Origin of the sequence: Allobosea thiooxidans (genome assembly GCF_900168195.1) — a bacterium.
GTDB classification, from domain to species: domain Bacteria; phylum Pseudomonadota; class Alphaproteobacteria; order Rhizobiales; family Beijerinckiaceae; genus Allobosea; species Allobosea thiooxidans.
Window position 1 is genome coordinate 53,936 of sequence record NZ_FUYX01000013.1, and the last position, 54,339, is coordinate 108,274.

Sequence of the window (54,339 nt, forward strand, 5' to 3'; positions counted from 1 at the left end):
AGAACAAGGCCGCTGAACTCAAGGACGTAACTAATATCTTCTTCAGTCGAAAACTGAAAGAATGCAATATCTTTGAACATAAAAATCCATGATTGAAATTGTAACGGCCCGGACCATCTGTGATCCGGGCCGGCTAGTGCGGCGATTACTCCCTGCATTTGCCGACCGTCGATCGCCGCTGTGCGGACGAAAACGCGCCCGATGAACTAGGACGGCGGGAAGAGGTTAGGCAGTAGCCTCACCCAGCGGATCGCCGATCTGGTCGGGCCAGCGGTGGATGATCGCGGAGTGCACTGCCTCCGCTGTGACCTGCACAAGCTGAACGTGTCCACCAACGCCGCAATGACCGTATTCATCGCGCTCGAGCCGCTGGCGCTGCATGACGTCCAGCATTGCGGCCGGGATGTCCGTGTCGGCTGACGGGTCAACCGCCGGCGCGCAGGCGAACTCACCTAGCTCAAGGCGCCTCCATGGCTCGCCCCAGCCGGAATGACTGGCGAGGGCATACGCTTCCGGCCCATTGGTGCCGACACCCGCCGCATAGATTTCGACGTCGGCATTCCCATAGCGTTCGGCCAACTCGTCGCGCATCGACTCGTGGACCACCCACGCCGCTGTTCCCATGCCGGCGACCAAGCCCTCGAACGTCGAGAACTGAGCACTTAGGACCGGCAGGAGAGCGTGGGCAAAAGCCTGCGGGCCGCGGGCGGAGATGACGGCCTGCAGATGCGTCAGAATATGTGCTTTCTGTTGAAAGCCGATAACCTCGCCCCGCCCGTACTCATACAGCGCTCCGTCGGTTGCCATCCAGGCGGCAGCAGGTGTCAGATAGATTGCAACAGCGCTCACGCGCGCCCTCCCTTCAATGTTCCGAAAATACCTCCAGGCGAGGACGTGCCACTGCTCGTCCCGAAGATGCCGGCCAACGGGCCGGATCCCATCAGCGCGGCCTGAAGCGCGGCCTTAGCTAAGGATTTGACCAGGTTTTTCATAACCTGATCCGCCTTCTCCCCATTCAGGATCAGGTCTTCCAGGCTGTCTGTGATCGCGTCGCCGAAGAATTTTCCGGCGTCATTGACGGCCTTCTGGGCGTCCTCGAGCTGCTTCTTTTTGGTCCGCAGCTGCTCGCTAAGAGCAATTTCCTTGTTGAGTTTGCCAAGGATCTCTTCGCGAGTGTCAGAGTCCAGGCGATTGAGGTCAACACCGGCGCGGGCAAGCTCAATAGCCGCCCGCTTCTCCGCATTTGACTTGCCGAAGTTGTCTATCTCGGCCTGCAGGACGAGGTTTTGGCGGGCCAGGCTGTCGGTATAGCGGTTGAGGCGATCTTCGGCAGTTTCGGACTCGGACTTACCGCCACCACCTGACCCGCCTTTCTGAGCAGCTTCCGCAGCCAGGATCTGCTTGGCCGCCGCTTCGGCGGCGCTGCGCGAAACGGGGCTGCCGCCTTCCATGGCGGCGTCGTAAAGCTCCTTCGTCTTATCCTGAAGGGCCTTCTTATCCTTGTCGAGCTGCGCTTCCCTGACCTTTGCCTGCAGCTTCATCTGCGCAACGACAGGGTCCTTGTTCACGGCGGAAGCAGCGTCGGGGACGACCGTGTCAGGCCGAAAGCCAGACCGCTCCAGCGCGTTCTGATCGTCCCGGGCAGCATTGCCAGCGAGCGCGCCAGATAGGGCCGCGTTGAGATTGAGTGCCGACTGCCTCGCTGCCCCCAGTCGCTCGATCAGCGAGCCGATGGAGGAGAACGCATTCGCGAAGGATGGGTTTACCTCGCCCAGCCGCTTCAACTCATCAGACGCTGCAATCGCTTGTTCAGCATTGCCTTCCAGCGCCTTCTGGACAAGCTCAAGGCCCCGCTTCTTGTCATCCGCCTTGAGGCCGATCGAACCGAACTGCTCCAGCCCCTGCGCTGCGCCGCGGATTGTGGTTTCGAGGTTGCCGGCTTCCGTCGCGTCCTGCTTCAGCTTATCGCGAAAGCCGTCGGCCGTCGCTTCGCGCATTCGACGCGACGTCTCGGCGACTTCCTCGCCAACGCTTTTGACGCTTTCCTTGGCGGCGTCGGCAGCCGGACGGAGCTGTTTCAGAGCCTCGGCATACCGGTCGGTCGTCTCCTTGCCCTTGCCCGCCTCGCTGGCCAGATATGCCACCGCGGCCGCCGCGCCGATGATGGCAGCGCCCATGGGACCGCCTACGAGTGCCAGAGCGCCACGGAGCCCGGCGACGGCCGTGGCCGCTAGCTGTGCCCGAACACCAATCGCCGCGATGCCCGCCGTGGTGGCTGTAGCCGCCGATACCGCCGCGCCCATCTGGGCGACCAAGGGCGCAAGACCAGCTGCAACCATACGACTGGCGATCACCGTGCCTACAGCCGCAGCGGCCGTCGCCACACCGTCCATGTTTTCGGCGAGGAACTTGATCGAACTGGCAGCGGCCTTCGACGCGACGCCCATCTGCTTGCTGTTGCCAACGAACTTTAGGGCGGCGTTTTCCAGCAGCGTGAAGCTGTCCGAAATGGAAACCTGCGTCTTCGCGAAGGCCTGCCCGACTTCCGGTGCCGCATTGACGATCGCGCGGAACACACGGTCGCTAACGAGCTTGCCTTCAGCGCCCAAGTCCTTGAGCGCGCTCTGCGCGACCCCGAACTCCTTGGCAATCGCCGCCATCACCACCGGCGCGTTTTCGCTGAGCGACCGCAGCTCATCGCCTTGAAGCCGCCCCGACCCAAGCGCCTGGCCGAGCTGGGTCAATGTCGATTGGACTTCGGACGCGCCGGCGCCGGACACCTTGAGAGCTTTCGCGACCGTCTCCGTCGCAACGGCGACCTCTTCCTGAGTTGCGCCGAAGTCCTTCGATGAACGCGTGAGACGGGCGTAGAGATCGGCGACCTCGGCAAACCCAGAGCGCGCTCTAGTCGCGATATCAGCGATCTCGTTGGTAACGGCGCCCGAAACGGCTTCGCCGACGCCTGCAGCCTTGATCTTGTTTGTTGCTTCAAGCCAAGTGTCGGACAGCTTCTTCATTTCGTTCAGAACGGCGCCGCCGCCGATGACTTTGGCGAGCCGATCGAACGAAGCTGACACGCCGGATTCCATCGCGCTGGCCCGGTCTTCCAGTTGCTTGAAGATGCGATTCGCCTGGGCGTTCTGTTTCTTGAGCGCATTCTCAAAGCGAGTTGCGTTAACATCCAGCAATAGCTGTAGGCGCTCGGTTTCTGTTGTCATATAGTCCCACTACCCGACGGTGCGAGCTGTTGATTGCTAGTAATTGAGGGTAACGCTAAGTTATCGTGGCTACACACGGCCTTATTCGGGACGAGTGAAGCGCCGGCCGCGTCTCCGTTGCCGCAACATCGACAGCGCGGCCGGCTACCCTCAACATTTGAATTGGGGAAATGCGTGCGTTGGGCGCCTACCGTTGCTCTATCGATAGGGGCTGGCGACTTCGTCGATGCCCCCGGGGCGGGGTATCCCGAAAGTCCGGCTGCACCATCGGCCCGCAACGGAGCCGAAGGGAAACACGCGACGCCGCAGGTTTTGAGATTATTTTTCGGAGGCGATCCGACTGTGGATCACAAGGTGAAAACTTGCGGCGTAACGTGTTTCAGTGAGCGGCCGTTGCGATGTGCGGCGCCTCCTACACTTCGGAGGCTCCCCCTATTCGGGCCAACCGTCCGCGCCGAACCTGACGATGGTGCGGCCATGTTCTTCGGCCTGCTTGTGTCTGGAATGACATGAGCCACATAGCGACTGCAGGTTGTCAGGATCCCAAAACAGCGCCTCATCGCCGCGATGCGGTTTGACGTGATCCGCAACGGTGGCCTCGGTCACCTCGTCGCAAGCCAGGCAATACTCACAAAGGGGCTGAGCCGTCAGCTGCGCCTCTCGCAATCGCTTCCACCTGGCCAGGCCATAGAGGCGAAGCCACGGGCGCTTCTCTCTCAACCGAGCACCCGCAGGGCTTCTGCCTGCTCCTCGCTCAAGAGCTTTGCGTTGGCCGCTATCACTCGTCCGTCGCGACCGCGAAACTCGCTGTATTCAACTCGCTGCCCGACGTATGGCTCGATACCTTTAAAGGCCGCGCCGTGGATAAAAAGATCCTCGCCGCCATCATCGGGACGGAGGAAGCCGAAGCCGCGGGTGCCCCAGCGGCAAATAGTTCCAAACATATGATTCCTTTGATGAATAACCGCCGCCGCCACATGCTTTCGCAAGGGGTCTTGGCGGCGGCGGGCTCCGTGAACGCGCAGGCCTATTAGGAGCCGGGGGCACCCGCGCGCTCTAATCCGACTGAGCTAGCCGGTCTCTCACGCCCCCAAACCTGAAGGGGCGGGCAGAAGCCCGCCCGCTATATCAAGGGCCGGTGGCGACCAGATCGCCATAGATGAACGCGTCGGGCCGGAACACCGCCAGGGCCAACCGCTCCTCGATGCGGATGGTGGCCATGTTCTTCTCAAAATCGTCGTTGTTCTCAGTCGAGATAAGCACCTCGACATCGAGCCGATCGAAGATGGTCGCGGCTTCGCCGAACGCGCCCGTGAGGAATTCACCCGCCGGCATGGCATTCGTAGCGACGACGGGCATGTTCCAGAGTCGCGGATCCGTCGCGCCGAACGGGGAGGCGTCGCTTAGGTAATTTCCGCCGGCATCCTTCTGGCCCGTCATCTTGCGCCAATCGCGCTTGTTGAGAATGACCGCATTGACGTCGAATTCTGAGTCCTCCGCCTGGCTAATGGCCTGGAGGATACGGTCAATCGGAGTCTCGGCGGTCGCCGTCCAGCCGGGGGCGAAAGCCGTCGCCTGCGGGATAATGCCGTGTAGATTCTGGCCCGTCCCGTCACCATTTAGGAGCTGGGCCTCCTCGACACGCTTAAGGCCGTAGGTACCGCGACGGGCGATGTAAGAAGCCAGGGCCGGGCCGTCGTCGAGCATCTGGCGGCTGATTTTGAAGATGTGCGCAATCGTCCGAACAGGAGAATTGTACATATCAAACGTGAGATCGGACTTGGGCTTCAGCGTGGTTTCAGCAACCGGAGCCGCGTTGTTCGTGAAGCTTGTTTCCTTCACGTACTCGACGGAGCTAGACGTGGTGCGGGCCGTGCCGATGACGTCGCGGACGCGCAGTACGCGCTGGTAGGGCTCAATGATGCCGGCAACGCGATGGCCCGGGACAAGCGATGTACCGGCGGAACGGCCCGCGCCGGCAGTCGTGTTGCCAGACGTGATGTCGGCGCGCTCGCCGGTGAGCTTGACTACGGCTTTGCCGCGGAAACTGGAGGAAAGGTCGCGGATAGCGTCGCTAGTCGAGATGGCATTCTCGAGCGCGTTGCCGATCGGCTCGCCGCCTTCGTGGCCTTCTTCGCGAGCGTACTTCTTTTCAAGCTCGCCGAGGCGGGTGTTCAGCGCGCCGGCCTGCGTTTCAAACGCTTTGCCGAGGGCCGCAATCTTTTCGATAACAATATCAGACAATAGGATGGTCCTTGTAGTATTCAGGGTTTTCAGCGCGAATGCGCCGGAGGCGGCCGCGGTCGTTTTCCAGTTCTTCAGCCATCGAGTTTTCGACGATCGCTACGGCCTTCTGGAATTCAGGCGAGCTTTCACGAAGGTCTTCTTCAAGGCGACGCCGGCCGTCGTTGTTGGCGAAATGGTATTCCCAAGCATGATGCCGGGCATCCCTGCCGTACTTCATAACGAGCGCGACAACGTCGTCTTCGCCGTCTGGCTCGCGGTCGGCGGCAAGCCGGGAGATATCGTCAATTAGCGATTTGAAATCAGTCACATAGAATTTCCTTGGTTTGAAAAGCCGCAGACGAAAGCGGCGTGATGCGCGCCAGCGCCACGATTGCGTCAGCATCGGCGGGGCTATGCCCGCCGAACTCGAGCGCGATGGCAGCAAGGGTCGCGCCCGGGACGCCCACAGCACGGGCGGCAGTGGTTTCGGGTGGCGGCGCGCCGAAGGTGACGTGCACGCCGTCGAGAATGACGCTCGCGCCGGCGGGCTCTGTCCTGATGACGAGATGCCCACGAGCGACTGCGCCAATCGCGGCCCCGCCCTCGATGATGCCGGTGAGGACGTCGACCAGGCGATTGCCGTTGTCGTCGCGCAGGTTTTCGACCGTCGCAACGACGCCTGGAGCTTTGCCGAGGCCCTGGTCCGCCAAGGCTACGACCAACATTCGTGCTAGGTGCGGAGCATTTAATTCGGGCGGATAACGACGTGACCCGTCAGCCCGAGGAAACATGCCCCGATCGGCGAGCCGATCGCATAGATTGATGGTGCGCCGCGCTCCAATTCCAAGGCGGCGCTCGATGATTTCGGCGGCCTGCGCTTTCCGCACCGTCGCCTCCTATTGTTTGGGGATTGGTATTAAAGGGCCAAAAAGAAAGCGCCCCGGCGAACGGCCGGGGCGCTGTAGTCGAAGGGGCCTACACGGAAGGAAAATTACCTTCCTATGATGTATGTGCAGAACTCCCCAAAAACGGACACTACGCTGCGTAATAAAATTTATTCTGATTCATTGCGGCGTCCAATTCTGCGCACGCCTTGATTAGCGCTCGGCGTCCGGCTTTGCGTGCGTACTCGCCGGATTTTCCGATGAACTCGCCGATTGCTTCGAATGACGTCGCGTCTATTGAGAAGTCCAAAATGGCGACGGTCTGGGGCGGCAACACAGCTTCTAGTCTGGCGAGCCGTTGCCTTGCGTCGATTGCATCTTCAGTGTTCGCACGCTGGATCGGCGGCGGCGGTTCGGTGCAGCGGTCTCGATACGCGCCGTCCATGTTACGGGGACGTGTAAGCGTGATAACCTTGCCTGCCCGCGTCCGGTGTCGGATTCCGGTGATCGAGCCGGCCCGGGCGATCCGGGCGTTGTAGCTGGAATCAGACGACACGTTGCCGCGGCGGATCGGCTCTCCGGCCAAGGTTGCTATGGCCTCGTCGATACCAAGCGGCTCGGGCTCGTCGCCTTCGTCCCTGTCCTTCTTTTCAGCCTCGCCGTCGCTTGCCGGGCGTCGGATGCCGCCGACGATCTCGACACGATCGGCGTCTTCTTCTGTTTCCGAAGAAGTTGCTTCGTCGTCGTTCGCGGCTTCCGTTCGTAAATCATCTGCGAGGACGAGCCTGCCAACTTGGATCGCCCGCCCGGTGGCCTCGGAATATTCGAGTGCTCCGCTGCATCCCCCATACGGGACAACGCGCCCGTCTTGTAGCCGGTAGTCCACGCCGTCGTGGGCGGCGCGCAAGAGGGTTTCGACGGGCCATAGGTTCTCCACCGACGCCTCCGGCGCGGACGGCGCGGAATCGTCAAAGGCATGGGCGGCTCCGTACCAATTTGAGCCCGCTCCGGTAGACTCGGCCAGTTCACGAAGGCGCTTCCACATGAGACGCGCCGCAAACTCTGGCTTCAAAAGCGTCGCACGATCGTCGTCCGCATCGAGGCGAGGTGGCGCGGTGTTGTCATTGTCAGCCGCGCGAAGGATCTCAAGGACCGCTCGCCTGCCTGCCGCGTCATTCGGATCGGCCGGAGCTTTGAACGGCATTGAAGAAATAACGGACGAAATCATTCAGTAGTCCCCATGGAAAGAAAGCCGTCTTGCGCGGCCTTGGTTTTGAACGCCGTTCCCCGGCCTAGAGCGGGCCGCTGGCGGCGATTACTTGATTTTGGATGGTTGAAGCCTGCGGGGCAGAAGAGCCGTGCACGGCCCCGCGTCATCTAAACTAGGGTTTGGTGCCACATCAGAGGGGGGCACGTGCCGTTTCTCGATAGGAATCTAGCGCCGGTTACGTGGAGGCGTCAAGGAATGGTGTTTGCTGCACCAGCTATCTACGATATCTGGTATGATGTGTACCTCAAGGGGATAATTTGCAAGGCGTAGCGCAATGCTTTGAATTTCTTGATTAATCTGCCGCTCAGAGATTGAACTGCCACAGCCAAAATATTCAAAGATTCGGATTTAGTTGCGCATGAGAGCAGCACAGGTCCGCCGATTTCACATCGCGCCGACTTCGCGGCGTGCCCCCTCATTCATTTGGATGACGCTACGGCATGGGTATTTGCGGCATGGTTTTGTGTTGTGTAATTGCCGGCCTGACTTAGATGAAATCCATAAAAAACGGGGCCAAAATGAAACTTAATCACAGTTTAATTCGAAAAAGCTCTAATTATGAACAGTGTAGTGTGTTGCTTATTAGTGCATTTTTCTGCCTTACAGGACAGAGGGGTGATGATGTAAATCTACGAATGGCGATCGAAAATCTGCTAGTGGACCTGGCTAAAGCGGAAAAGATCGTGATTCCTTCCAATATCGTTCGCCTCTTTCCCAAAACCTGAAGTCCATGCCGCTTTCCTCACGCGCGCTTGCGCGCGTGAGTCCTCTTAGCTTTTCCTGTGTTAGCGCATGCGCTTGACTACACCGCCGTTGCGGTGGCGGGTGAGGGAGCGCGAAAGGCTCCCCCTCCCCGGTGGGGGCGGAGCTATTTAGGATCGCAGTGCTTTCTCTGTGCATGGCGAACGCTGCGGCATTGACCCTAATCCATAAATTGTTCGAATCCCGGCATGGCCGATGTTTACGAGATTAATAGGCGCCTGTCCGGTGCATACGCTGTTAGCGCTCAAACAGTTGAGCGGCTTGGCAGTGTTATTGAAGCTGCCATTGGTGCGCCGCCTAAATTAAAGATGGAATTCACCAACAATAGAAATATAAGTAGCAACTCAGTTGCTGACATAAATGATAGCTATGTCGAGGCGGCTTGCCTCGATGAAGTTAGCTTTTTTGCGATGAACGGTAATAATGCATGCAGCTTGGCGCTTGGGTGGTCATCTTCAAGGCCAGTATATATTAGTATTACACTTCCTCGATCTCAGGCGAAGGATCTTGAGGAAAATATCGTGAATATTCTTTCAGCTAATGAAACTTGGTATCATTGGTTTTTTAAGCTTAAGCAGACGAGCTTGTCGTTTAACGCATTCCTTGGTCTGATTACGATTTTTGTTGTGTCTCTGGCAATGGCGTTTAATTTTGCTGATTACGTAATAAAAAATCCTTATTTGGTCGGAGCATTTAAGATATTTCTTGTCATTGCAATTGCAAATGTTGTCACTGATTTAACTTTGCCTTCTATGTCGTTTAATATAGGAAAGAGTGGTCGAAGGATCCGCTTTAAGCGAAATTTATTCAATTTTATTATTTTAGTTGTACTGGTTGGCGTTGGCATCAATCTTCTAAGTGATATTGTAAAGCCGTACGTGTTGCCTCCTAGCGGCTGATGTCGGACACGCATCCCCGGACATTCGGACACCCGGACACTCCCTAGAGGGGGAGTGTCCGTGTCCGGTGTCCAGACTGTCCGTCGGGAGGTTTGCGTACCGCTATGTTTGGGTTTGGACATTATCTTGGACATGTCCGGACGCATCCGCGTCCGTATCCAAGACCTTAAAGAGCGCACCGTCCAGACCAACTTTTCCTACGCCAACAAGCTTGGCACGATAGCGTCGAAACCGGCGTTCAACACTATCGGCGCGCTCGCCGAGATGCTCGGCGCGGTAGGCGTCGCACCAATCGCTTTCAAGCATCGGCCCTTGTTGCCTCAGGATAGTAAGAGCCGCTTCCCAAGCCTCTGCCTTCGCTATCTTTCCCTCGGCGGGTTTCCAATCCGCCATGCCGATCGCCATGACCGTCGGTACTGAGCGTCCCTTGCTGTCGACCAGGGGAGGGGCGGTGACGCTCTCTAGAGCGAAGAACAGCGGGGCAAAGTCCGCGCCACGGTGCTTCACCTGCCAGTGAAGCTTGGCCATGCCGTTTTCCTTTGACAGCACTAGGTTGCCGTCGATCTCGGCAATGAACGCACCACCGCCGCGCGGCTGTAGGTTTGCCGGATCCGGGCTTTTGGTCGGATGGCACGCGACAAACACGGCCGGTTTGCCGGGTAGCTCCGTCAGGGCACGCAAATCGCGTGCATGCTTACCGAGGGAGGTGTTTGCGTTCTCGTCCTCGCCTTGGAAGTAGGCTGCGCTTGTATCGACGACGATCATATCCGCGCCGCCGAGGCGCTCGACGTCCAAGCCGATGCGAGCCGTAGCGGCGGGGATGCTGAACGTACCAGCGATAAAGTGGACATCCATCTCGGCAGGGTCGAAGCTGAGTCGATGCGCCATCGCAAGCCAACGCATCCGAACGTCGTCGGGATTCTCACCAGCGAAATAGACGACTCGGCCTTTACGAACGTCTCGGCCGCAAAGCGGCGCGCCGAGTGCTGTTGCCGCAGTCAGGGCCAGCAGGACGGCAGTCTTGCCTGTGCCTGTGCCGGCGGTCAGGGCGTACAGAAATCCCGCCTGGGCAATGCCGTCGAGGTGATAGTCGGGAGGCACGAAGCCGTCGACGAAGTCCGCGCTGCTGACAATGCCGGGATACACCGAGCCGCCCCTGCGATTGTCGTTGGACGGCGGGAACATCCAGTTGGTCTTGGTGTGGCGCCGATCCCGTGCGGCCTTCGCACTTAGGTCTGCAGCTTCGGCCCGAGCAGTGTTCGCTGCGCGTAGGACATCAAGGAAGGGGGCCAGAGCCGGGTCACCGTCCTCGGGGCACACGATCAGCGGGCCGGGGCGATAAGGCGTGTCAGAGTTGCGGTCGTCGTCGTCGAAGTCAGGCGCAGTTTCGGTCAAGGGCGTAAAGCCTCCGGTAAGCCGCTTCAGCGGCGTTATTGATCTTGGCGAAGAGGTCCGGCGAGAAGTTCGCGACCCGCTGGCCATAGGCCGCAGGCGGCGCGGCGATGAATGTGCCGTTGGGACGAAGCCGAAGGCGGAAGCCCGAGAGCTTCATGTTGGGAAAGTTCACTGAAAAACGCGCGACCGTGCGCGCCGTGCTGCCACCCGGATCGGGCAGCGGCACGAAGTCCGTAATCTGCAGACTCCATTGATGGATTGATGAAGGACGTCCGGCGCAGGGCAGGGGACGTCAGCTAGCTAAATCAATAGCTTGTCACAGAATGCGGAACTGCTCGCGCTCGGCAAAGGCCATCGCCATGCGGCAATAGTCGAGCACCGAGGACCATGACGAGAGCACCGGGCGCTTGCCGACCGCGCCCCTGGCCATGCGCTTCAGCGCCGCCTCGACGATCTTGAGGTCGAGCGCCACGCCTTCGCCGACGCCCTTCACCTCGGTGAGGCGGGAAACCGGTGCGGCCAGCACCTCGGCGAAGGAGCCGAAGCGCTGGATCAGCTCCTTGGCAAGCGGCTTGACGTCCCGCTGCGGGATCGAGCGGAAGAGCAGGAGCTCGAGCAGCTCATAATCGGGCAGGGCATCGGCGCCAGCTTCCTGGAAGCGGGCGCGCAGGCGGTCGCGGTGGCCGAGATAATGCGGCGTCGCGACTTTCGCGTCGGCGGCTTCGGCGAAGGCGGCGGGCGAGGGCGGCGTCTTGCGCGATCCCTTGCCTGCCCCCTTGCCGACGCCGATGCTCATTTTGCGGCGAGCGGATTGTCGAGGCCGCCGGGCGAGAGCGTGAAGATCTCGCAGCCCGTCTCGGTGACGCCGATCTGATGCTCGAACTGGGCGGAGAGCGAACGGTCTCGCGTCACCGCGGTCCAGCCGTCCGAGAGCACCTTCACCCCCGGTTTGCCGAGGTTGATCATCGGCTCGATGGTGAAGACCATTCCGGGCTTCAGCGGGATGCCTTCGCCCGGGCTGCCATAGTGCAGGATGTTGGGGGCGTCGTGGAAGAGCTGGCCGATGCCGTGGCCGCAAAAGTCGCGGACCACCGAGCAGCGTTCGCTCTCGGCATAGCGCTGGATGGCGAAGCCGATGTCGCCGGTGGTGGCGCCGGCGCGCACGGCCTTGATGCCGCGCAGCAGGCTCTCATAGGTGATCTCGATCAGCCGCTCGGCCTTCCGCGAGATGTCGCCGACGCCGTACATGCGGCTGGAATCGCCGTGCCAGCCATCGACGATCAGCGTGTAGTCGATGTTGAGGACATCGCCCTCGCGCAGCGGCTTGTCGTCGGGGATGCCGTGACAGACGACGTGGTTGATCGAGGTGCAGATCGACTTGGTGTAGCCGCGGTAGAACAGCGTCGCCGGATAGGCGCCGTTGTCCATGGCGAACTGGAAGGCGAGGTCGTCGAGGCGCTGGGTGGTGACGCCGGGCTTGACGTAGGAGCCGAGCATGTCGAGGCCGGCGGCCGTGAGCCGGCCGGCCTTGTGCATGGCCGCGAAGGCCTCGGGGCCGTGAATCTTGATGGCGGGTTCGCGCGAACGCGACCGGCCGACGGTGTCTTCGAATGTCATCGCGCGCGGGAAACTCCTTGCCCCATATCTATTGCGTTTGCTGGCCGAGGCAAGCCGGAAGCAAGGCCGGGTGTTCGTGAATGGCTGGCATTGCGTCACCGCACGGTGTATCAGGCTGGCGCAATGGCCATGATCGATCCACCCGCGGCGGAAGAGCAGCCCTACGGCGCCTTCGCGCCGAAGCCTTTTCTGGCACGCATCATCTCCCGGACGCGAGCCGCCCCCGACAATTTCCTGGGGCGGAAGAGCGCCTATGCGCTGCGCCGGATCGGCCTGCGCTCCCTCGAAGGAACGCCGGTCGACATCGATGCGCTCGGCGCGAAGATGCGGCTCTACCCGGACGGGAACGTCTGCGAGAAGCGCGTGCTGTTCACGCCGCAATATTTCGATCCGATCGAGCGGGAGATGCTTGCCTCGCGGCTGCGCGACGGCTTCACCTTCATCGATATCGGCGCGAATATCGGCGCCTATTCGCTGTTCGTCGCGGCGCAGGCCGGGCGCGGCGCGCGCATCCTCGCCGTCGAGCCGCAGCCGGAGATTTTCGCGCGTCTCGCCTTCAACATCGCCCAGAACCCGTTCGGCACGGTCAAGGCGGTGGCTTGCGCGCTGGCCGACAAGCCCGGCGAGCTGACGCTGTTCATCGACACGGTCAATCGCGGCGAGTCGAGCGTCCGCATCCTCAATTCGAGCAACGCCAAGGCCATCAAGGTGCCGGCGATGACGCTGCTGTCGCTGGTGCAGGGCGAGGGCTACGAGCGCATCGATGCGATCAAGCTCGACGTCGAGGGGGCGGAGGACATCATCCTCGAGCCGTTCCTGCGCGACGCGCCGCCTTCGCTCTGGCCCGGCTTCATCATCATCGAGGATTCGCGCCAGCGCTGGCAGAGCGACCTGGCCGGGCTGCTGACGCGCAACGGCTATAAACTCGTCGGCCAGACGCGTCTCAACCTGCTGTTCGAGCGCAAGCGCGCCTGACGGGGCGCCTGTGGCGCATGCCCGGCGCACCGGCGCTGCCGCTTGAGCGTGGCCGGCGGAGGCCGTAGCTCTTGCGCTCCAAGCCGGGAGCGCCGCCATGACCACCGAAGAGAACCGTTCCCCCGCCATCGTCACGGCCGCGATCCTCGTGATCGGCGACGAGATCCTGTCGGGGCGGACGAAGGACAAGAACATCGGCTACATCGCCGAATATCTCACCAATATCGGCATCGAGCTGCGCGAGGTCCGGGTCGTTCCGGACGTCACCGACGAGATCGTCGCGGCGCTCAACGCGCTGCGAGCCCGCTACGGCTACGTCTTCACCACCGGGGGCATCGGGCCGACCCATGACGACATCACCGCCGATGCGGTGGCTGCCGCCTTCGGCGTTCCGATCGATTACGACCCGCGGGCGGTCGCGATGCTGTCCGAGCGCTTCTCGCCCGAGGAGCTGAACGAGGCGCGGATGCGGATGGCGCGCATCCCCGCGGGGGCCGAGCTGATCGCCAACGCGATCTCGAAGGCGCCGGGATTCAACATCGGTAACGTCTTTGTGATGGCTGGCGTGCCGGCGATCATGCAGGCGATGCTCGACGTCGTCGCGCCGACGCTGCGGACGGGGACGAAACTGCTGTCGGACACGGTGCAAGCGGGGCTGCGCGAGGGCGATATCGGTGGCCCGCTGGCCGTGATCGCCCAGGCGCATCCGGAGGTGTCGATCGGCTCCTATCCGTTCTGGTCGGAGACCGGTCCCGACACCCATATCGTCGTTCGCTCGCGCGACGCAGGGAAACTCCAGGCGGCCATGAACGCGGTGAAAACTATGATCGAGTCCGAAAGGCAACGACGTAACTGAGGCAGATCGCGGGGTGCAACTTATGCGATCATAGTGCGATTAGAATCTTGTCTTTTGCCTCAAAGCGATACGGTATGGTCGTGCTCCATGTATGATCGTTCTTTATTTATAGTATTTATGTTGATGGATGTTTCTTGTTTTGATGCATTCTGATGTGATCAACTACACATACATCATTCATAAATGAGTTGATGCGACGATTCTCCAGTGGTCGGAAAGAAATCCGGCCGCTCTCGCCGTGCTTGCGCGCGGCGGGCATCGATGACGGCTTTCATGACGGCGCTGGCCCGAGACAAAGCCTGAGGCGCGGGCCGCGCCCAAAGGGGGATATGGATGTCGCTCTTTTCCGGCCTATTCTCGAACGGGGATGCGAAGGGACAGCTGGACGCGATCAACCGATCGCAGGCGGTCATCGAATTTGATCTCGACGGCAGTGTTCTGGACGCCAACGAGAATTTTCTCACGCTGATGGGTTATTCGCTGGCGGAGGTGAAGGGCCAGCATCACAGCCTGTTCGTCACAGCCGAGGAGAAGGGCAGTGCCGCCTATCAGCGGTTCTGGGCCGATCTCGGCCGCGGCGAGTTCTCGCGCGGGCAGTACCTCCGCATCGGCAAGGGCGGCAAGGAGGTCTGGATCCAGGCGAGCTACAACCCGGTCATGGGCGCCGGCGGCAAGCCGGTCCGCGTCGTCAAATACGCCTTCGACGTCACCGAGCAGAAGAACCGCCTGGCCGATCTCGAGGGGCAGCGCGCCGCGATCGACAAGGCGCAGGCCGTGATCGAGTTCGGTCTCACCGGCAAGATCCTGCATGCGAATGAGAATTTCCTGACCGTCCTGGGCTATTCGCTGCCGGAGATCGCCGGCCAGCACCACCGGATGTTCGTCGATCCGGCGGAGCGCGAGACGGCGGATTACCGCGCCTTCTGGGAGCGTCTCGGCCGCGGCGAATACGATGCCGGCCAGTATCGCCGCATCGGCAAGGGCGGCAGGGAAATCTGGATCCAGGCGAGCTACAATCCGATCCTCGATGCGCAGGGCCGGCCCTACAAGGTGGTGAAGTTCGCGACCGACATCACCGCGACCTTCAAGGGCAAGCAGCTCGAGGCGGCGGTCAGGGAAACCAGCGAGGTCATCGCCCAGGCGAAGCGCAAGGATCTGACGGGCCGGGTTCCGCTCGACGGTAAGAGCGGCGAGGTTGCGACGCTCTGCACCGGCGTCAACGACCTGCTCGACACGCTGGCGGAGGTCGTCGGCGCGGTCGGGGAGATCTCGACGCGGATCGACGGCGCCTCGCGCAAGATCACCTCGGACAGCCAGCAGCTGGCCGAGCGCACCGAAGCCAATGCGGCGAGCCTGCAGCAGACGGCGGCGACCACCGAGGAACTCGCGGCTTCGGTCAAGCACAGCGCCGGCAATTCGAAGACGGCCGTGCATCTCGGCAACGAGGCGAGCGAGGTCGCTGCCCGCGGCGGAGCGATCGTCACCGAGGCGGTCGAGGCGATGGGGCGGATCGAGAAGGCTTCCTCCGGCATTTCGGAGATCATCTCGATGATCGACGAGATCGCCTTCCAGACCAATCTGCTTGCGCTCAACGCCGCGGTCGAGGCGGCGCGGGCCGGCGATGCAGGGCGCGGCTTCGCGGTGGTCGCGACGGAGGTGCGTGCGCTGGCGGCGCGCTGCAGCGAATCCGCCAATGGCGTCAAGTCGTTGATCGCGAATTCTGCGCAACAGATTCAAGCTGGCGTCGGCCTGGTCAAGGATGCCGGTACGACGTTGCGCGAGATCGTCGACGCCGCGTCGAAAGTGGCTTCGACGGTCAGCGAGATCTCGGACGCGACCGCGGAGCAGGCGAACGGCATCGACGAGATGGCGCGGACCGTCGCCCATATGGACGAGATGACCCAGCAGAACTCGCTGCTGGCGGAGCAGAGCGCGAAGGTGGCCCGCGACCTCCGGCAGGAGACCGAGGCGCTGAGCGCGATGGTCTTGGCCTTCCGGCTCAGTGGCGAGAGGGCACGGTCCACGCCGCAGCTCGTCCGCTCCGCCGCGGTCGCGACCGCGCCTGCACCGCGCGGCCGGCGCGCCGCGGGGGCCGGCGGGGCGGATGGCTGGGCGGAGTTCTGACGCGGAATCAGTGGCCTCGGCTGGGGATGTTCGGCGCGTGCCTCTTGTCAGGCGCGCGCCGATAGGGTTTTCCGACTGGAAACCGGCGCTTTCCGCGCCGCGAGTAGCCCGGAGCGCAACGCCATGGCCGAACCGTCCTCGAACAAGGCCTTCCCGGTTTCCTGGGACCAGTTCCACCGCGACGCCCGCGCGCTGGCGTGGCGCCTCGCCGAGAAGGGGCCCTTCGAGGCGATGGTCTGCATCACGCGCGGCGGCCTCGTGCCGGCGGCGATCATCTGCCGCGAGCTCGGCCTGCGGATGATCGAGACGGTCTGCGTCGCGAGCTATCACGACTACAAGAACCAGTCCGAGCTCAAGGTGCTCAAGGATATCGCGCCGAATATCAAGGCGATCGGCGACGGCAAGGGCAAGGGCGTGCTCGTCGTCGACGACCTGACCGATACCGGCAAGACGGCGCGCGTCGTGCGCGAGATGCTGCCGAACGCGCATTTCGCCACGGTCTACGCCAAGCCCGCCGGCGTGCCGACGGTCGACACCTTCGTCACCGAGGTCAGCCAGGATACCTGGATCTATTTCCCCTGGGACATGGGCCTGGCCTATGTCGAGCCGATCGCCAAGGGGCACAAGGGCTGATCAGCGCGCCATAGCGGTTTCGATCTGGCTGAAGCGCCGTTGCGAGCGCAGCGAAGCAATCCAGCGGCGGCAGGGCTCCACGTCCCCTGGATTGCTTCGTCGCTACGCTCCTCGCAATGACGACCTCGCATCGACCCGATGCCGTTGGCCGCTCAGCCGACGGAGGGCGAGCGGAAGGCGACCAGCATCCCCATCACCACCACAGCCATGCCGACGAGCTCCGTCGGCGAGGGGCTTTCCGCCAGCAGCAGGGCGCTGGCGGCTGCGGTGACGATCGGCACCAGCGGCAGGAACAGGGTGGTCCTGGCCGCGCCCAGCGTCGCCACGGTGCGGGCGTAGAGATAGAGCGCGACCACCCCGACCAGAACGCCCTGGTAGAACGCTTGCAGCAGCAGCTCGGCGAAGGGCACCCGCGTCATATTGACGGGCAGCGCCAGCGCGATGACGGCCAGCAGCGGCACGGCGAGCAGGCATGAGGTGGCCGTGATCTCGAGCGAGCTCGCGCCCCAGCGCCGGGCGAGCAGCCCGAAGATCGACCACAGGAATGCCACCAGCACGAAGAGCAGGTCGCCGATCCAGGCATCGGGCCGCGAGGATGCCATCGCCAGCGCGTCGCGCGAGAAGATGGCGATGCCGGCGACGATGATGCCGAGGCCGATCAGCCGCATCCGCCCGGCTCGCTCGCCGGTGACGAGGTAGACGAGCAGGGCGGTGAAGACCGGGATCAGGCCGGGCGAGATGATCGAGTTGTGCAGGGCCGGCGCGAAATAGGTGCCGCCGACCAGCAGCAGGCTGTAGAGCGGGCCGACCAGCAGCGCCATCACCCAGGCGCGCCGCCAGCCGAGCGCACCGACCGGGAAGGGGCGCATATGGCGCAGCGCCCAGGGCAGCAGCACGGCGGCGGCCGTGACGAAGCGCAGGATCGTGACGTCGGCCGGCGTCAGGCCGGTCAGCATGGCGTGGCGCGAGACCACGGCCTGGACGCCCCAGATCACCGCTGTCAGCAAGCCGCAGAGGATGCCGAGCCATGGCGTGCGGATGGTCATCTCTCGGCGGCTTTCGAAGGCAGGGCTGGGGCGGAACGGTATGCGCGCCGCTATGCCCTCGCCTTTTGCCGACGAGAACCCGCCTTCGAAGCGGTACCGGGATGCCCCCGCCGCAGCCCGCAGGCGAGCGGCGAGGGTGAACGCGATCAACCGTTCGCGCCGGCCAGGAGCTTTTCGGCATAGGCGCGGATATCGTACGGCCAGCCTCGGGCATGTTCGGCGAAGCGCTCCCGATCTCCGGCGAAGAGCGCGCGCGTGGCCTCCTCGAAGCCCGCGCGATTGCCCGCCATGGCCGAGAGGAAGGCATAGGCGGCTGCCTGGCCGGCCCGGGCCTGGCTGCGCCCGCCATCGTTCCGGCGCGCCTCGTCGACGAGGCGCCGCAGGGCCTGCGAGGCCCCGCCCGGCTGCAAGGCGAGCCAGTCCCAATGCCGGGGCAGCAGCGTTACCTCGCGCGCGATCACGCCGAGCTTCGGCCGGCCCCGGCCGCGCGGAGCGTCAGGGGCAGGGCTCGCATCGGCTTCCGCCACGGGAGCAGCTCCGCCTGTGCTGGCGGCGAGCCGCGCGATGATCTCGGCGTCGCCGCCGCGCAGGTCGAGGTCGACGACCTTTCCGGTCGCGTCGTCGAAGACGAGGATCGCGGCTGTGGGTTCGGCTGCGAGGGCGGCCTTCACGGCGAGTGCCACGACAGGCAGCGGGCCGCTGGCGATGCGGGTGGTGTCATGGAAGGCGGTGCAGGGCCTGGGCGGGCTGTCGGTCATCGGTGCTCCTCGATCGCGGGCTTATTACCCGGGCGATTTGATCGAGGCAATATGATCCGGGTAAAATTTATCTGACGCGGCGCGACGCTTCGTGCTTGCGGCTGCGATGATGCGATGCTGCAATGCAACAAGATTTCGCCAGCGCCTGCAACCTCGCCGTCGCGGGCGGGCGCACCACGGGAGGGGCGAACATGGCCGTGACAATCGCGAACGAAAGCCAGGCTGATCCCGATATCGAGGCGCTCGCCACCGAGCTGCTGGGCCGGATCGAGCAGGCGCGCAGCGATTCCCGCGATGATCCCTTCGGCAGTCCGGTGCTGCGGGTGACGCTCTGGCTGACCCGGCTGATGGATCGCGGCGAACTGACCGTGGACGGGGCGGGCGAACTGGTGCGCCGGCTCGGCCGACAGGCCCTCCGGGAACGGGCCGGGCGCGTGGCCCGCTATGTCGGGCTCGACAAGGATGAGGCTGTGGTCTTCGCCGCGCTGGCGGATGAAGCGGCCAGGGAAGCCGCGTCCTTCGACGCATTCCGGCAGGCGGTGGAGCGGGCGCGTTTCGCCGCCGTCTTCACGGCGCACCCGACCTTCGGCATGGCGCGCCGGCTCTGCCATGCGCTCGCCGATCTCGCTTCCGGCGGCAGCGCTGGTGAAGCTGTCGTCGGGGAGGCCGATCTCAGCTTCCGCCCGGATGGCCGGATCACGCTGCAGGACGAGTTCGAGCAGGCGCGCTATGCCGTGCGCCATGCCCGCGATGCCCTGGACCGGCTGAACGCCGCCTTCTTCGCTGCCGCCCGTGAACGCTGGCCGGAGCGCTGGACCGAACTCGCGCCGAAGCCGGTCACGCTCGCCTCCTGGGTCGGTTGCGATACGGACGGGCGCACCGATATCGGCTGGTGGGACACGCTGCGCTACCGGCTGGAATCGAAGAGCGGGCAGTTCGCGCGCATCCTTGAAAAGCTGCCTGGTGCCGCGGCGACGGAGCCTGTTCGCAGGCTGGTGAGCGCTGCGCTCGCAGCGGTCGAGCGCCAGCTCGCACTGGCGCCGCCGATCGGCACGCAGCCCTCGCTGCAGGCGTTGCAGGCCTTCGCGCTCGCCCTGGTGCATGAACGCGAGGCCGCGCTGCCGGAAGCCTCCCGCCTGATCGCGGCACTCGATGGCGCCCTTGCCGCTGCCGAGGACGACGCGGCGCGGCTCGCGTTCGCCCAGATCCGTGCCGGCTGCCTCGCCCATGGCGTCTCGATCGCACTGCCGCATTTCCGGCTCAACGCCTCGCAGCTTCACAATGCGCTGCGTTCGGTCATTCCGCTGGAGGAGGAGCCGGGCCAGCCGGCGCAGCGGCGCGCCTTCCTCGCCGCTGCCAACACGGAGCTGGGCAAGGTCGAGCCGGTCGCGGTCGATTTCGGGGCGCTGGCGGCCGAGCGCGCCTCGGCGGCGCGGATGATGATGACGATCGCGCAGATCGTGAAGCATGTCGACGGCACGAAGCCGGTCCGCTTCCTGATCGCGGAAACCGAGACCGGCTACACGCTGCTCTGCGCGCTCTGGCTCGCCAGCCGCTTCGGCGTCGCCGATCGGATCGAGATCTCGCCGCTGTTCGAGACCTCGGACGCGCTGGAGCAGGGGCCGCGCATCATCGACGAGGCGCTGCGCAGCCCGCATTTCCGCGACTATCTCAAGCGTCACGGCCGGTTGTGCATCCAGTTCGGTTATTCCGATTCGGGCCGCTATATCGGGCAGGTCGCCTCGACCTTCTGGGTCGAGCGGCTGCGCATCCGTATTGCCGAATTGCTCGCGCGCTATGCGCTGGAGGATGTCGAGCTCGTCATCTTCGACACCCATGGCGAATCGGTCGGGCGTGGCGCCCATCCCGACAGCCTGTCGGATCGGCTGGCCTATCTCGATCCCGCCTTCGCGCGGCAGGCCTTCGCCAAAGCCGGCATCCGGACCGTGCGCGAGACCAGCTTCCAGGGCAGCGACGGCTATCTGCTGTTCGGCACCCCGCAGCTTGCAGGCGCGACCGTGGGGCGGATCGCCGAGGCTGTGTTCGCTCCGCCGCGGGCGGAGGACGATCCGATCTATGACGAGCCGGATTTCGCCAGCGAGTTCTTCCAGACCGTGCGCGAGGAGATGAACGCGCTGGTCGACGACCCCGGTTATGCGGCGCTGATCGGCACCTTCGGCCCGTCTCTGCTCGACAAGACCGGCTCGCGCCCGGCAGCGCGCCAGTCGGAGGGGGCGGGGCCGACGCGCATCCGCCATCCGCGCGAGCTGCGCGCCATCCCCAACAACGCCATTCTCCAGCAGCTCGGCTGGATGGCGAACAGCATGCACGGCGTCGGCCATGCCGCCTCGCGCTCGCCGGACCTGTTCCGGGCCATGCGCGAGCGCTCCGAGCGCTTCGACCGCGCCTATCGGCTCGCAGCCTACGCCATGGCGCATAGCGACCTCGACGTGCTGCGCGCCTATCTCGACTCGCTCGATCCCGGCAGCTGGTTCGACCGGGCGCGCCGGACGGTGCGGGAAGGGCGGCGCGAGGAATTGCTGGCGGTAGCGGAGGCGCTATCGCGGCTGGAGCTGGCGCCGGCGCTGCGCCGCCTGTTCTGGCGGCTCTCGGCTGATGCGTTGAAGCTCAAGGTGGCGGCCGAGGATGCGCCGCAGATGCCGGTGCGGCTCGCGGCACTGCATGCGCTCCGGCTCGCGGCGATGCACAGGATCTGGCTCGCCTGCGCCCATATCCCGGATTTCCGGCCGCATGCGGGGCTGACGCGGGAGGCACTGATCGAGCGGCTGCTGCGCCTCGACGTGCCGGCCTGCCTCGTGCTCCTGGCCGAGATCTTCCCGCGCGATCCGGACCCCACGATCGGTCTCGATTTCGGCGAGCCGCCGGGCCCGCGGGAGGGCGGCACCTACGAGGCCCTGCACCGCGACGTCTTCGCGCCGATGCTGGCGCTGTTCGCGCTGATCCGCGAAATCTCGGGCGCGATCCAGCACGAGATCGGGGCGTTCGGGTAGACTCGGAGCCTCGGCCGGACGAAACGCTGGGGGCGTGATCGCGCGTCATGGTCGGGCTTGTCCCGACCATCCACGTCTTGGTTCGTCGCACGTCTTGGTTCGTCGAATGTCGCGATGAAGACGTGGATGCTCGCCACAAGGACGAGCATGACGATTGCGGATCGCGTGTCTCGTCGGAAGCAACATTGCAAGCCGCGCCGATCTCACTAGGTTGACCGCGAGAGCAAACGCCGACCGGAAGGGGCACCGGACATGGCCGCCAGCAGCTTCGACGCCGCCGGCGCGCGGATCACGATCTTCCGCGCGCTGCTGCAGACCATCGCCCGCCACGGCAAGGGCCGGATCGCGCTGGAGGATCCGGAACGCCAGCCAATCACCTATGGCCGGCTCGTGCTCGGGGCGCTCGTGCTTGGCCGCAAGCTCGCGTCGCTGACGTCCCGAGGGGAGCATGTCGGCGTGCTGCTGCCGAACATGCAAGGCATGGCGGTGACGCTGTTCTCGCTCTTCGCCTATGGCCGCGTGCCGGCGCTGCTCAACTTCACCGCCGGCGTCCGAAACCTGCGGGCGGCGGCGGAGGTGGCGCAGCTCAAGACCATCGTGACCTCGCGCCGTTTCGTCGAGAAGGGCGAGCTCGACGAGGAGGTGGCGGCGCTGGGCGAGGGGCGGCGGGTCGTCTATCTCGAGGATGTCCGCAAGCAGATCACCAGCCTCGACAAGGCGCTCGGCGCGCTGCAGAGCCTCTTTCCCGGGCTCGTCCACCGCTCCTACGAGGCCGGGCCCGACGAGGCGGCGGTGATCCTGTTCACCTCCGGCACGGAGGGCAAGCCGAAGGGCGTGGTGCTGAGCCATGCCAATATCGTCTCGAATGCGCGGCAGGTCTTCGCCCATGCCGGCGGAGCGATCTCCGAGCGCGACATCTTCATGAACCCGCTGCCGGCCTTCCATTCCTTCGGGCTGACCGCCGGGATGATGGTGCCCCTGCTGCACGGCATGAAGGTCGTGCTCTATCCGAGCCCGCTGCACTACAAGCAGGTGCCGAAGCTGATCGGCGACATGAAGGCGACCTTCCTGCTCGCGACCGACACGTTTCTGCAGGGATACGCGCGCGCTGCGGAGGCCAACGATCTCGGCAGCGTGCGCTACGTCGTCGCCGGGGCCGAGCGGGTCAAGGCCGAGACGAAGCGGATGTGGGAGCCCTATGGCACCACCATCCTCGAAGGCTATGGCTGCACCGAATGCTCGCCGGTGCTCGCCGTCAACACGCCCCAGGCCATGCGCGAAGGCACGGTCGGCAAGCTCCTGCCGGGCATCGAGGCGAAGCTGGAGCCCGTCGAGGGCATCCCCGAGGGCGGGCGGCTCACCGTGCGCGGACCGAACGTGATGGCCGGCTATCTCGACCCGGAAGAGCCGGGACGCGTCATCCCGCCGGAGGGAGGCTGGCACGACACCGGCGACATCGTCGTGCTCGATGACGGCTTCGTCGCGATCCGCGGCCGGGCCAAGCGCTTCGCCAAGCTCGGCGGCGAGATGGTCTCGCTCGCCGCGGTCGAGACCATGGTCGCCAAGGTCTGGCCGGACCAGAACCATGTCGTGGTCGGCCTACCGGACCCGCGAAAGGGCGAGCAGCTCATCCTGGTCACCGAGAAGCCCGATGCGGACCGCGCCACGCTGCAGGAGGCGGCGAAGGAGCAGGGCTTCCCGGAGCTCTGGGTGCCGCGCGCCATCCTGGTGACGCAGGCGATCCCGGTGCTCGGCAACGGCAAGATCGACTATGGCGCGACCCGGGAGCTGGCGGCGTCGCGGCGCTCGCTGCTGTAAGGCCACATTTGTGATGTTGTTGCAGCGAATGATGATTCCGGCATCGATCCTCGCCACGCTGCGCGTCGCTGCGTTCGCGCCCGCCCTGTCGCTCGCCAGTCCGGGCGATCTGGCGGCCCAAGGGCCGGCGAATACCTATGTCCGGCGCGACGAATGCATCGCGGGCGGGCTGCTGACGGCGGAGCAGTGCGAATTCGCCTACCGCAATGCGCGCGCCGAATTCGAGCAGCGGGCGCCGCGCTATGCCTCCCGCGCAGCCTGCGAGCGCGCGCATAAGCGCTGCGGCGCGCAGATCATCTCCGCCGGCGGCTGGGAATCCTTCGGCAAGGGCGGCGCCACCTATGTGCCCCGCTTCGTCGGCGTCAGGGTGACCGGGGAGGGCGCGGCGAGACGCGCCCTGCCGGTGGTCGAGGGCAGCGCCAAGGTTGCCTTCGTCGGGCGCCCGGTGACGGAGCTGCAGGACAAGGTCGCGGGCCGGCAGGGCGTGATCGGCCTTGCCAGCAGCGTCGGCCGCGGTACGAATCGCCATGCCGGCCAATCCTCCGGCACCTATGTCAAGCGCGGCGACCGCGACGACACGATGCGCGTCCCGATGGAGGAGAAGAGCATCGGCTCGGACGTGAAGCCCGGGCTTTATGTCGATCCCGACGGGGTCGAGTGGTACAAGCCGGCGCGCCCGCGCTGAGGACCACGCCTCTCAGCCCTGGACGGAGGCTTGCGCGCGCCGGGCCTGCCCGCTATCGCTGTGGCCGCCTGCGGACGTGGCGAAACTGGTAGACGCACGAGACTTAAAATCTTGCGCCTTCAAAGGCTTGCGGGTTCGAGTCCCGCCGTCCGCACCAGGCTTACGTCGGGACGATTCCCTACTGGCCGTTCTAGCTACCGGGCTGGGGCACCAGCCAATCGCGATACTTGCTCGCGAAATTCAGCGTCAGGCGATCGATCGGGTCGGCCATCAGGGCCGCATCGAGCATTGCGCCGCCAATTCCCTGGCCGGCCAGCGCGATCGCGCGGAACTCCGGATAGTTCACCAGCACGGCTCCGGTCTTGGCGTCGGTCACGGTGACGTCGGCGACCATCTCGTGAGCCCCGCCCACGACCACGCGCTGGATCGCCGAGGCGAGATAGAGCCGGCGCAGATGGACGTTGACCTTGACCGGGCGGGGACCGGTCAGGACCGGCTTCAACTGTTGCTCGAGAGCGGCGCTGATCTTCGCGGAAGCTAGCTGGGCGACGAAGGCGCGCGCTTCCGGCGTCTTGGAGAGCTCTTCCGAGTCGGCCTCCGACCGGCCCTTGGAGCGCGCATAGGCGCGATCGCCGTCGCCCCACCACAGGGTCGCGGCGGAGTCGATGCCGACATGGACGCTGGCGAGGCGGAAGGTTTCGACGTCCTGCCAGGAAAGCGGATTCTGTGCTGTGACGCAGCCGGCCAGGGCAAATGCCAGAAGGCCGAGACAGAGAATGCGTTTGATCATGTTTCCCCCCGGAGCAGGTCCACGCGTAATGCGGCGCTCGGCAGATTCGCCAGCCCGACGAATGGACGAGACGGGGGAGGACACCGGCGAAGCCCTTTGGCGGAGGCTCAGCCCGCGCGAAAGATCACGCTCAGATTGTTCGCGGGCATCTCGACCACTTCCGGCGGGCCGAAGCCGTTCGCGGCCGCGAGGGCCACCACGGCCTCCAGGTCGCGCAGGCCCCATTCCGGATCGCGGCGGCGCAGGCTTTCGTCGAAGGCGGCGTTGCTCGGTTCGAGCGGCCGGCCGGGACGGCGATAGGGGCCGTAGAGATAAAGCGGGGCGCCCGTCTTGAGCAGGCGCCCGGCCTGGCGGAACAGGCCCTCGGCCGCGGCCCAGGGCGCGATATGGATCATGTTGATGCAGAGGATCGCGTCGGCCGTCTCGATCGGCCATTGCGGGGCGCCGGCGTCGAGCTGCTGCGGCGGCAGGACGTTGCCGAGGCCCGATTCCCGCGCCCAGGCGGCGATGCTGGCCAGCGCGTCCGCGGCGGGATCGCTGGGCTGGAAGGTGAGCGCCGGCAGGGCGGCGGCGAAGTGGATGGCATGCTCGCCCGAGCCGCTCGCGACCTCCAGGACCAGGCCGGATGGCGGCAGGACCTGCCGCAGCACCGCCAGGATCGCATCGCGGTTGCGCCCGACGGCAGGTGCCTGGAGCCGCGAATCGCGACCGGCTTCCTCCTGTCGGGTCGGTTGCCAGAAGCTCGGTGTCGTCATCGCGCGCTCATGAATCTTTCTTGGGGGCCATCGCGTTGGGGCAACGATCCGCTATAAGGGGCCTGGAAGCGGCTGCCGAATGTAGCAGTTCCGCAGCAAGCAGGCTGGTTTTGTTAACCGAGATTCTGATCGTCCTGGCGCTGACGATCGTCAATGGGCTCCTCGCCATGTCGGAGCTCGCCGTCGTCTCTTCGCGGACGGCTCGCCTCAAGGTCCTCAGCGACCAGGGCAACAAGGGCGCGGCAACCGCGATGCGCCTGGCCGAAGATCCCGGCCGCTTTCTTTCCACCGTCCAGATCGGCATCACGCTCGTCGGCGTGCTCTCCGGCGCCTTCTCGGGCGCCACGCTCGGCACGCGCCTGTCCGAATGGCTCGGCACCCAGGGCTTTTCGCAATCGGCGTCCGACACGCTCGGCGTCGGCCTAGTCGTCGTCGCCATCACCTATCTCTCGCTGATCCTCGGCGAGCTCGTGCCGAAGCAGATCGCCCTGCGCGATCCCGAGCGCGTCGCCGCGCGCGTCGCCCCCGCCATGCTGCTGCTCTCGAAGATCGGCGCGCCGCTCGTCTTCCTGCTCGACGTCTCGGGCAAGGCGGTGCTCGCTTTGCTTGGCCAGAAGGGCGAGTCGGAAGAGAAGGTCACCGAGGAGGAGGTGCGCACCATCATCGCGGAGGCGGAGACCGCCGGCGTGCTGGAGCGCGACGAGCGCGAGATGATCGCGGGCGTGATGCGCCTCGCCGACCGCTCCGCGCGCGCGCTGATGACGCCGCGCCGCGAGGTCGAGGTGATCGACCTGTCGGACAGCGCCGAGGAGATCCGCGCGCAGCTCAAGGAGACCCGTCGCTCCCGCCTGCCGGTGCAGGACGGCGAGTCGGATTCGATCATCGGCGTCGTGCTGATGAAGGACCTGATCGATTTCCTTGCCGCCGGCGAGGTCGACGAGCTGCGCCAGCATGTCCAGGACGCGCCGGTGGTGATGGACACCGCCGACTCCCTGCACGTGCTGCGCGAAATCCGCTCCAGCCGCGTACATATGGCGCTGGTCTTCGACGAGTACGGCCATTTCGAGGGCATCATCACGCCCGGCGACGTGCTCGAGGCGATCATCGGCGCCTTCCAGGAGGAGGAGGAGGACGAGCCGGCGCTGGTGACGCGAGCCGACGGCTCCTATCTCGTCGCCGGCTGGATGCAGGTGGACGAGTTCTCGCACGAGCTCGGCATCCCGATCCCGCGTGACGCCGACTTTCAGACGGTGGCCGGCTTCGTGCTGGCCGAGATGAACCATCTGCCCAATGTCGGCGAGGCCTTCGACAAGGGCCATTGGCGCTTCGAGGTCGTCGACCTCGACGGCCGCCGGATCGACAAGATCCTGGTGTCGCGGATCGATTGAGCCTCAGCGGCGCGGCTCGTCCGGCTCGATGATCCGGTATTCCGCGTCGATGACCTCGACGCGGCCGGTCTGCTGCGGCCCGCGGGCGAAGGGGTCGGCCTGGTCGAAGCCCGCCGCCTTCATCTTGGCCTTGAGCCGCCAGATCGCGATCGCGCCGGCCACGGCGACGATCGGGATCAGGATGAGCGCCAGGCTCGCCGCGACCAGGAACAGGGCGATGCCGACGACGAAGCTCGCCGCCATGGCGAGCCAGGCGGCCCAGCGTGGCATCGCGCGGGTGCGGCCATTGAGCTGCTCGTAAAGATTGACGCGGATCATCTCTCTTCCATCCCTCTCCGGCCCCACAGATAGGGATGGAATGCGGCGTTGACGAGGTCAGTTGGATCACCGCGCGCTCGGCCAGATGCGATGAAGATTTGATAACTATCTGTTGTATCGGGCAATTTTACCGAAAGGCGGTTTCCGTTTTTCGGTCCGATGCTATATGTCGCGCCAGTCGTAGAGCCAGCCATAGCGGCTGCGCAGGCCCTCGGGGCCGAGCCGCTTCAGTGCGAAATCGCGGGCGATGCTGAGCGGCCAGCCCATATGGTAGTTCCGGCCGTTGCCGCGGCTCTCGGCCTGAACGCGCGCCACCCGCGCGGCGCGCGCGGCGGCATAGGCGGTCATCGCGGCCGGCACGCCGGCGGCGCCGTCGCTACCGAGCCTTTCGGCGAGGAGGCGCGCCAGCACGGCGGCGTCCTCGATCGCGAGCGAGGCGCCCTGGGCCAGGAAGGGCAGAATCGGGTGGGCGGCGTCGCCCATCAGGGCGATGCGCCCCCTGGCCATCGCCGCCGGCTTGCGGTCGAACAGCGACCAGACCTGCCAGCCCTGCGCCGCGCCGGTGAGCTCACGCAGTGCAGGCGAGGCCCCGGAAAGATGCTCGGTGACGACGCTCGCGTCGCCGTCGCGCGACCAGCCCTCGCGCGCTTCCTTGGCCTGGCGCACGACGACGAGGTTGATCTCCTTGCCGCCGGCGACGGGGTAATGCACCGCGTGCCGGCCGGGCCCGAGATGGAGCGTCACGCGCGGCTTGTCGGCGGCGCGGGCCGGGACGACGGCGCGCCAGGCCTCGTAGCCGGTGAAGACCGGCGGCGAAGCGTCGCCGGTGAGATCGCGGACGCGTGACCACAGCCCGTCGGCGCCGATCAGCCCGAGGGCGCGCAGGGTTTCGCCCTGGCCGTTCTGGCTCGTCAGCGTGACCGTGAGGCCGTTCTCGTCCTCGCTGGCTTCCTGCACGCCGCGGCCGACCATCAGGCGGATGTTCGGCATGGCGCGGGCGGCGTCGAGCAGGACGGTGTGGAGATCGTTGCGCTTCAGCATGCGGAACGGCGTCGGCATGCGTTCGGGGCTGGAGGGCATCTCCAGCACGCCGGAGCCGTCGCGCCAGCGCCGGATCATCAGCCCCTGCGAGGCCACGCTGACGCGCTTCAGCGGCAGCGTGAGGTCGAGTGCATCGAGCACCCGGCCGGAATTCGAGGTGATCTGCAGCCCGGCGCCCAGTTCGCCGAAGCCGGTGCGCTTCTCGACGACGGTGGCGGCGATGCCGCGGCGGGCGAGCGACAGCGCCATGGTCAGCCCGCCGATGCCGGCGCCGGCGATGACGAAATGAGGAGCGGACACGGGATTGGCCTTGATCGCTGGCATCGGAGAGGGCGCGGGTGCCCCTCAGAACCCGCGCTTCGGCGGAACGGGCGTCAGGCCGCCTTGGCGGCGTCCTGCCAGGCGCATTCCGGCGGATTGCAGGCGGCGCCCTTCAGCGAGGGCTCGTATTTGAACAGCGTCGAGCAATAGGGGCAGACGATCTCGTTGTCCGAACCCATGTCGAGGAAGACATGCGGATGGTCGAAGGGCGGCTTGGCGCCGATGCACATGAACTCATGCGTGCCGACATGGACGACGGCGACGCCGGGATCGTTGTGGAAATGCGGAATGCCGGTCGCGGCCATGGTCGTTGCTCTTCGGAAGCCTGAATTCGGGCGCAACCTATCCCGTCAGCCGACGGGACGCCAGTGCGCGATTTGCATCAGCGTTCGCGCAGGCAGCTCTGGGCAAGCGCGGTCATCCGCGCGTTTTCCTCCGGCGAGAGCTGTTCGTCGAGCGCTTTCTGCCAGAGCTGCTCGCGCTTGAGCCCGTCGACGGTGCAGGCGCAGACGGCGCGGCACACCTGCATGGAGAGATTCGGGCCGGCGCAGCTGCGCTGGCATTCGGCCCGGAAGGCGCGCTCTTCCGGCGAGGGCGGCGGCACGACCAGCGTCGCGAGCGTCAGGGCGCCGATGAACACTGGCTGGTGGACGAGATAGACCAGCAGGCTGTGGCGCCCGCCCCAGGCGATGATTCGGGCCGGTGCTGCAGTGGGGCGCCAGGTGGCGAATGCGCTGCCGGCGAGGCGCGGCAGGAGCAGGCGCGCCAGCACGATCCCGGAGAGCACGCAGCCGAACCAGGGGAAGACCGGCACGAAATCCGCCGTCCGGAGCGGCGCCTGTGAGAAGCCGAGCCAGGACAGCCAGGGCGCGTCGAGCAGCGGATGGGCAACGAGGCCGGGCAGCGCGAAGGCGAGCACCGCCGCCAGGGCGACCGCGACGAGCGGCAGACGCAGGAAGGGCAGGGCCAGCACGCTCGCAAGCGCGATGTGATGCAGGATGCCGAAGAAGATGAAGTTGTCCGGCATGGCGAACCAGGTGCCGAGCGAGACCAGCGCGGCCGCGCCCGCGAGCATGGCGAGGCGCTTGAGATAGGCTGGGCGGTTCAGGCCCTTGCGCGTCGCCAGCACCAGGCTGAAGCCGACGATGACCAGGAAGGAGCCGGCGATGCCGCGCGCGAAGAGCCGCCAGCCCGGCTCGAAGACGATATCGGTCTCGATCAGCCGGAAAAAGGAGAGGTCGTAGGCGAAGTGGTAGACGAACATCGCCAGCAGGGCGATGCCGCGGGCGATGTCCACGAAGGCGAAGCGCGGCGATCCCGGCATCGCGACGGCAGCTGGCGCGCTGGTGGCGGTCTGGCTCATGGCGACAGTTCATAAGCAAGCTGCGCGGCAGCGGCTACCCAACGCAGGCGGGTCATGGCAGGGAATGGCGACCTTTCCCGATCGTCCGGCCTTAAACCCGATATCCGCATGCAGAGCTTTTCCTCCGACGGCGTGAAGATCGCCTTCATCGATCTGGCTCCCTCCGGCGACACGCCGCAGCACCGGACCGTGATGCTGGTCCACGGCTTCGCCTCTTCGCACATGACCAACTGGGTCAACACGCAGTGGACGAAGACGCTGACCCATGCCGGCTACCGCGTCGTCGCGCTCGACAATCGCGGCCATGGCCAGAGCGAGAAGCTCTACGACCCCGCCGCATACGCGTCCGACATCATGGCGGAGGATGTGCGCCGGCTGATGGACCATCTCGACATCCCGCGCGCGGCGGTGATGGGCTACTCCATGGGCGCGCGCATCTCGGCGCATCTGGCGCTGGCGCATCCGCAACGGCTCGAGGCGCTGCTGCTCGGCGGGCTGGGCATCCATCTCGTCGAAGGGGTGGGGCTGCCGCTCGGCATCGCCGATGCGATGGAGGCACCCTCGCTCGACGACCTGACCGATCCGATGCAGCGCATGTTCCGCGCCTTCGCCGAGCAGACGAAGAGCGATCTCAGGGCGCTCGCCGCCTGCATCCGCGGCACGCGCCAGACACTGAGCGCCGAGCAGGTCGGCCGGATTTCGACGCCGACACTGATCAGCGTCGGCACCAGGGACGAGGTTTCCGGCTCCGGCCCGGAGCTGGCGAAACTCATTCCCGATGCGGAATCCTTTGCGATCGAGGGGCGCGATCATAATCTCGCCGTCGGCGACAAGAGCCACAAGCAGGCCGTCCTCGACTTTCTCGCGCGTTTGTGAGAGCGTGGCGGATGACCGGAGGCATCCTGGAAAAGCGGGCGACGCCAATGTGTTGTCGACGTTCCCTGAAAAACTGAATCCGCTGCCTCCTTTTTTGATTCAACCTCTGTCGGCATCAGATTTGGCGCGGCTGCCCGCTTCGGGCTAGGCTACCCTCCTGCCGACGACCCCTTCCGGAGAACGATCATGCCGTCAGGGCGCTCCGCCGTGGAAGCTCGCGATCTCGCAACCGGCCTCGACCGGCTCGACCCGGTCTGGTCCCGCCTGCGCAGCGAGGCCGAGGCCGCCGTCGCCGCCGAGCCGGCGCTTGGCACGCTCATCGTCGCCTCGGTGTTGAACCAGCCGTCCTTCGAATGCGCGGTCGCGCATCGCGTCGCCGCGCGGCTCGGCCATCCCGCCGTCACGGCCGACCTGATCGAGCAGGGCTTCAGCGAGGCGATGGCCGACGATCCGATGATCGGCGCCGGCATGCGCGCCGACGTGATGGCGGTGCTCGACCGCGATCCCGCCTGCTACCGCGTGCTCGAGCCGGTGCTGTTCTTCAAGGGCTTCCACGCGCTGCAGTGCCACCGCCTGGCGCATTGGCTCTGGCACCGCGACCGGCGCGACTTCGCGCTCTATCTGCAGGCGCGCTCCTCCGAAGTCTTCCAGACCGACATCAACCCGGCCGCGAAGATCGGCAAGGGCGTGTTCCTCGACCATGCCACCGGGCTCGTCGTCGGCGAGACGGCGGTGATCGAGGACGACGTCTCGCTGCTGCACGCCGTCACGCTCGGCGGCACCGGCAAGCAGGGCGGCGATCGCCATCCCAAGATCCGCAAGGGCGTGCTGATCGGCGCCGGCGCCAAGATCCTCGGCAATATCGAGGTCGGCCAATGCAGCCGCGTCGCGGCGGGCTCGGTCGTGCTGGCGGCGGTGCCGCGCAATAAGACCGTGGCGGGGGTGCCGGCCAAGGTGGTCGGCGAGGCCGGCTGCGCCGAGCCTTCGCGCTCGATGGACCAGATCCTCGAAGGCGACTGCGGCGCCTATATCTGAGCGGGTTGCCCCGCCGCGCGGGCGAGCCATTCCATGACCTCCCGCCGGCGCGGATGCGCGCCGGGCCCGTCTGCCGGCGTCAGCGTCGGCCGGTCGAGCGTAGGCATTGCCTGCGCGAAGGGCGCAGCGAGTCGTCCACTCGCGAGATGGGGCGCGACCAGGCTCATCCGCCCCATCAGCACGCCGGCGCCCGACAGGCAGGCATCCAGCGCCAGGCTATAGAGCGAGAAGGCCGGGCCACGCCCGGCGTCTACCCGCGCCTGCGGCAGCGCGAAAGCCAGCCAGCGCGCCCAGTCGCCACGCCAGACAGCGTCGTGCAGCAGCGTCTGTCGGGCGAGATCGTCCGCAGAGGCGATCTTGCCGGCGAGAGACGGGGTGCAGACCGGCAGGATGGCGTCGTCGCCGAGCTGGATCGCGCCCGGCTCCGCCGCCTCCCGGTAGAACAGCGCGAGATCATGGGGTTCGCGGCGCGGATCCGGGGGCTCCTCCATCGCCGAAAGCGAGATCTGAAGGTCCGGGAAGGCCTGCTGCAGCGTCGGCAGGCGCGGAGAAAGCCAGAGCTGGGCGAGGCAGGGCAGGGCGGCGATGGTGAGCGGGCGGTATGGCTCGGCCTCGCGCAACGTCTGTACGGCCTGGCCGAGCATGTCGAAGCCGCGCGTCAGCCGCGGCAGCGCCTCGCGCGCCGCATCCGTCAGGGCGACGCCCTGCGCCAGACGGCGGAAGACGGGGAAGCCGAGCGCGGCCTCGAGCTGCCTGATCTGCTGTGTCACCGCGCCGGCGGTGACGCCCAGCTCGTCCGCCGCCTTGGCGAAGCTCTCAAGCCGCGCCGCCGCTTCGAAGGCGCGCAGCGCGTTGAGCGAGGGCAGGCGCGGGCGGGGCGGTTTGACGGGCACGGCAGGCATCCGGTTCGAGGCTGAGATTTTCTCAGCCTGCCGGCGAGGAATACTCGTTTGCGCGAGGCGCCGCAAACCGCTGATATGCGGTGGACCAGGCGAGAGTGGAGGAACGGGCATGACGGCACTGGGCAGGCGCGATTGGGTGCCGCAGGCGAGCGAGGACTATGTGCTCAAGGTCGCCGGCGAGACGGCGAGCCAGCCGCTCGACGCGATCGCGGCGCGGATCGATGCGCTCGCGGCCGAGAACCGCACCATCCACGAGCGCGACTGCGTCAACCTCAACCCCGCCACCAATGTCATGAACCCGAAGGCCGAGGCGCTGCTTTCGGCCGGGATCGGCGCGCGGCCCTCGCTCGGCTATCCCGGCGACAAATACGAGATGGGGCTGGAGGCGATCGAGCAGATCGAGATCATCGCCGCGGAGCTCGCCGCCGAGGTCTTCGGCGCGAAATATGCCGAGATCCGCGTGCCCTCCGGCGCCATCGCCAATCTCTACGCCTTCATGGTCGCGGCCAAGGCCGGCGACTGCATCATCGCGCCGCCGGGCGAGATCGGTGGGCACGTCACCCATCACGGCGCGGGTGCAGCCGGACTCTACGGCATCGTCACCCATCCGGCGCCGGTCGACCTGGCGAACTATACCGTCGATGTCGAGAAACTCCGGGCGGATGCGCTGCGCCTCAAGCCGAAGCTGATCTCGATCGGCGGCAGCCTCAACCTCTTCCCGCATCCGATCCGCGAGATCCGGGCCATCGCCGATGAGATCGGCGCGATCGTGCTGTTCGATGCGGCGCATATGTCCGGCATGATCGCCGGCCATGGCTGGCAGCAGCCGCTGGAGGAGGGCGCCCATCTGATGACGATGAGCACCTATAAGAGCCTTGGCGGCCCGCCCTCGGGCTTGATTCTTACCAACGACGCCGAGATTGCGAAAAAGCTCGACGCCATCGCCTATCCCGGCCTCACCGCCAATTTCGACGCGGCCAAATCGGCCTCCCTCGCCGTTTCTCTGCTCGACTGGAAGGCGCATGGCCGCGCCTATGCGCAGGAGATGGCGAAGACGGCGAGGGCGCTGGCCGAGGCGCTCTCCGAGCGGCAGGTGCCGGTCTTCGCCCGCGATCGCGGCATGACGACATCGCATCAATTCGCGATCGAGGCGGCTTCCTATGGTGGCGGGCAGGCGGCAGCCAAGAAGCTGCGCGCGGTCAACATCCTCTCCTGCGGCATCGGCCTGCCGCTGCCGGCAGTGGCGGGGGACGTCAACGGGCTCAGGCTCGGCACGCCGGAAATCGTGCGTTTCGGCATGACCGCGGCCGACATGCCGGAACTCGCCGGCTACATCGCCGAGGGGCTGAACGGCTCGCGCCCGGCGCAGGCCGTGGCGAAGGATGTGACGGCGTTTCGCGGGCGCTTCCGGAAGCTGCATTTCATGCGCTGACGGCCAGCGGAAGCGTTGGGGCCGGCCTCTCGCTCAGGGCCGGCCGAGACGTTCGAGCGCCATCCGCAGCGGCCTGTCCGAGACCTGGATGAAGCCGAGATAGGGGTGGTCCATGTCGATGATCAGCACCAGCGCGCCCGTGATCGACAGGGCGCAGATGACGAAGATCGCGACGACCGTGCCGTTGCGCGGGGCCAGCAGGCCGAAGGAGCCGAAGAGCAGGGCCAGCCACAGGATCAGGAAGGCGAGAAAGGCCGGCGGAAATCCGCCGACCTCCGTTTCCGTGCGCATCCAGCGGGCCTGCGCGATCTCGCCGCTGAGCTGAAGCGCCCGCGAGTGGAGCCAGCGCTGGGCGTCCGTCTGTGGCTTCAGGCTTCGCAGCGCGTCCTGGACAGGCTCGATGTCGAACCCGTCATCCAGCGTGTTCTGGTCGTCGAGATCGGGCTTGCTCAGCCTCGCCTCCAGCAGGCGGCGGAGCGTTCCGCGCATCTCGGGAGCGCCCGGCCCATAATGAGCAAGCACGCGGTCGAGCAGCAGGATGCGCGCTGCCGACGACCTGAGCTCGGCCCCGGCATCGTCGAAGGAGCGCTTCGCGGAGGCGATCAGCAGCCCGAGCGCCAGTGCCGAAAGCGTGCCGATGACCGCTGTGGCCAGTTTGATCGCGTCCCTTGAATCGGTACTGAGATGGTGATCCGGCAGGCGCGAGCGCAGCAGCAGTCCGATCGAAGCGGCACCGAAGACGCAGAGGAACGCGATGACGCCGACGGCGAATGCACTCATGACTGGCGCCCGTTGCTGGATGGCTTGCGAGACTGCCTCGCGGCGAGGTGACGTAACGATAATCCGGGGAACCCGCTCCTGCCGAACGATATTTTGACGGGGGCCGATGTCGAGCGATGGCCGGTCCTTTCCGCAAGGCCTCACGGCCACCGGCAGCGCGTCGCGGCCCGAAGGCGGGATCGGCGAAAGCGCGCCGGGGCGCCGTCAGGAATCGCCCGCCGGAGCGAAGAAGCAGAGCAGCTCGCCGGCGTCGTTGATGCAGAGGTGCCAGTGGCCGTCGGGCGATCGCTGCGCCTTCTCATGGGGGATCTCGACCCGTAGCGGCGCGCGGCGCTCCTTCGGCCACATCGGATGCCGGCCGGGCGCAATGGTGACGACGAAGCCGGACGGCACCTCGCGCACGGCCTCAGCCTCGATCTGCGCGCAATCGGCGCCCGAGCAGCAGTTGAACGGATAGTCCCAGAGGCTTGGCGCCTGATGGGAGAGTGCTCGCGTCACTCCCACAGTCAGCAAAGCCACCATGGCGAATGAAGCGATCACGCGCATAGGCCGGCCCTCAGCACCAGAAAGTGGAGCGCAAAGGCGGCGAATGCGTGACGGACGTTACGGCAGGAGAATAATTCCTGTCCCCAAGAACCATGCCTATTCTTGTCGCGCCCTCATCCTGAGGGCGGCGACCCGGAGGCATGTCGCGGGGCCGGGGGGCGACCCGCCGCGCAAGACGCGGATGCTCGCCACAAGGGCGAGCATGACGGGGGGGGAAACCGAGGCCTCGTGCGCCGACGGGGCGGCTTCGTCAGGTCTCCCTGGCGTCCCCGTAGCGCGCCAGCATCTCGGTGCGCATCTCCCCCTCGCCGATCGCGCGGCCACCGCCGAGGCGGACGGAGCGCACCGCGCCACTTGCGTCGCGCTGCAGCTCCGCTGGCTCGCCCGGGCTGTGGAAGCCGGAGGCGCGGGTGATGCGGCCGCGATCGGGCGCCTCCAGGGTGATCTCCGGAGCATCCAGGAAGGGCGTCAGCAGAGCGGGATTGGCGATGAGTACGTGCTTTTCGACGGGAATGAGGTCGCTCGCGCCCCAGATCGTCCACCAGCGGCCGGTCCAGTCCCCGGCTTCCGCAGGCGGCACGCCGCGCTCGGAAAAGGTCTTCAGGATATGGGCGATGCCGTCGAGCCAGGGATGGGCGAGGCCGTCGATGGCGTTGGTCAGCACCGCGACGGTGAGGCCCTGCTCCGGGAAGATGCAGGTGCGGGTGATGAAGCCCTGGAAGCCGCCGGAATGGCCGTACCAGCGCCAGTCGCCCCTGCCTCCGGAGATCGTGCCGAGGCCGTAATGGCGGCCGAGGCTGGATTCGTCGTCCGGCCAGAGGCGCCGGGCCATCTCGCGGCGGCTCAGCGGCGAGAGGATGCTGGTCTCGGCCTTCGGCGAGAGCTGCGCGAAATAGCGCGCCACATCGGCCGCGGTCGCGACGAAGCCGGCAGCCGAGGTCATGGCGTGGCCCGGATTGTCGGCGGGGATGACGACGCGCTTCCCGACCGGCCAGGTGCCGCTATGGCCCTTCGCCATTGGCCTGTGGCCCCAGAGCTCTATATCGGCCTTGGTCTCGAGCAGCCCGACCTTGGAGATGACCTCGTCGGTGATCCACTCGCTGTAGCTCAGCCCGGTCACCGCCTCGATGACGAGGCCGAGCAGGGCAAAGCCGTGATTGGAGTACTTGAAGCGCTGGGAGCCGGGAAAGACCGGCGCCACGGCGAGGTCGGCGAGCAGTTCCGCCTTGCTGCAATAGGGCTTGCGATCGAGGAACTGGCCGGCATCCGGCCCGTCGCGGGTCAGGCCGGCGCTGTTGGAGAGCACCTGCCCGATGGTGACCTCGGCGATCTGCGGATGCAGCCCGCCAACATACCCGCCGACCTTGTCGTCGAGCCGCAGCCGGCCTTCCTCGACAAGGCGCAGTATGCCGGCCGAGGTGAAACTCTTGGAGTGGGAGGCGATGCGGAAGCCGTGGCGCGGCGTCAGCACCTCGCCGGTCGCGAGGTTCGCGCTGCCGAAGGCGGCCTCCAGCACGATCTCGCCGCCATTCGCGATCGCGACGGCGCAGCCGGGCTGGGCATGGTGGCGGCGCTGGAATTCGAGCCAGCTCGCGACATAGGCGAGGGCGGGGGCAAGCCATGGCTTCATGAGTCGGCGTCCGTCACGGTTGCAGCTGGTCGCGAAGATGGCACGATTCCGCCGGTGGCCGACAAGCGGCGCGAATGGTGGAGCGGGCATGTCCGCCACGGTTGCTTTCGCTTGCCCTCGCCGGCCCGCCGTGGCATCGCTCCCGGCCAATCGAAAGGACCCTGATCGTGGACAAGAAAGAACTCGCCAAGCTCGAAGGCTATCTGCGCCGCACCTTCAACAACCACGCGATCAGCGTGCGGGCCCGGATGAAGAAGACCGACTCGGCCGAGGTCTATCTGGGCGAGGAGTTCATCGGCATCATCCATGTCGACGACGAGGACGGCGACCGCTCCTTCAACTTCACCATGGCGATCCTCGACGTCGATCTCGAGGACTGAGACGCGGCGCTTCGGCGCCCGCCATCCATCGTTGCGGGCGCTGGCGAGGCAATCCAGGGGGCTCGGAGCTCCACGTTCCCCGGATTGCTTCGTCGCCCGTTCCTCGCAATGACGAGAATCCGGATCGAAATTCCCTAGCGGATCAGCCCGTCGAGCGTCCGGCGCACGCCGCCGAGCATCAGCGCCCAGTCGGCGATGATGCTGCGCGGGAAGCGGATGTTCACATCCATGCCGCGGTGCTGGAAGGTGATGCGGCAGGGCTCGTCGAGATTGGCGCTGGTCTCGATCGGGCAACGGGCGGCGAAGCCCTTGCCGTCCGGCACCGAGACGTAGAACTCGTCGCCCTCATAGGGCGAGCCCTTGCGGAAGCCGCGCACGACGAGCCCGCCGGGATTCGACCAGACGGTCGGCGTCAGGAAGCGGGCATAGGTCGCGAGCTGCCGGGCGGGTTCGTTGACCCTGTCGGGCGGGCTCAGCGTGATCAGCAGGCGTTTCCGGCTCTGCGGCTGGGCTGGGCCGAGGTTCGGCCAGTCGAGGCGCAGCCGCGCCATGCCGACGAGGCGGCTCGCATCATCGTCGTCGTCGAGCCCGGTCAGGTCCCGCGGGATCATCAGTGCGACATTGCCGACCCGGGCCGGCTGCAACGCCGCCGGCTCGTCGACGCGGCGGTGGGTGAGATAAAGCGCGAGCCCCGTCGCCAATGCGCCTGCGGCCGTGATCATCAGCGCGGCCTTTAGCAGGGCGCCGTCAGCGCGCGGCAGGGGGGGCGGCGGCCGCTGCAGGCGCATGCGCACCATCGAAGTCAGATGGGCGGCCTGCTGGCCGGGCCGATGATGGGACAGGGACGCGGTCATTCCGGATACTCTCGCCCGGTCAAACGGACCGGCTCCGCATCACTGAAGCACCGGCGACTTAACGGCGCGTAAACCATAACCGCCCCGATCATCGTTAACCATCGGTAAAGACTGGGCTTCACTCTCTACCGACCTTGCGGCAGGCTCCGGCGTCGTTTCGCGGAGGACCGCGCCCGTGATCATCCAGCCAGCTGCGCTCGAGGCGCTCCAGTCGCTGTTCCTCGGTTTCGCCTTCGCCGGGCTGCTGGCGAGCGCCTTCGAGCTGTTCACCTCGCGGCGCGCCGACTTCAAGCTGCTGCAGACGGGCGGGCTCGCCGCCGTTGCCAGCGTGCCGGTCGTGGTCTTCAGCGCGCCCTTCCTGATCCTGCGCAACACCGTGCACGGCCGGCGCATCGAGGGCCGACCATTCCCCTTCGTGATGATCGCCAGCATGGCTGCCGCGATCTGGAGCATGGCGTCCGGCCGGCTCGTCCTCGACCTGCTGCATCTCCTCGGCGCTTGACGGCAGGCGTCGCTCCTCTGCAATCCTGCGCGGACGAAGCATCAGGAAGCTGCCCATGCCGCTCTACTCGCTCGATGGAACAAGGCCCGAGGTCCCAGGTGGCGGTGCCTGGTGGCTGGCGCCCGACGCGCATGTGATCGGCCGGGTACGCCTGGCCGCCGATGTCGGGATCTGGTTCGGCGCCGTGCTGCGCGGCGACAATGAGTGGATCACGATCGGGGAGGGCAGCAACCTTCAGGAAGGCTGCGTGCTGCACACCGATATGGGCTTCCCGTTGACCGTCGGCGCCAACTGCACCATCGGCCATCGCGCCATCCTGCATGGCTGCACCATCGGCGAGAACAGCCTGGTCGGCATGGGCGCGACCGTGCTGAACGGTGCCAGGATCGGCCGCAACTGCCTCGTCGGCGCCAATGCGCTGGTGACCGAGGGCAAGGAATTTCCCGACAACTCGCTGATCGTCGGGGCTCCGGCGCGGGCGGTGCGGACCCTGGACGAGAAGGCGGCGGCGGGCATCACCGCATCGGCCAAGGCCTATGTCCGGCGCTGGCGGCAGTTCGCGGCCGGGCTCGAGCGGCTCGACTGAGCCGGGCGGGCGCGGCGGCCTGGCCGCATCGTATCCGAAAAAAGAAGCGGGCCGACCTTCCGCGGAGGAAAGCCGGCCCTGGCGAAACCCGATCCTTGGGGACGGGTGGGGTGGGGACGTGACCGAGCCTCGCCGTCCTTATTGCCGCGGCCGGCGTGGGGCCGCGGCCGAATTCGTCAACGCTGCACCGAGGCGACCGTCGGGGTCTGCGCGCCGCCCAGCGAGGTCCAGCCCGTGCGGTACTGCGACTCGCGCTTGACGTAGACGTACCCGGTCTGGCTCCAGGGCAGGATCGCGTTGCGCTTGTTGTCGAGGATGAAGTCGCCGCGGTCGGTGCGGATCATCAGCACCGCATGGCCGGCGTTCTCCTCGTCGATCACGACCGTGACCAGCATGGCCCGGCGCGGAACGCCGGCCTCGGCGAGGCGCTTGCGCTTCAGCAGCACATAATCCTCGCAATCGCCCTTGCCGTCCGTCGGGATGTCCCAGCGGTCGACGACGCCCCAGTGATCCTCGTCGGTGACGGCCTCGATCTCGCGATTGATGCCGTTGTTGGTGGCGACGATCGTCTTCCAGAGCTTGGCGTTCAGTTCGATGCGCTCAGGCTCGCGGGTGTCGGTACGGCATTCCGTCGGCGTGCGCTTGCAGAAATCCGTCCAGGCATAGGGCGCGCGGGCCTCGCCGGAGGCCATGGCCGGAAGGCTCGCCACCGGGATGCCGGCGGAACCCTGCGCGTTGACGGTGGAAGCGCCGGCGATAGTGAGCAGCGCGGCGAAGGTGGTGGCAATCAGATTGCGATGTCGAGAGAGCATGTCGTCCCCTTTCTGTCCCGGGGGAGACGATGCGTGGCGGCGGATGGATTGCGCCTGAAGTGAAAAGGTACAAATTTATGTATTCGCGCCGGGTGTCCTCGAAGAAGAAGATAGCATCAATCCTGCTCAAATGCGGAAGTAACGATTGATGTCGATCGTGTAATGGTATTTTAACCATTAATTCTTTGTTGAGCTGAAAGGATCGATTAACTTACGGGCGGGTTAACGCTCGCAGTCGAGGTTTCCGTAGCTCTGTCGGCAGGCAGGGGGCGCTTCAAGCGGGAAGGGCGCGGGAAGGGCCCTCGTTCCACGCACCGCGACAGGGCCTCGGGTCCAACGTGTCGAGCGCGGGCGAAGCGGGCATGGTCGGCGCAGCGGAATGCGGCAGGTCCTGCCGACACGACGCCCTGCGGCTTACCTCGGTTCGGTGCGGCTTCGTGCTGATGCGCCGCCGGTGCTCAGGTCCGGCCAAGGGTCTTGGTTTCGCTTCGGCCGCGCGGTGCATGCCGGACGCAGGCAAAGCAGCGCCTCGTCGGGCGCCGGTCGGGCCGCGGCGCGATCCAGTGAAATCCAGCGGGAAGGGCGCCGAGCTTGCGGCGGGAAGCCGGCGGAGCCGGCCTCAGAGCTCGAGATTTTCGTCGAGCAGGTCGGCCGACAGCGGGAAACGGAATTCCGCCGCGTAGCCACCGTCGAAGCGCCGGACGACGCGGGCCGGCGTCGAGCCCAACCGGATCGAGGTATTGATCGGCAGGTCGAGGTCGCTGGAGAAGGCCGCGCCGGAAAGCGAGATGTCGATGATCCTGACGACATGCTCGGAGCCGTCGTCCATCAGCAGGACCGAGCGGGGATTGCGCGGCACGACGCGCTCATGGCGCCGGTCCTCGGGCAGTCCGAGCTCTTCGCGGTTGGCGAGCCAGGTGAGCTGGGCCGTGAACTTCTCGCGCTTGCGGCTGGTCGCGGTGATGGTCATCGCGAAGCCTTCCATCGTCGTGCGGACGCAGATGCCCTCGATCCGCCCGAGATGCTCCAGATAGGCGATGACCCGGTCGCCGGGCCTGGCCTTGGCGGGGGCGGCGAGATGCACGCCACCCGGCGAGATGTCGATGGTCTGGCAGGGATATTCCATGCGGTTGGGCAGCATGTAGCGGCCCAACAGCACCACCTTCATGCGGTGGTGCCGCCTACGTTCGGCCGGAATGGCCGCCGTCCGGGGCGTTTGGAGCGCGCTCAGCATCAATGTCCGACCTGGAATTCCGGCGCGATCCTAGGCGTCGCCTGGTTAACGGATCGTTCAGATCAGGCGCGGCCGCCGGGCAGCACGACGAGGCGCGGCGGCTCGGCCCGGCGCGGCGCGGCCGGTGTGCGCACGGCTGCGGCGGGCCAGAGCATCCGCAGCGAGATCATGCGCATCCAGGCCACGGTGTCGAAGCCGAGCCAGTCCGGCGAGACGGCCGGCGACAGCACGCCGAGCACGCGGGCGTGGGTGCGCCCGCGATAGCGCAGGGGCAGCAACAGCAATTCGAGGTAGATCGGCGCCCCCGTCGCCGATTCGCCGGAGAGCCCGGCGACGGCGCCGGCGCTTTCGTCCATCACGGTCTGGATCAGACGGCGCATGTCGCCCTGCGATTCGAGATCGGGCCAGAGCGCGGTGAAGGCGCGGCCGCGCAGCTCATGGCCCATCAGGGCGCAGAGGCGCGTGCCGGCGAGGCGGAAGACCGGGCCGATCGGCTCGTTCTCCAGCACGAAGGTGTCGGCCAGCGCGTGACGCAGGGCGCCGGGCTCGATCTCGCCGCGCTCCGGCGCGGAGCGCTCACCGCGCAGCGCGTCCCAATATTCGAAGACCAGACGTGTGCTCGCGTTCTTCATCCTGAGCCTGTTCGTGTTGTCTCCCTGGGAACGGGCCGGCGTCCAGTGCTGGCGCAGATCCGTTCAGAAAGGAGACGATTCAGTCCTTCGGAAGATCGAGGACGCATTCGTCATGCCGTCTTGCCACCGCCGACTGAGTCGGGGGAGGCAAGCCGGGTCGTTAGGGTTAACCAAGTGTTATCTTTGTGGATGATCGTTAAACTACGTATCAAATGCTTCGGATCTCGCCGGTGCCACGCCGCCGGCAAGCGAGGTGGAGGGGGGCGTGACGAGCCGTCCGGCAGCGACCGGACGGCGTCATCGCCGGCGAAAAAGGGGACGGCCCGGCCGATCCCCTTTTTCGTTCACGCCACCGATAGCGGTGCTTGCCTGCCGTGCCGGCTTCGGCAAGTGTGGCGGCCGCATGGCCTTCCCTCATTCCTCATCTCCGAATCCCCCCGCGCGCGAACCGGCGATCAATCTGCCGGCCGTCGTGGTCTGGCTGCTTGCCGCACTGGCCCTGATCCAGGGCCTCCGCTCGCTGCTGTCCGACTATGACGACTACGTGCTGATGTCCTGGTTCGCCTTCGTGCCGGCCCGGTTGACGCTCTGGCTGGCTCCGGAGCGCATCGACGACGTCATCGGCGCGATGGCGCAAACGACGGGGCAGGACGTGGTCGAGCGGCTGCAGCTGGTCCGGCTGCTGCTGGCCGATGGCGGCGTGCGGCTCTGGACGTTGCTGACCTATGGCCTGCTGCACGGCTCCTGGCTGCATCTGGCCTCGAACGCGGTCTGGCTCGCGGCCTTCGGCAGCCCGGTGGCGCGGCGGCTGGGGCCCGGGCGCTTCCTCAATCTGATGGCCCTTTCGACCATCGGCGGCGCGCTGCTGCACTGGTGGTCGCGCGATCTCGACGTGCTGCCGCTGGTCGGCGCCTCCGCCGGAATCTCCGGCGCAACGGCTGCCGCGATCCGCTTCGTCTTCGCGCCCGGCATACGCTTTGGCGAGCTCGGCGACGACGAGGTCGTGCGGGCGGTTCCTGCGGAGCCGCTCGGCCAGCTCTGGCGCAATTCGCGCGCATTGCTGTTCATCGCCATCTGGTTCGCGACGAACATCCTGTTCGGTGCCGGGCTCGTGCCGATCTTCGGGGAGGAGACGAGCATCGCCTGGGAGGCGCATATCGGCGGATTCATGGTCGGGCTCCTGCTCTTCCCGCTGCTCGACCAGGGGCGTCGGCGCAGCTGAGCCCCACCGCGCGCGACGCGGCGGACGGGACCTGAACGAGTGTTCGCAAGCCTTGCCTGCGCCCGTCTCTTCGCCCACACTCGCATCAATGCGAAGCACTCTTCGAGCCGACTCGGCATCGTGAGCTGCCGGTAGCTCGCAAGAGTTCCAACGGAACTGCGCGCCGGCAACGGCGCGTCTGCGAGGAGGATCTTCCATGAATGTCGAGCAGTTGCTGAGCGACAAGGGGCGCGAGGTCGTCTCGGTGCAGCCGCACCGCACTTTGGCCGAGGCGATCCGCACGTTGAGCGAGAAGCGCATCGGCGCCGTCGTCGTCATGGGGGCGGACGGCGCCCTGGTGGGCATCCTGTCTGAACGCGACATCATCCGGGCCCTGGGCGAGCAGGGTGGGGCGGCGCTGGAAAGCGCGGTCTCGCGCTCGATGACCTCGAAGGTCGTGACCTGCCGGCCGCAGACCAGCGTCGACGAGCTGATGGAGATCATGACGACGGGGCGCTTCCGCCATGTGCCGGTGATCGAGAACGGGCGCGTCGCCGGCATCGTCTCGATCGGCGACGTGGTGAAGCACCGTGTGGCGGCGATCGAGGCCGAGAGCCAGGCGATGCGCGACTATATCGCGATGGCGTGACGGCGCGCCGTCCGGGGCCGGGTCAGCGACCAGCCACGACCCGGCTCTCCGCCACCAGCGCGGCGATGTCCTCGAGCGCGCGCTGCGCCGCCTGCCGGCCCAGCTCGATCGTCTCGTCACCGCGATGGAAGTCGAACAGGCCGATGCGGCCGAGCTTGGGACCGATCATCACGTCCGGCGGATCGCCGGCCAGGCGCGAGCGCGAGATCCGGTCCTGCGTGATATTGAAGGCGTCGATCATCACGCCGGCCAGCCCCGGCCGGTTCTCGGCCGGGCGGCCGACGATGTTGCGCACGCGCTTGGCCGCGCCGCTGATCCCGTCATACCAGCGCGGCTCGGGCCGGATCTCGAGCTCGGGCACGAGCGGGTCGGGGTCGGAGCCATGGTTCTGGATGATCGTGCCGCGGCCGGCGAGATCGCTGTTGAGGTTGACGCAGATCACGATGTCGGCGCCGAGCGCCCGCGCCGCCGTGACCGGAACCGGGTTGACCAGTGCCCCGTCCATCAGCCAGCGGCCGCCGAGCTTCACGGGGTCGAACACGCCCGGCAGCGCATAGGACGCACGCAACGCATCGACCAGCGGGCCATGCGTCAGCCAGATCTCGTGGCCGGAGCCGAGCTCCGTGGCGATGGCGACGAAGCGATGCGACAATTCCTCGATCCGGATGCCGTCGAGATGCTGGTCGAGCAGGCGCCTGAGCCGGCCGCCGGCGATCAGGCCGGCGCCGCCGATGTGGAAGTCCATGAGCCCGACGATGCGGCGCTTGGTCAGGCTGGTCGCGAATTCCGTCAGCGCGTCGAGCTTGCCGGCGGCCAGGCAGCCGCCGACCACGGCGCCGATGGAGGTGCCGGCGATGACGTCAGGGGCGAAGCCGGCTTCGATCAGCACTTCGAGCGCGCCGATATGGGCCCAGCCGCGCGCCGCGCCGCCGCCCAGGGCAAGGCCGATCTTCGGCCGCACCGATGCGGGCTGCCCTTCGACCGGACGCATCTCGTTCATCGCGATACCACCTCCACCGAGACCAAAGGCCCGTTGCGCGACATCGTTCCAGAACATGGAGCCATCCCTCCGCGGAAGGACAGGGTCTCAAACCGCGATGAGCGAAACGTGAACAACGCAGATCGCGGGATTATCGCGCCGAGTTGACGGTGGCGTGAAGGCGCTGCGGCATCATTGCGGCCGTGCGCGCAGATCAGGCGCAGAACAGCAGCGGCTTGCCGGCGGCTTCGCGCACCGGCTGGACCCGGTAGAAGCAGGAACAGCGGCCGGTGTGGCAGCAGCCGCCGTCGCCGCCGACCTTGACCCTGAGCCAGATCGCATCCTGGTCGCAGTCGACCCGCATCTCGACCACGGTCTGGATCTGGCCCGAGGTCGCGCCCTTGTGCCAGAGCTCCCGGCGCGAGCGCGACCAGTACCAGGCCTCGCCCGTCTCGATCGTGCGCTGCAGCGCCTCGGCGTTCATATGGGCGACCATCAGCACGGCACCGCTGTCGGCTTCCGTCGCGACGACGGTCACGAGGCCGTTCGCGTCGAAACGCGGAGCCAGCACCGTGCCCTCCTCGAGGGCGTGCTTGTCGGTCGCGGCAGGAAACAGGCTCATCTCGGCTCCGTCGGGAGAGGTCGTGCTGCGTCGTGGAACTCTGCCGTCATTCTCGGGCGAAGCGAAACGCAGACCCAAGAATCTCCGGCGAGGGATGCCCGGGTCAAGCCCGGGCGTGACGGGTTTCGATGGGAGGCGGATGCGCCGCCCGTCGAGGAAACCGCGCCTACAGCGCCGCCGACTTCACCATGGTGAAGAAGCGGACCTGCTCGGCCGGGTCGTCGCGGAAGACGCCGCGATACTGCGTCGTCATGGTCGAGGAGCCCTGCTTCTGCACGCCGCGCATCGACATGCACATATGCTCGGCCTCGATCAGGATGGCGATGCCGCGCGGCTCGAGCGCCTCCTCGATCACATCGGCGATCTGCGAGGTCATGCTCTCCTGCGTCTGCAGGCGGCGGGCATAGACATCGACGATGCGGGCGAGCTTCGACAGGCCGACCACGCCCTTGGACGGGTAGTAGCCGATATGCGCCTTGCCGACGAAGGGCACCATGTGGTGCTCGCAATGCGAATAGAACGGGATGTCGCGCACCAGGACCATGTCCTGATAGCCCTCGACCTCCTCGAAGACACGATCGAGGATGTGGTGCGGGTCCTCGGCATAGCCCTTGTAGAATTCCCTGTAGGCCTTGGCGACGCGGCGTGGCGTGTCGGAAAGGCCCTCGCGCGAGGGATCGTCGCCGGCCCAGAGGATGAGCGTGCGTACGGCCGCCTCGGCCTCCTCTTGCGTCGGCTTGCGGACCAGAAACTTGTCAGCGGAGGGGCCGACGGCCCCCTCGACGGACAAGGACTTAACCACAGGGATCATGTGGTGCCTCCCGTTGGGACGATTAGGGCCCCGCGCTCGATGGCCTCGCGGCCGCGGCCGCGAGGCGGTTTGCGACAAGTTTGATGCCTCGCGGCGGAAGAGGTTCCCATGCCCTCCCGTTTTGCGGCGATCAACCCTATATTGGCTCTCCGAGCCGGTCATTCCAGAGCCGCCAGAGAACGAGCCATGCTGGACGACGTCTACAACAAGCGCATTCTGGCGCTTGCCGCGAACATCCCCCTGCTGCAGCGCCTGCCGTCTCCGGACGCCACGGCGCGAGCGCATTCGAAGCTATGCGGCTCCACCGTGACAGTCGATGTCACCATGGCGGGCGATGTCGTCACCGGCTTCGGGCATGAGGTGAAGGCCTGCGCGCTCGGCCAGGCCTCGTCCTCGATCATGGCGCGCCACATCGTCGGCTCGACGGCGCAGGAGCTCCGGCAGGTGCGCGAGCAGGCCCGCGCCATCCTCAAGGAGAACGCCGAGCCGCCGCAGGGCAAATGGGCCGATCTCGCCGTGCTGGTGCCTGTGCGCGACTTCAAGGCGCGCCATGCCTCGACCATGCTGACCTTCGACGCGGTCGTCGACGCGATCGACCAGATCGAGACGCGGCGGCGCGAGGCCGCCGCCTGATCACTTCACGCCGAAGGCGACCTTGATCTCGGGCATCGTCTCGTCGAAGCGGGCCTTGAAGGCGCGGTCCGCCAGCAGGGCCTTGGCGACGGCGCGACCGACCTTGTCGCCGGCGACGAGGTCGGTGGGATAGTGGAAGCCGCAGATCAGGCGGCTCTCGTCATAGCTCTTGACCCGCACTTCGAGCTTGTCGGCCATCTCGGGCACGGCCGCCTTGAGTAGCTCGGCATAGAGCGCGGCGGTCGCGGCATGGGCGGAGGGGAAGGAGGTGCCGACCGGGCGCGCGCCGGGACAGGGCTTGACGCGGGTCTTGGCCCAGAGCTGAAAGGGGCGCTGGCGGTTGGTGAGGCGGTTGACGCTCTTCAAGAGGATGCTGAGCTCGACCTGCGCCTCGCGAAACAGCAGCCGCACCTCGCGATGGGTGTTGTCGACATAGTTGGTGTCCATGCCGTTCAGGAAGTTCACCAGCCCCTGGCGCTGATCGGCGATCGCCTGCTGCTCGCGCTCTGGCGTGCGGGCCTGGGTGATCTGTTGCACCTGCTCGAATTCGGCCTTGGCCTCGGGGCTGTTCTGCGCCGGCGGCAAGCCGATGATGTGGGCGATGTCGAGCTTGGCGCCGTCGAGCCAGAGCAGGTAAGGCCGCTGCTGGGCCGAGGCCGGCGCAGTCAGGCCGAGGCTGAGCGCCAGCCCGAAACCCGCGAGTGCGGAGCGAAGGCGAGCGTGGCGAACGGGGGCTTGGCGAAAGCGGGCGGCGCGCATCATGTTTCCGGTGTCAGGCAATTGAAAAAATGGGAATGGAAAGCGGGTTCTGGTGACGGCTGAACGAAACGAAGCAGACGATCTATTTCAGCGTCTCTTTGTTAAGCAAAGATTTTCGCTGTTGCGAAGCCTCGCGTTTCTGCCCCGGCGCGCCGCGCATGTCGCCATTCGCGGCTATCAACTCAGCCTGTCCATGCTGGTCGGGCGCCATTGCCGGCACTGGCCGAACTGCTCGGCCTATACCGACGAGGCGATCCAGCGCTTCGGGCTGTGGCGCGGCGGCTGGGTCGGCCTCGCTCGGATCTGCCGCTGCAACCCATACGGCACCAGCGGCATCGATATCGTCTGCGAGGAATTGCCGTCGGGCGCGCGGTGGTATAGGCCGTGGGCTTATGGCCGCTGGCGCGGGACGAACGTGCCGGCGGCTATCGATTCCGACGTCGATCCGGCCACGGGCGGCGGAACGCAAACCTCACATCCGTAGCTGGTCTGACTTACGGGGCTCGTATCCCCGAGTGAGCAGGAGCACGATCGATGACGATCTCCCTGACCTTTCCCGACGGCGCCAAGCGCGAATTCCCCTCCGGCATCACCGGGGTGGACATCGCCAAGGGCATTTCCCCCTCGCTGCTGAAGCGCACCGTCGCCATGGCGCTCGACGGCACGGTCGTCGACCTCGCCGACCCGATCACCACCGATGCCAGGATCGAGTTCCTGAACCGGGAAGACCCGCGTTCGCTCGAGCTGATCCGCCACGACACCGCCCACGTCCTCGCCGAAGCCGTGCAGGAGCTCTTCCCCGGCACGCAGGTGACGATCGGCCCCGTCATCGAGAACGGCTTCTACTACGACTTCGCCCGCAACGAGCCCTTCACCCCGGAGGACTTCCCGGCGATCGAGAAGAAGATGCGCGAGATCATCGCGCGCGACAAACCCTTCACCAAGGAAGTCTGGAGCCGCGACAAGGCCAAGGACTTCTTCGCCGGGAAGGGCGAGGCCTACAAGGTCGAGCTGGTCGATGCGATTCCCGCCGACCAGACGCTGAAGATGTACGCGCAGGGCGACTGGATCGACCTCTGCCGCGGCCCGCACATGACCTCGGTCGGCAAGGTCGGCAACGCCTTCAAGCTGATGAAGACGGCCGGAGCCTATTGGCGCGGCGACAGCAACAACGCGATGCTGACCCGCATCTACGGCACCGCCTTCGCGAAGCAGGAGGAGCTCGACGCCTATCTCAAACAGCTCGAGGAGGCGGAGAAGCGCGACCACCGCAAGCTCGGCCGGGAGATGGACCTGTTCCATTTCCAGGAGGAGGGGCCGGGCGTCGTGTTCTGGCACTCCAAGGGCTGGCGGCTGTTCCAGGAGATCATCGCCTATATGCGCCGGCGCCTCGCCGCCGACTATGAGGAGGTGAACGCGCCGCAGATCCTCGACAAGTCGCTCTGGGAGACCTCGGGCCACTGGGGCTGGTACCAGGACAACATGTTCGCGGTGAAGTCGGCCTCGGCCTTCGAGAACCCGACCGATGCCGAGCGCGACCACCGCGTCTTCGCGCTGAAGCCGATGAACTGCCCCGGCCATGTCCAGATCTTCAAGCACGGCCTGAAGAGCTATCGCGACCTGCCGATCCGGCTCGCCGAATTCGGCAATGTCCATCGCTACGAACCGTCCGGCGCGCTGCATGGGTTGATGCGCGTGCGCGGCTTCACGCAGGACGACGCGCATATCTTCTGCACGGAGGAGCAGCTCGCGGCCGAATGCCTGAAGATCAACGACCTGATCCTCTCGGTCTATTCGGATTTCGGCTTCACCGACGACCTCGTCATCAAGCTCTCGACCCGGCCGGAGAAGCGCGTCGGCTCCGACGAGCTCTGGGACCATGCCGAAGAGGTCATGCACAAGGTGCTGGAGCAGATCGCGCGTCAGTCCGGCAACCGGATCAAGACCGAGATCAATCCGGGCGAAGGCGCCTTCTATGGCCCGAAGTTCGAGTATGTGCTGCGTGACGCCATCGGTCGCGACTGGCAGTGCGGCACGACGCAGGTCGACTTCAACCTGCCGGAGCGCTTCGGCGCCTTCTATATCGGCGCCGATGGCGAGAAGAAGCAGCCGGTGATGGTCCATCGCGCCATCTGCGGCTCGCTGGAGCGCTTCACCGGCATCCTGATCGAGCACCATGCCGGGCATTTCCCGCTCTGGCTGGCGCCGGAACAGGTCATCGTCGCGCCGATCACCTCGGACGCCGACGCTTACGCCGAGGAGGTCACCATGACGCTGATGGCCGCCGGCCTGCGCGCCCGCGCCGACCTGCGCAACGAGAAGATCTCGTACAAGGTACGAGAGCACTCGCTGGCCAAGGTCCCGGTCATCCTCGCCGTCGGCAGGCGCGAGGCGGAGGAGAAGACCGTGACCGTCCGCCGCCTCGGCAGCCAGGCGCAGACCGTCATGCCACTGGCGGAGGCGCTCGCAGCGCTGACGCAGGAAGCGACGGCGCCGGATCTGGCGCGAATCAAGGCGGCGAAGGCGGCGTAACCTGTCGCGACGTCATGCCCGGGCTTGACCCGGACATCTCGGAAACCAGCGCCATTCCGTCATGAAATTCTCGGGTCGAAGCCTTGCTTCGCCCGAGAATGACGGCCGGCGGAGGCCGCCCCTAGCAAAAGGTAGCATCGCCATGCCAGATTGCCGGCGATGCTGACGGGTTCCTATCGCAAGCGGCTCGAGGCCGATCTCATCCGCTGGGTCGATGGCGGCCTGCTCAGTGCCGACAGCGCCGGGGCGATCCGCCGTTCCGTCGCCCGCGAGCATGGCGGCTTCGGCCTGCCGGCCCTGCTCGGGCTGCTCGGCGGCCTGCTGATCGCGTCCAGCGTCGCCGCCTTCGTCGCCGCGAACTGGGAGGCGATCCCGCGCCTCGCCAAGCTCGGCATGATCCTGACGGGCATCGCCGTCTGCTTCGCGCTCGCCTACCGGCTGGAACGCGGCGGCTCGCCCCGTGGCGGGGATGCGGCGACGACCTGCGGCGTCCTGATCTTCGCCGCCGGGCTCGCGCTCGTCGGCCAGATGTACCACCTGCCGGCCGATTGGCCGGGCGGATCGGCGCTGGTCGCGCTCGGTGCGCTCGCCGCCGCCTTCCTGATGCGCTCCAGCGGTGCATTGGCCATCGCCTTCGTGGCGATCTGCGCCTGGAGCTTCGGGCGCTGGGAGGAAGCGCGCGCTGGCGCGCATTTCGGCTTCTTCATCCTCTATCTGCCGGCGCTGTGGCTCGCGCTCTCCCGCGACAACAGGCTGATCCACCATCTCGCGGTGCTCGCCGGGCTGTTCTGGATCGGCGCGGCACCGGGATACTGGCTGTTCCAACGCTTCGACTATGGCCTACTCGCCTATGGGCTGGCGGTCTCGGCATTCTATGTTGCGCTCGGCACGATCGCGCTCGACCGGGGTGGCCCCGGCCTGCTGACAGCCTGCCTGCCCTGGGGGCTGCTCGGGCTGGTGGTCGTTCTCAATGCCGAGCTGATTCGCATCCTCGACAATGAGGAGGCGCGTTCGGGTCGGGCCTTCCTCTTCGTGTTCTACGCCTATGCGGTGGCCGTGCCGCTGACGATTCTCGGGGGCGTGGCGGCACGCGACCGGCGCTTCGCCTGGCCGCTGGCAGGCGCGCTCCTCCTGGCCCTGCTCGTTCCGGCCGTGTTCTGGAGCGGCATCGTCACCGGCATGGCCGGCAAGATCATCGTGGCGAGCCTGGTGCTGCTGGCGGCCACGGCGCTGATGGCCGCAGGTGCGGTCGGCGGTATCCGGCGGCTGGTAATGGCCGGCTCGGTGCTGTTCGGCGTCGCCATCCTGATCCTGCTCTGGCAGACGATCGGCACGCTGCTCGACCAGTCGCTGTTCTTCCTGATCGCCGGCGCCGTCCTGCTCGCGGTGGCGTCCGGCGCGCGGCGCCTGTTCGCGCGACTGAGCCCACCGGCCGAGACGGAGGCCGCCTGATGCGCCGCTTCTCGGCCGATGCGATCGCCATGAAGGTGCCGCTGCTCTGGCGCGCCGTCGCCGCAGCGCTGCTGCTGGGGCTCGCCCTGCTGGCGCTCGTCGAGCAGCGCGCGCGCATTCTGCGCAACGGGGCGGAGGTGCGGCTGAAGACCGTCCCGGTCGATCCGCGCGACCTCTTTCGCGGCGACTATGTCGTGCTCGGCTATCCCATCAGCGTGGTCGAGACCGAGCAGGGCGCGCAGCCCTACCGGAGCGGCGAGACCGTCTTCGTCACGCTCGGCCGCGACGAGCAGGGTTTTGCGCGGGCCGTCGGCGTCTCGCGGGAGTGGCCGAAGGACGGCGGGGCGGCGGTTGTGATCGCGGGGCGCGTCGCCACGACCAGCGCCTGTGTCACCCGCGACGACGGCACGACCGATTGCAGCGGCAGGCGCAACCGGCTGCGCGTTACCTACGGGCTCGAGAGCTATTTCGTGCCGCAGGGCGAGGGCAAGACGATCGAGACCATGGAGAAGACCCGGATCGAGGTCGTCGCCGCAGTGTCGCCCTCGGGCGAGGCAGCGATCAAGCGCCTGCTGATCGACGGCAAGCAGGTCTATCAGGAACCGCCCTACTGACGGGGCTCTGACGGCCGCCACCGAGGCCATCCCCTCCGCTGCGCCGGCCGCCCTGTCCGGGCGATTCATCACATTGCCGTGGCATCCTGCGCCGGGTTTCGAGCCTGTCCAAACCCTGCCGCAAAGTGCCCTGATGATCGCCACACGCGCTTGTGACAAAGCGCCTCGTGACGTGAATCGGCTTCGGTTATATGAACGGCAGATGAACGATTCCGACAGGAAATGTTCATCTTCGAGGCCGCCGATCGGGAACCACGAGCGGCCGCCCGCGTTCCGCCCGAGCCCTTCCAAGCTGCTGAAGGACAGCCGCCCGTGTCGTCCCTCCCATCCTTCAGACGCTTCCTGCTGATCGGCCGGCCGGCCGAGGGCGCGGGGCTTTCTGCCGGCGGGCGCGATGCGCGGATCGACGTGGTGCGCGGGCTCGCGCTGCTGATCATCTTCATCAACCACATGCCCGGGAACGTCGCCTCGGCCTATACGCCGTACAATTTCGGCTTCTCGGACGCTGCGGACATCTTCGTGCTGCTCGCCGGCGTCTCGGCGACCCTGGCCTATGGCGGGCTGATCGAGCAGCGCGGCTTCTCGATCGCGGCGCTGAAGCTCGGCGCCCGGCTGTGGACGCTCTATATCGCGCATATCGCCGTCTTCATCATCGTCTGCGGCGTCGTCGCCACGGCGGTGACGCGGACCGAGAACCCGCTCTATGTCGAGATGATCAACATCCAGCCCTTCTTCCGGGACACGGTCGAGGCGCTGATCGGCGCGCTGACGCTGACCTATCAGCCCTCCTATCTCGACATCCTGCCGCTCTACATCGTGCTGCTGGCGCTGTTCCCGGCGATCTACTACGCGGCGCGGATCAGCCCGCTCCTGACGCTGGTAGGCTCGCTGGCGATCTGGCAGGCCGCGCTCGTATTCGAGCTCAACCTGCCCAACGGCAATGCCGGCGTCTGGTTCTTCAACCCCTTCGCCTGGCAGGTGATCTTCACGCTCGGCGTCGTCATCGGCCGGGCCGCGCTGCTCGGCGTCGGCGCGCCGCGCCGGGCCTGGCTCGACGCTGCGGCGCTGGCGTTCATCGTCTTCGCCTGGGTGGTGAAGACGGCCACGGGCAACCCGACCGGCATCGCCGTGCTGAACGACTGGTTCGACTCCGTTCAGCTCGGCTCGGACAAGACCAACCTCGCCTGGATGCGGCTGATCCATATCGGGGCGCTGACCTGGCTCGCGATCCGCTGGCTTCCGGCCGGCGGATCGATGGCGAAGTACGCCCCGGGGCACGTCCTGGCCTGCGTCGGGCAGAATTCGCTGCATGTCTTCTGTGTCGGGATCGTGCTCGCGATCATCGGGCAGATCCTGCTGGCGGAAACATCCTTCGCTCTGGGCGTTCAGTTGCTGATCTGCACGGCCGGCATTACAATTCTGACAGGGTTAGGGATGTTCCTGTCGTGGTATCGCTCGATCACGAAACGCGGCGAAAGCGCCGAGCCTACCCAGGTGCGCGGCACGCAGGCGCCGCGGCCTTCCTTGTCCTCGCGCTGAGTTCATTCGCGGTCGCGGCGCCGATGCAGCCCTCGGCCGATGCGCGCTGCCGGGCCGACCCGGCGAAGCCGCTATTCCAGCCGAGCCTGCCCTCCGCGCGCAAGGCGCTCCAGGAAACCGGCCGCCTGACGATCGTGGCGCTGGGCTCGTCGACGACGGCAGGCTCCGGCGCCAGCGCCGAGGACAAGAGCTAT

General features: G+C 66.4%; 56 protein-coding genes, 1 tRNA gene and 1 pseudogene (2 of these 58 only partly in view). 25 read left to right on the forward strand and 33 right to left on the reverse strand.

Annotated features, from left to right (window positions below):
- The 9 genes from B5Y19_RS26635 to B5Y19_RS20275 all read right to left on the reverse strand — a co-directional run.
- Window positions 1-80, reverse strand: the 5' end (the start) of a protein-coding gene (locus B5Y19_RS26635; protein WP_079592004.1) for a collagen-like protein. Its footprint begins 1,111 nt before the window's first position; only the first 80 of its 1,191 coding nucleotides appear in the window; its start codon is at window positions 78-80; the stop codon falls past the left edge of the window.
- 145 nt (window positions 81-225) lie between these two features.
- On the reverse strand, window positions 226-849 hold the full coding sequence (locus tag B5Y19_RS20240; RefSeq protein ID WP_079592005.1) for a hypothetical protein: 624 nt from the start codon (window positions 847-849) through the stop codon (window positions 226-228).
- Entirely contained in the window at window positions 846-3,218 is a 2,373-nt protein-coding gene (locus B5Y19_RS20245; protein ID WP_079592006.1) for a tape measure protein, read from the reverse strand. The genes B5Y19_RS20240 and B5Y19_RS20245 overlap by 4 nt, the downstream gene beginning before the upstream one ends.
- 432 nt (window positions 3,219-3,650) lie before the next feature.
- Window positions 3,651-3,938 carry an HNH endonuclease gene (locus tag B5Y19_RS20250; RefSeq protein ID WP_079592007.1) on the reverse strand — a complete coding sequence of 96 codons (288 nt, stop codon included), beginning with the start codon at window positions 3,936-3,938 and terminating at the stop codon, window positions 3,651-3,653.
- A complete protein-coding gene (locus B5Y19_RS20255; protein ID WP_139384484.1) occupies window positions 3,935-4,207 on the reverse strand; it encodes a cold-shock protein in 273 nt (90 codons plus the stop codon). The genes B5Y19_RS20250 and B5Y19_RS20255 overlap by 4 nt, the downstream gene beginning before the upstream one ends.
- A 139-nt stretch (window positions 4,208-4,346) precedes the next feature.
- Window positions 4,347-5,462, reverse strand: coding sequence for a phage major capsid protein (locus B5Y19_RS20260; protein WP_244555659.1), 1,116 nt, complete (start codon window positions 5,460-5,462; stop codon window positions 4,347-4,349).
- Entirely contained in the window at window positions 5,455-5,772 is a 318-nt protein-coding gene (locus B5Y19_RS25855; RefSeq protein WP_139384486.1) for a hypothetical protein, read from the reverse strand. The genes B5Y19_RS20260 and B5Y19_RS25855 overlap by 8 nt, the downstream gene beginning before the upstream one ends.
- Window positions 5,765-6,331, reverse strand: a complete 567-nt coding sequence (locus B5Y19_RS20270; RefSeq protein ID WP_139384487.1) for a hypothetical protein — start codon at window positions 6,329-6,331, stop codon at window positions 5,765-5,767. Before B5Y19_RS20270 ends, B5Y19_RS25855 begins: the two co-directional genes overlap by 8 nt.
- Window positions 6,332-6,479: 148 nt before the next feature.
- The gene (locus B5Y19_RS20275) at window positions 6,480-7,556 is read right to left on the reverse strand and encodes a hypothetical protein (protein ID WP_139384488.1); all 1,077 of its coding nucleotides are present in this window, start codon (window positions 7,554-7,556) and stop codon (window positions 6,480-6,482) included.
- Between the two features lie 992 nt (window positions 7,557-8,548).
- On the opposite strand from B5Y19_RS20275, the gene B5Y19_RS25860 reads away from it, so the two are divergent.
- Window positions 8,549-9,259 (forward strand): hypothetical protein, encoded by a 711-nt coding sequence (locus B5Y19_RS25860; RefSeq protein WP_139384489.1) that lies wholly within the window; start codon window positions 8,549-8,551, stop codon window positions 9,257-9,259.
- Between the two features lie 102 nt (window positions 9,260-9,361).
- Here B5Y19_RS25860 and B5Y19_RS20280 read toward each other — a convergent pair whose 3' ends face one another.
- From B5Y19_RS20280 to map, 4 genes and pseudogenes are all read right to left on the reverse strand, one after another.
- Window positions 9,362-10,654, reverse strand: coding sequence for an AAA family ATPase (locus tag B5Y19_RS20280; RefSeq protein WP_176168672.1), 1,293 nt, complete (start codon window positions 10,652-10,654; stop codon window positions 9,362-9,364).
- Entirely contained in the window at window positions 10,635-10,880 is a 246-nt protein-coding gene (locus B5Y19_RS26195; RefSeq protein ID WP_176168673.1) for a hypothetical protein, read from the reverse strand. The genes B5Y19_RS20280 and B5Y19_RS26195 overlap by 20 nt, the downstream gene beginning before the upstream one ends.
- 93 nt (window positions 10,881-10,973) lie before the next feature.
- Window positions 10,974-11,450, reverse strand: a pseudogene (locus B5Y19_RS20285) (JAB domain-containing protein); the annotation flags it as partial.
- Window positions 11,447-12,271, reverse strand: coding sequence for a type I methionyl aminopeptidase (gene map, locus B5Y19_RS20290; RefSeq protein WP_055727922.1), 825 nt, complete (start codon window positions 12,269-12,271; stop codon window positions 11,447-11,449). The pseudogene B5Y19_RS20285 and the gene map, both read right to left, overlap by 4 nt.
- 129 nt (window positions 12,272-12,400) lie before the next feature.
- On the opposite strand from map, the gene B5Y19_RS20295 reads away from it, so the two are divergent.
- The 4 genes from B5Y19_RS20295 to gpt all read left to right on the forward strand — a co-directional run bounded on the left by B5Y19_RS20295 (window position 12,401) and on the right by gpt (window position 16,859).
- The gene (locus B5Y19_RS20295) at window positions 12,401-13,246 is read left to right on the forward strand and encodes an FkbM family methyltransferase (RefSeq protein WP_244555660.1); all 846 of its coding nucleotides are present in this window, start codon (window positions 12,401-12,403) and stop codon (window positions 13,244-13,246) included.
- 97 nt (window positions 13,247-13,343) lie between these two features.
- A complete protein-coding gene (locus tag B5Y19_RS20300) occupies window positions 13,344-14,102 on the forward strand; it encodes a competence/damage-inducible protein A (protein WP_055727920.1) in 759 nt (252 codons plus the stop codon).
- A gap of 333 nt (window positions 14,103-14,435) precedes the next feature.
- Window positions 14,436-16,226 carry a methyl-accepting chemotaxis protein gene (locus B5Y19_RS20305; protein ID WP_055727919.1) on the forward strand — a complete coding sequence of 597 codons (1,791 nt, stop codon included), beginning with the start codon at window positions 14,436-14,438 and terminating at the stop codon, window positions 16,224-16,226.
- 123 nt (window positions 16,227-16,349) lie between these two features.
- The gene (gpt, locus tag B5Y19_RS20310; protein ID WP_055727918.1) at window positions 16,350-16,859 is read left to right on the forward strand and encodes a xanthine phosphoribosyltransferase; all 510 of its coding nucleotides are present in this window, start codon (window positions 16,350-16,352) and stop codon (window positions 16,857-16,859) included.
- A 152-nt stretch (window positions 16,860-17,011) separates the two neighbouring features.
- Here gpt and B5Y19_RS20315 read toward each other — a convergent pair whose 3' ends face one another.
- Both B5Y19_RS20315 and B5Y19_RS20320 read right to left on the reverse strand, forming a co-directional pair.
- Entirely contained in the window at window positions 17,012-17,905 is an 894-nt protein-coding gene (locus tag B5Y19_RS20315; RefSeq protein ID WP_055727917.1) for a DMT family transporter, read from the reverse strand.
- A 146-nt stretch (window positions 17,906-18,051) separates the two neighbouring features.
- The gene (locus B5Y19_RS20320; RefSeq protein WP_055727916.1) at window positions 18,052-18,663 is read right to left on the reverse strand and encodes a DUF2239 family protein; all 612 of its coding nucleotides are present in this window, start codon (window positions 18,661-18,663) and stop codon (window positions 18,052-18,054) included.
- A gap of 191 nt (window positions 18,664-18,854) precedes the next feature.
- Between B5Y19_RS20320 and B5Y19_RS20325 the strand changes: the two genes are divergently transcribed.
- From B5Y19_RS20325 to B5Y19_RS20340, 4 genes are all read left to right on the forward strand, one after another.
- Complete coding sequence (locus tag B5Y19_RS20325; RefSeq protein ID WP_055728018.1) at window positions 18,855-21,674, forward strand: phosphoenolpyruvate carboxylase; 2,820 nt, start codon at window positions 18,855-18,857, stop codon at window positions 21,672-21,674.
- Window positions 21,675-21,926: 252 nt separating this feature from the next.
- Window positions 21,927-23,492 carry an AMP-binding protein gene (locus B5Y19_RS20330; protein WP_055727915.1) on the forward strand — a complete coding sequence of 522 codons (1,566 nt, stop codon included), beginning with the start codon at window positions 21,927-21,929 and terminating at the stop codon, window positions 23,490-23,492.
- 31 nt (window positions 23,493-23,523) lie between these two features.
- The gene (locus B5Y19_RS20335; protein ID WP_244555661.1) at window positions 23,524-24,177 is read left to right on the forward strand and encodes a DUF1190 domain-containing protein; all 654 of its coding nucleotides are present in this window, start codon (window positions 23,524-23,526) and stop codon (window positions 24,175-24,177) included.
- Window positions 24,178-24,247: 70 nt separating this feature from the next.
- A tRNA-Leu gene (locus tag B5Y19_RS20340) sits at window positions 24,248-24,334 on the forward strand.
- Window positions 24,335-24,367: 33 nt separating this feature from the next.
- On the opposite strand, the gene B5Y19_RS20345 is transcribed toward B5Y19_RS20340, so the two are convergent.
- Together B5Y19_RS20345 and B5Y19_RS20350 are read right to left on the reverse strand one after the other, a co-directional pair.
- Window positions 24,368-24,967: a DUF6778 family protein gene (locus B5Y19_RS20345; RefSeq protein WP_055727913.1), complete on the reverse strand. Its 600-nt coding sequence runs from the start codon at window positions 24,965-24,967 to the stop codon at window positions 24,368-24,370.
- A gap of 107 nt (window positions 24,968-25,074) precedes the next feature.
- Window positions 25,075-25,722 (reverse strand): DUF938 domain-containing protein, encoded by a 648-nt coding sequence (locus tag B5Y19_RS20350; RefSeq protein ID WP_055727912.1) that lies wholly within the window; start codon window positions 25,720-25,722, stop codon window positions 25,075-25,077.
- A gap of 125 nt (window positions 25,723-25,847) precedes the next feature.
- Between B5Y19_RS20350 and B5Y19_RS20355 the strand changes: the two genes are divergently transcribed.
- Window positions 25,848-27,110: a hemolysin family protein gene (locus tag B5Y19_RS20355; RefSeq protein WP_055728017.1), complete on the forward strand. Its 1,263-nt coding sequence runs from the start codon at window positions 25,848-25,850 to the stop codon at window positions 27,108-27,110.
- Between the two features lie 3 nt (window positions 27,111-27,113).
- On the opposite strand, the gene B5Y19_RS20360 is transcribed toward B5Y19_RS20355, so the two are convergent.
- From B5Y19_RS20360 to B5Y19_RS20375, 4 genes are all read right to left on the reverse strand, one after another.
- Window positions 27,114-27,428, reverse strand: a complete 315-nt coding sequence (locus B5Y19_RS20360) for a hypothetical protein (RefSeq protein WP_055727911.1) — start codon at window positions 27,426-27,428, stop codon at window positions 27,114-27,116.
- A 162-nt stretch (window positions 27,429-27,590) separates the two neighbouring features.
- Window positions 27,591-28,769: an FAD-dependent monooxygenase gene (locus B5Y19_RS20365; RefSeq protein ID WP_079592025.1), complete on the reverse strand. Its 1,179-nt coding sequence runs from the start codon at window positions 28,767-28,769 to the stop codon at window positions 27,591-27,593.
- Window positions 28,770-28,843: 74 nt separating this feature from the next.
- Window positions 28,844-29,095: a zinc-finger domain-containing protein gene (locus tag B5Y19_RS20370; RefSeq protein ID WP_055727909.1), complete on the reverse strand. Its 252-nt coding sequence runs from the start codon at window positions 29,093-29,095 to the stop codon at window positions 28,844-28,846.
- Window positions 29,096-29,172: 77 nt separating this feature from the next.
- Window positions 29,173-30,153 (reverse strand): heparan-alpha-glucosaminide N-acetyltransferase, encoded by a 981-nt coding sequence (locus B5Y19_RS20375; RefSeq protein ID WP_055727908.1) that lies wholly within the window; start codon window positions 30,151-30,153, stop codon window positions 29,173-29,175.
- A gap of 108 nt (window positions 30,154-30,261) precedes the next feature.
- Here B5Y19_RS20375 and B5Y19_RS20380 point away from each other — a divergent pair, with 108 nt between their 5' ends.
- A complete protein-coding gene (locus B5Y19_RS20380) occupies window positions 30,262-31,029 on the forward strand; it encodes an alpha/beta fold hydrolase (RefSeq protein ID WP_055727907.1) in 768 nt (255 codons plus the stop codon).
- Between the two features lie 186 nt (window positions 31,030-31,215).
- A complete protein-coding gene (gene cysE, locus B5Y19_RS20385; RefSeq protein WP_055727906.1) occupies window positions 31,216-32,064 on the forward strand; it encodes a serine O-acetyltransferase in 849 nt (282 codons plus the stop codon).
- Here the strand turns inward: cysE and B5Y19_RS20390 are convergent.
- Window positions 32,055-32,957: a LysR substrate-binding domain-containing protein gene (locus B5Y19_RS20390; RefSeq protein WP_079592026.1), complete on the reverse strand. Its 903-nt coding sequence runs from the start codon at window positions 32,955-32,957 to the stop codon at window positions 32,055-32,057. The genes cysE and B5Y19_RS20390 overlap by 10 nt on opposite strands.
- Before the next feature lie 118 nt (window positions 32,958-33,075).
- Between B5Y19_RS20390 and B5Y19_RS20395 the strand changes: the two genes are divergently transcribed.
- Entirely contained in the window at window positions 33,076-34,398 is a 1,323-nt protein-coding gene (locus B5Y19_RS20395) for a serine hydroxymethyltransferase (protein WP_055727905.1), read from the forward strand.
- Window positions 34,399-34,431: 33 nt separating this feature from the next.
- On the opposite strand, the gene B5Y19_RS20400 is transcribed toward B5Y19_RS20395, so the two are convergent.
- The 3 genes from B5Y19_RS20400 to B5Y19_RS20410 form a co-directional block, all read right to left on the reverse strand.
- Complete coding sequence (locus B5Y19_RS20400; RefSeq protein ID WP_055727904.1) at window positions 34,432-35,178, reverse strand: bestrophin-like domain; 747 nt, start codon at window positions 35,176-35,178, stop codon at window positions 34,432-34,434.
- 204 nt (window positions 35,179-35,382) lie between these two features.
- Window positions 35,383-35,724, reverse strand: coding sequence for a hypothetical protein (locus B5Y19_RS20405; protein WP_055727903.1), 342 nt, complete (start codon window positions 35,722-35,724; stop codon window positions 35,383-35,385).
- A gap of 250 nt (window positions 35,725-35,974) precedes the next feature.
- Window positions 35,975-37,354 (reverse strand): serine hydrolase domain-containing protein, encoded by a 1,380-nt coding sequence (locus B5Y19_RS20410; RefSeq protein WP_055727902.1) that lies wholly within the window; start codon window positions 37,352-37,354, stop codon window positions 35,975-35,977.
- A gap of 167 nt (window positions 37,355-37,521) precedes the next feature.
- Between B5Y19_RS20410 and B5Y19_RS20415 the strand changes: the two genes are divergently transcribed.
- Window positions 37,522-37,734 (forward strand): DUF3126 family protein, encoded by a 213-nt coding sequence (locus tag B5Y19_RS20415; RefSeq protein ID WP_055727901.1) that lies wholly within the window; start codon window positions 37,522-37,524, stop codon window positions 37,732-37,734.
- A 134-nt stretch (window positions 37,735-37,868) separates the two neighbouring features.
- Here the strand turns inward: B5Y19_RS20415 and B5Y19_RS20420 are convergent, their stop codons facing one another.
- Window positions 37,869-38,588: a hypothetical protein gene (locus B5Y19_RS20420; protein WP_055727900.1), complete on the reverse strand. Its 720-nt coding sequence runs from the start codon at window positions 38,586-38,588 to the stop codon at window positions 37,869-37,871.
- A gap of 175 nt (window positions 38,589-38,763) precedes the next feature.
- On the opposite strand from B5Y19_RS20420, the gene B5Y19_RS20425 reads away from it, so the two are divergent.
- A complete protein-coding gene (locus B5Y19_RS20425) occupies window positions 38,764-39,090 on the forward strand; it encodes a DUF6949 family protein (RefSeq protein ID WP_055727899.1) in 327 nt (108 codons plus the stop codon).
- A 55-nt stretch (window positions 39,091-39,145) separates the two neighbouring features.
- Complete coding sequence (locus B5Y19_RS20430) at window positions 39,146-39,676, forward strand: gamma carbonic anhydrase family protein (protein WP_055727898.1); 531 nt, start codon at window positions 39,146-39,148, stop codon at window positions 39,674-39,676.
- 176 nt (window positions 39,677-39,852) lie between these two features.
- Here the strand turns inward: B5Y19_RS20430 and B5Y19_RS20435 are convergent, their stop codons facing one another.
- The 3 genes from B5Y19_RS20435 to B5Y19_RS20445 all read right to left on the reverse strand — a co-directional run bounded on the left by B5Y19_RS20435 (window position 39,853) and on the right by B5Y19_RS20445 (window position 42,354).
- The gene (locus B5Y19_RS20435; RefSeq protein WP_055727897.1) at window positions 39,853-40,488 is read right to left on the reverse strand and encodes a transglutaminase-like cysteine peptidase; all 636 of its coding nucleotides are present in this window, start codon (window positions 40,486-40,488) and stop codon (window positions 39,853-39,855) included.
- A gap of 619 nt (window positions 40,489-41,107) precedes the next feature.
- Window positions 41,108-41,722, reverse strand: coding sequence for a PilZ domain-containing protein (locus tag B5Y19_RS20440; protein WP_055727896.1), 615 nt, complete (start codon window positions 41,720-41,722; stop codon window positions 41,108-41,110).
- 62 nt (window positions 41,723-41,784) lie between these two features.
- Window positions 41,785-42,354 (reverse strand): PAS domain-containing protein, encoded by a 570-nt coding sequence (locus B5Y19_RS20445; protein WP_055727895.1) that lies wholly within the window; start codon window positions 42,352-42,354, stop codon window positions 41,785-41,787.
- A gap of 403 nt (window positions 42,355-42,757) precedes the next feature.
- Here B5Y19_RS20445 and B5Y19_RS20450 point away from each other — a divergent pair, with 403 nt between their 5' ends.
- Together B5Y19_RS20450 and B5Y19_RS20455 are read left to right on the forward strand one after the other, a co-directional pair.
- Window positions 42,758-43,576 carry a rhomboid family intramembrane serine protease gene (locus tag B5Y19_RS20450; RefSeq protein ID WP_139384492.1) on the forward strand — a complete coding sequence of 273 codons (819 nt, stop codon included), beginning with the start codon at window positions 42,758-42,760 and terminating at the stop codon, window positions 43,574-43,576.
- 196 nt (window positions 43,577-43,772) lie between these two features.
- The gene (locus B5Y19_RS20455; RefSeq protein WP_055727893.1) at window positions 43,773-44,204 is read left to right on the forward strand and encodes a CBS domain-containing protein; all 432 of its coding nucleotides are present in this window, start codon (window positions 43,773-43,775) and stop codon (window positions 44,202-44,204) included.
- A 22-nt stretch (window positions 44,205-44,226) separates the two neighbouring features.
- Here the strand turns inward: B5Y19_RS20455 and B5Y19_RS20460 are convergent, their stop codons facing one another.
- The 3 genes from B5Y19_RS20460 to folE form a co-directional block, all read right to left on the reverse strand.
- Window positions 44,227-45,204: a patatin-like phospholipase family protein gene (locus tag B5Y19_RS20460; RefSeq protein WP_244555663.1), complete on the reverse strand. Its 978-nt coding sequence runs from the start codon at window positions 45,202-45,204 to the stop codon at window positions 44,227-44,229.
- Between the two features lie 193 nt (window positions 45,205-45,397).
- Window positions 45,398-45,805: a phosphoribosyl-AMP cyclohydrolase gene (hisI, locus tag B5Y19_RS20465; RefSeq protein WP_055727891.1), complete on the reverse strand. Its 408-nt coding sequence runs from the start codon at window positions 45,803-45,805 to the stop codon at window positions 45,398-45,400.
- A gap of 166 nt (window positions 45,806-45,971) precedes the next feature.
- Window positions 45,972-46,616 carry a GTP cyclohydrolase I FolE gene (gene folE / locus B5Y19_RS20470; protein ID WP_055727890.1) on the reverse strand — a complete coding sequence of 215 codons (645 nt, stop codon included), beginning with the start codon at window positions 46,614-46,616 and terminating at the stop codon, window positions 45,972-45,974.
- A 186-nt stretch (window positions 46,617-46,802) separates the two neighbouring features.
- On the opposite strand from folE, the gene B5Y19_RS20475 reads away from it, so the two are divergent.
- Window positions 46,803-47,249 (forward strand): iron-sulfur cluster assembly scaffold protein, encoded by a 447-nt coding sequence (locus tag B5Y19_RS20475; protein ID WP_055727889.1) that lies wholly within the window; start codon window positions 46,803-46,805, stop codon window positions 47,247-47,249.
- On the opposite strand, the gene B5Y19_RS20480 is transcribed toward B5Y19_RS20475, so the two are convergent.
- Entirely contained in the window at window positions 47,250-48,008 is a 759-nt protein-coding gene (locus tag B5Y19_RS20480; protein ID WP_176168674.1) for a phosphatase PAP2 family protein, read from the reverse strand.
- A 139-nt stretch (window positions 48,009-48,147) separates the two neighbouring features.
- On the opposite strand from B5Y19_RS20480, the gene yidD reads away from it, so the two are divergent.
- The 6 genes from yidD to B5Y19_RS20510 form a co-directional block, all read left to right on the forward strand.
- Complete coding sequence (gene yidD / locus B5Y19_RS20485; protein WP_055728015.1) at window positions 48,148-48,492, forward strand: membrane protein insertion efficiency factor YidD; 345 nt, start codon at window positions 48,148-48,150, stop codon at window positions 48,490-48,492.
- A gap of 50 nt (window positions 48,493-48,542) precedes the next feature.
- Complete coding sequence (gene thrS, locus B5Y19_RS20490; RefSeq protein ID WP_055727887.1) at window positions 48,543-50,540, forward strand: threonine--tRNA ligase; 1,998 nt, start codon at window positions 48,543-48,545, stop codon at window positions 50,538-50,540.
- Between the two features lie 159 nt (window positions 50,541-50,699).
- Window positions 50,700-51,992, forward strand: a complete 1,293-nt coding sequence (locus tag B5Y19_RS20495; protein WP_055727886.1) for a DUF2157 domain-containing protein — start codon at window positions 50,700-50,702, stop codon at window positions 51,990-51,992.
- On the forward strand, window positions 51,992-52,606 hold the full coding sequence (locus B5Y19_RS20500; RefSeq protein ID WP_055727885.1) for a GDYXXLXY domain-containing protein: 615 nt from the start codon (window positions 51,992-51,994) through the stop codon (window positions 52,604-52,606). Before B5Y19_RS20495 ends, B5Y19_RS20500 begins: the two co-directional genes overlap by 1 nt.
- 312 nt (window positions 52,607-52,918) lie before the next feature.
- Entirely contained in the window at window positions 52,919-54,145 is a 1,227-nt protein-coding gene (locus B5Y19_RS20505; protein WP_176168675.1) for an OpgC family protein, read from the forward strand.
- A gap of 23 nt (window positions 54,146-54,168) precedes the next feature.
- Window positions 54,169-54,339, forward strand: partial view of an SGNH/GDSL hydrolase family protein gene (locus tag B5Y19_RS20510; protein WP_055727883.1) — the 5' end (the start) only. 555 nt of this gene lie beyond the right edge of the window; the window shows 171 of its 726 coding nt (coding positions 1-171); its start codon is at window positions 54,169-54,171; its stop codon lies beyond the right edge, outside the window.

What these genes read in the sequence shown, in the direction of transcription:
- B5Y19_RS20335 (WP_244555661.1), top strand. Translation starts at nt 23,524, where the DNA reads ATGATTCCGGCATCGATCCTCGCCACGCTGCGCGTCGCTGCGTTCGCG.
- B5Y19_RS20315 (WP_055727917.1), bottom strand. Translation starts at nt 17,905, where the DNA reads ATGACCATCCGCACGCCATGGCTCGGCATCCTCTGCGGCTTGCTGACA.
- B5Y19_RS20450 (WP_139384492.1), top strand. Translation starts at nt 42,758, where the DNA reads ATGGCCTTCCCTCATTCCTCATCTCCGAATCCCCCCGCGCGCGAACCG.
- B5Y19_RS20400 (WP_055727904.1), bottom strand. Translation starts at nt 35,178, where the DNA reads ATGAGTGCATTCGCCGTCGGCGTCATCGCGTTCCTCTGCGTCTTCGGT.
- B5Y19_RS20380 (WP_055727907.1), top strand. Translation starts at nt 30,262, where the DNA reads ATGCAGAGCTTTTCCTCCGACGGCGTGAAGATCGCCTTCATCGATCTG.
- B5Y19_RS20410 (WP_055727902.1), bottom strand. Translation starts at nt 37,354, where the DNA reads ATGAAGCCATGGCTTGCCCCCGCCCTCGCCTATGTCGCGAGCTGGCTC.
- B5Y19_RS20395 (WP_055727905.1), top strand. Translation starts at nt 33,076, where the DNA reads ATGACGGCACTGGGCAGGCGCGATTGGGTGCCGCAGGCGAGCGAGGAC.
- B5Y19_RS20405 (WP_055727903.1), bottom strand. Translation starts at nt 35,724, where the DNA reads ATGCGCGTGATCGCTTCATTCGCCATGGTGGCTTTGCTGACTGTGGGA.
- folE (WP_055727890.1), bottom strand. Translation starts at nt 46,616, where the DNA reads ATGATCCCTGTGGTTAAGTCCTTGTCCGTCGAGGGGGCCGTCGGCCCC.
- B5Y19_RS20320 (WP_055727916.1), bottom strand. Translation starts at nt 18,663, where the DNA reads ATGACCGACAGCCCGCCCAGGCCCTGCACCGCCTTCCATGACACCACC.
- B5Y19_RS20370 (WP_055727909.1), bottom strand. Translation starts at nt 29,095, where the DNA reads ATGGCCGCGACCGGCATTCCGCATTTCCACAACGATCCCGGCGTCGCC.
- B5Y19_RS20350 (WP_055727912.1), bottom strand. Translation starts at nt 25,722, where the DNA reads ATGACGACACCGAGCTTCTGGCAACCGACCCGACAGGAGGAAGCCGGT.
- hisI (WP_055727891.1), bottom strand. Translation starts at nt 45,805, where the DNA reads ATGAGCCTGTTTCCTGCCGCGACCGACAAGCACGCCCTCGAGGAGGGC.
- B5Y19_RS20375 (WP_055727908.1), bottom strand. Translation starts at nt 30,153, where the DNA reads ATGAGCCAGACCGCCACCAGCGCGCCAGCTGCCGTCGCGATGCCGGGA.
- B5Y19_RS20500 (WP_055727885.1), top strand. Translation starts at nt 51,992, where the DNA reads ATGCGCCGCTTCTCGGCCGATGCGATCGCCATGAAGGTGCCGCTGCTC.
- B5Y19_RS20295 (WP_244555660.1), top strand. Translation starts at nt 12,401, where the DNA reads ATGATCGATCCACCCGCGGCGGAAGAGCAGCCCTACGGCGCCTTCGCG.
- B5Y19_RS20455 (WP_055727893.1), top strand. Translation starts at nt 43,773, where the DNA reads ATGAATGTCGAGCAGTTGCTGAGCGACAAGGGGCGCGAGGTCGTCTCG.
- B5Y19_RS20275 (WP_139384488.1), bottom strand. Translation starts at nt 7,556, where the DNA reads ATGATTTCGTCCGTTATTTCTTCAATGCCGTTCAAAGCTCCGGCCGAT.
- B5Y19_RS25860 (WP_139384489.1), top strand. Translation starts at nt 8,549, where the DNA reads ATGGCCGATGTTTACGAGATTAATAGGCGCCTGTCCGGTGCATACGCT.
- B5Y19_RS20440 (WP_055727896.1), bottom strand. Translation starts at nt 41,722, where the DNA reads ATGCTGAGCGCGCTCCAAACGCCCCGGACGGCGGCCATTCCGGCCGAA.
- B5Y19_RS20480 (WP_176168674.1), bottom strand. Translation starts at nt 48,008, where the DNA reads ATGCGCGCCGCCCGCTTTCGCCAAGCCCCCGTTCGCCACGCTCGCCTT.
- cysE (WP_055727906.1), top strand. Translation starts at nt 31,216, where the DNA reads ATGCCGTCAGGGCGCTCCGCCGTGGAAGCTCGCGATCTCGCAACCGGC.
- B5Y19_RS20445 (WP_055727895.1), bottom strand. Translation starts at nt 42,354, where the DNA reads ATGAAGAACGCGAGCACACGTCTGGTCTTCGAATATTGGGACGCGCTG.
- B5Y19_RS20360 (WP_055727911.1), bottom strand. Translation starts at nt 27,428, where the DNA reads ATGATCCGCGTCAATCTTTACGAGCAGCTCAATGGCCGCACCCGCGCG.
- B5Y19_RS20330 (WP_055727915.1), top strand. Translation starts at nt 21,927, where the DNA reads ATGGCCGCCAGCAGCTTCGACGCCGCCGGCGCGCGGATCACGATCTTC.
- B5Y19_RS20345 (WP_055727913.1), bottom strand. Translation starts at nt 24,967, where the DNA reads ATGATCAAACGCATTCTCTGTCTCGGCCTTCTGGCATTTGCCCTGGCC.
- B5Y19_RS20300 (WP_055727920.1), top strand. Translation starts at nt 13,344, where the DNA reads ATGACCACCGAAGAGAACCGTTCCCCCGCCATCGTCACGGCCGCGATC.
- gpt (WP_055727918.1), top strand. Translation starts at nt 16,350, where the DNA reads ATGGCCGAACCGTCCTCGAACAAGGCCTTCCCGGTTTCCTGGGACCAG.
- B5Y19_RS20245 (WP_079592006.1), bottom strand. Translation starts at nt 3,218, where the DNA reads ATGACAACAGAAACCGAGCGCCTACAGCTATTGCTGGATGTTAACGCA.
- B5Y19_RS20420 (WP_055727900.1), bottom strand. Translation starts at nt 38,588, where the DNA reads ATGACCGCGTCCCTGTCCCATCATCGGCCCGGCCAGCAGGCCGCCCAT.
- B5Y19_RS20430 (WP_055727898.1), top strand. Translation starts at nt 39,146, where the DNA reads ATGCCGCTCTACTCGCTCGATGGAACAAGGCCCGAGGTCCCAGGTGGC.
- thrS (WP_055727887.1), top strand. Translation starts at nt 48,543, where the DNA reads ATGACGATCTCCCTGACCTTTCCCGACGGCGCCAAGCGCGAATTCCCC.
- B5Y19_RS20325 (WP_055728018.1), top strand. Translation starts at nt 18,855, where the DNA reads ATGGCCGTGACAATCGCGAACGAAAGCCAGGCTGATCCCGATATCGAG.
- B5Y19_RS20495 (WP_055727886.1), top strand. Translation starts at nt 50,700, where the DNA reads ATGCTGACGGGTTCCTATCGCAAGCGGCTCGAGGCCGATCTCATCCGC.
- B5Y19_RS20305 (WP_055727919.1), top strand. Translation starts at nt 14,436, where the DNA reads ATGTCGCTCTTTTCCGGCCTATTCTCGAACGGGGATGCGAAGGGACAG.
- map (WP_055727922.1), bottom strand. Translation starts at nt 12,271, where the DNA reads ATGACATTCGAAGACACCGTCGGCCGGTCGCGTTCGCGCGAACCCGCC.
- B5Y19_RS20460 (WP_244555663.1), bottom strand. Translation starts at nt 45,204, where the DNA reads ATGAACGAGATGCGTCCGGTCGAAGGGCAGCCCGCATCGGTGCGGCCG.
- B5Y19_RS20475 (WP_055727889.1), top strand. Translation starts at nt 46,803, where the DNA reads ATGCTGGACGACGTCTACAACAAGCGCATTCTGGCGCTTGCCGCGAAC.
- B5Y19_RS20435 (WP_055727897.1), bottom strand. Translation starts at nt 40,488, where the DNA reads ATGCTCTCTCGACATCGCAATCTGATTGCCACCACCTTCGCCGCGCTG.